54 protein-coding genes (1 of these 54 only partly in view) are annotated in these 47,014 nt (G+C 64.4%); 23 read left to right on the top strand and 31 right to left on the bottom strand.

Annotated elements, in window-relative coordinates; translation table 11 throughout:
• Positions 1–290 precede the first annotated feature (290 nt).
• Positions 291–707 (top strand): lysozyme inhibitor LprI family protein, encoded by a 417-nt coding sequence (locus P9228_RS29365; RefSeq protein WP_067319373.1) that lies wholly within the window; start codon positions 291–293, stop codon positions 705–707.
• Between the two features lie 6 nt (positions 708–713).
• Here the strand turns inward: P9228_RS29365 and P9228_RS29360 are convergent, their stop codons facing one another.
• From P9228_RS29360 to P9228_RS29325, 8 genes are all read right to left on the bottom strand, one after another.
• Positions 714–1,790 (bottom strand): 5-(carboxyamino)imidazole ribonucleotide synthase, encoded by a 1,077-nt coding sequence (locus P9228_RS29360; RefSeq protein ID WP_278056916.1) that lies wholly within the window; start codon positions 1,788–1,790, stop codon positions 714–716.
• The gene (gene purE, locus P9228_RS29355) at positions 1,787–2,284 is read right to left on the bottom strand and encodes a 5-(carboxyamino)imidazole ribonucleotide mutase (RefSeq protein ID WP_095778130.1); all 498 of its coding nucleotides are present in this window, start codon (positions 2,282–2,284) and stop codon (positions 1,787–1,789) included. Before purE ends, P9228_RS29360 begins: the two co-directional genes overlap by 4 nt.
• Before the next feature lie 89 nt (positions 2,285–2,373).
• The gene (locus tag P9228_RS29350; RefSeq protein ID WP_127247190.1) at positions 2,374–3,579 is read right to left on the bottom strand and encodes an aminotransferase class V-fold PLP-dependent enzyme; all 1,206 of its coding nucleotides are present in this window, start codon (positions 3,577–3,579) and stop codon (positions 2,374–2,376) included.
• Between the two features lie 17 nt (positions 3,580–3,596).
• Positions 3,597–4,058 (bottom strand): RidA family protein, encoded by a 462-nt coding sequence (locus P9228_RS29345; RefSeq protein ID WP_067001934.1) that lies wholly within the window; start codon positions 4,056–4,058, stop codon positions 3,597–3,599.
• Positions 4,059–4,095: 37 nt separating this feature from the next.
• Positions 4,096–4,890 (bottom strand): amino acid ABC transporter ATP-binding protein, encoded by a 795-nt coding sequence (locus P9228_RS29340; protein ID WP_067319368.1) that lies wholly within the window; start codon positions 4,888–4,890, stop codon positions 4,096–4,098.
• Between the two features lie 4 nt (positions 4,891–4,894).
• The gene (locus P9228_RS29335) at positions 4,895–5,545 is read right to left on the bottom strand and encodes an amino acid ABC transporter permease (protein ID WP_067001941.1); all 651 of its coding nucleotides are present in this window, start codon (positions 5,543–5,545) and stop codon (positions 4,895–4,897) included.
• Complete coding sequence (locus P9228_RS29330; RefSeq protein WP_067319366.1) at positions 5,545–6,210, bottom strand: amino acid ABC transporter permease; 666 nt, start codon at positions 6,208–6,210, stop codon at positions 5,545–5,547. The genes P9228_RS29335 and P9228_RS29330 overlap by 1 nt, the downstream gene beginning before the upstream one ends.
• 123 nt (positions 6,211–6,333) lie before the next feature.
• Positions 6,334–7,164 (bottom strand): transporter substrate-binding domain-containing protein, encoded by an 831-nt coding sequence (locus P9228_RS29325; RefSeq protein ID WP_189413851.1) that lies wholly within the window; start codon positions 7,162–7,164, stop codon positions 6,334–6,336.
• A gap of 163 nt (positions 7,165–7,327) precedes the next feature.
• On the opposite strand from P9228_RS29325, the gene P9228_RS29320 reads away from it, so the two are divergent.
• A complete protein-coding gene (locus P9228_RS29320) occupies positions 7,328–8,128 on the top strand; it encodes an IclR family transcriptional regulator (protein ID WP_278056911.1) in 801 nt (266 codons plus the stop codon).
• Positions 8,129–8,152: 24 nt separating this feature from the next.
• Here P9228_RS29320 and P9228_RS29315 read toward each other — a convergent pair whose 3' ends face one another.
• Complete coding sequence (locus tag P9228_RS29315; protein ID WP_067001951.1) at positions 8,153–8,356, bottom strand: DUF465 domain-containing protein; 204 nt, start codon at positions 8,354–8,356, stop codon at positions 8,153–8,155.
• Positions 8,357–8,591: 235 nt separating this feature from the next.
• Here P9228_RS29315 and P9228_RS29310 point away from each other — a divergent pair, with 235 nt between their 5' ends.
• The 3 genes from P9228_RS29310 to P9228_RS29300 all read left to right on the top strand — a co-directional run bounded on the left by P9228_RS29310 (position 8,592) and on the right by P9228_RS29300 (position 11,139).
• Positions 8,592–8,771, top strand: coding sequence for a YdcH family protein (locus P9228_RS29310; RefSeq protein WP_040998838.1), 180 nt, complete (start codon positions 8,592–8,594; stop codon positions 8,769–8,771).
• A 253-nt stretch (positions 8,772–9,024) separates the two neighbouring features.
• Positions 9,025–10,275 (top strand): flavodoxin-dependent (E)-4-hydroxy-3-methylbut-2-enyl-diphosphate synthase, encoded by a 1,251-nt coding sequence (gene ispG / locus P9228_RS29305; protein WP_067319688.1) that lies wholly within the window; start codon positions 9,025–9,027, stop codon positions 10,273–10,275.
• 3 nt (positions 10,276–10,278) lie between these two features.
• Complete coding sequence (locus P9228_RS29300; protein ID WP_095799807.1) at positions 10,279–11,139, top strand: lytic transglycosylase domain-containing protein; 861 nt, start codon at positions 10,279–10,281, stop codon at positions 11,137–11,139.
• Position 11,140: 1 nt separating this feature from the next.
• On the opposite strand, the gene P9228_RS29295 is transcribed toward P9228_RS29300, so the two are convergent.
• From P9228_RS29295 to P9228_RS29275, 5 genes are all read right to left on the bottom strand, one after another.
• Positions 11,141–13,471, bottom strand: coding sequence for a response regulator (locus P9228_RS29295; RefSeq protein ID WP_095799808.1), 2,331 nt, complete (start codon positions 13,469–13,471; stop codon positions 11,141–11,143).
• Between the two features lie 125 nt (positions 13,472–13,596).
• Complete coding sequence (locus P9228_RS29290) at positions 13,597–13,938, bottom strand: hypothetical protein (RefSeq protein ID WP_095799809.1); 342 nt, start codon at positions 13,936–13,938, stop codon at positions 13,597–13,599.
• Positions 13,935–14,822: an NAD(P)-dependent oxidoreductase gene (locus P9228_RS29285; protein WP_095799810.1), complete on the bottom strand. Its 888-nt coding sequence runs from the start codon at positions 14,820–14,822 to the stop codon at positions 13,935–13,937. Before P9228_RS29285 ends, P9228_RS29290 begins: the two co-directional genes overlap by 4 nt.
• Positions 14,819–15,355, bottom strand: a complete 537-nt coding sequence (locus P9228_RS29280; protein WP_278056905.1) for a gluconokinase — start codon at positions 15,353–15,355, stop codon at positions 14,819–14,821. Before P9228_RS29280 ends, P9228_RS29285 begins: the two co-directional genes overlap by 4 nt.
• Complete coding sequence (locus P9228_RS29275; protein ID WP_278056904.1) at positions 15,324–16,079, bottom strand: SDR family oxidoreductase; 756 nt, start codon at positions 16,077–16,079, stop codon at positions 15,324–15,326. The genes P9228_RS29280 and P9228_RS29275 overlap by 32 nt, the downstream gene beginning before the upstream one ends.
• Positions 16,080–16,157: 78 nt before the next feature.
• On the opposite strand from P9228_RS29275, the gene P9228_RS29270 reads away from it, so the two are divergent.
• From P9228_RS29270 to P9228_RS29260, 3 genes are all read left to right on the top strand, one after another.
• Positions 16,158–17,105, top strand: coding sequence for a 2-hydroxyacid dehydrogenase (locus tag P9228_RS29270; RefSeq protein WP_278056902.1), 948 nt, complete (start codon positions 16,158–16,160; stop codon positions 17,103–17,105).
• A gap of 61 nt (positions 17,106–17,166) precedes the next feature.
• A complete protein-coding gene (locus P9228_RS29265) occupies positions 17,167–18,201 on the top strand; it encodes an L-idonate 5-dehydrogenase (RefSeq protein ID WP_278056901.1) in 1,035 nt (344 codons plus the stop codon).
• A gap of 48 nt (positions 18,202–18,249) precedes the next feature.
• Positions 18,250–19,269, top strand: a complete 1,020-nt coding sequence (locus P9228_RS29260; protein WP_164746826.1) for a LacI family DNA-binding transcriptional regulator — start codon at positions 18,250–18,252, stop codon at positions 19,267–19,269.
• A gap of 66 nt (positions 19,270–19,335) precedes the next feature.
• Here P9228_RS29260 and P9228_RS29255 read toward each other — a convergent pair whose 3' ends face one another.
• Genes P9228_RS29255 through P9228_RS29245 form a run of 3 tightly spaced genes read right to left on the bottom strand, consistent with a single transcriptional unit; the run spans position 19,336 to position 23,032 of the window.
• On the bottom strand, positions 19,336–20,433 hold the full coding sequence (locus P9228_RS29255) for a substrate-binding domain-containing protein (protein ID WP_127241085.1): 1,098 nt from the start codon (positions 20,431–20,433) through the stop codon (positions 19,336–19,338).
• A 13-nt stretch (positions 20,434–20,446) separates the two neighbouring features.
• Positions 20,447–21,529, bottom strand: coding sequence for an ABC transporter permease (locus P9228_RS29250; protein ID WP_095799814.1), 1,083 nt, complete (start codon positions 21,527–21,529; stop codon positions 20,447–20,449).
• 9 nt (positions 21,530–21,538) lie between these two features.
• Positions 21,539–23,032, bottom strand: coding sequence for a sugar ABC transporter ATP-binding protein (locus P9228_RS29245; RefSeq protein WP_095799815.1), 1,494 nt, complete (start codon positions 23,030–23,032; stop codon positions 21,539–21,541).
• A 133-nt stretch (positions 23,033–23,165) separates the two neighbouring features.
• Between P9228_RS29245 and P9228_RS29240 the strand changes: the two genes are divergently transcribed.
• On the top strand, positions 23,166–24,089 hold the full coding sequence (locus tag P9228_RS29240) for an SMP-30/gluconolactonase/LRE family protein (RefSeq protein WP_278056897.1): 924 nt from the start codon (positions 23,166–23,168) through the stop codon (positions 24,087–24,089).
• A 37-nt stretch (positions 24,090–24,126) separates the two neighbouring features.
• Here the strand turns inward: P9228_RS29240 and P9228_RS29235 are convergent, their stop codons facing one another.
• Positions 24,127–25,044 carry a polyprenyl synthetase family protein gene (locus P9228_RS29235; protein ID WP_278056895.1) on the bottom strand — a complete coding sequence of 306 codons (918 nt, stop codon included), beginning with the start codon at positions 25,042–25,044 and terminating at the stop codon, positions 24,127–24,129.
• Positions 25,045–25,174: 130 nt separating this feature from the next.
• Between P9228_RS29235 and P9228_RS29230 the strand changes: the two genes are divergently transcribed.
• From P9228_RS29230 to P9228_RS29220, 3 genes are all read left to right on the top strand, one after another.
• On the top strand, positions 25,175–25,882 hold the full coding sequence (locus P9228_RS29230; RefSeq protein ID WP_278056922.1) for a transglycosylase domain-containing protein: 708 nt from the start codon (positions 25,175–25,177) through the stop codon (positions 25,880–25,882).
• 153 nt (positions 25,883–26,035) lie between these two features.
• The gene (rpmF, locus tag P9228_RS29225; protein WP_278056893.1) at positions 26,036–26,218 is read left to right on the top strand and encodes a 50S ribosomal protein L32; all 183 of its coding nucleotides are present in this window, start codon (positions 26,036–26,038) and stop codon (positions 26,216–26,218) included.
• Positions 26,219–26,478: 260 nt separating this feature from the next.
• Positions 26,479–26,880, top strand: coding sequence for a hypothetical protein (locus P9228_RS29220; protein ID WP_095782517.1), 402 nt, complete (start codon positions 26,479–26,481; stop codon positions 26,878–26,880).
• 34 nt (positions 26,881–26,914) lie between these two features.
• Here the strand turns inward: P9228_RS29220 and P9228_RS29215 are convergent, their stop codons facing one another.
• A complete protein-coding gene (locus P9228_RS29215) occupies positions 26,915–27,433 on the bottom strand; it encodes a helix-turn-helix domain-containing protein (protein WP_278056891.1) in 519 nt (172 codons plus the stop codon).
• A gap of 96 nt (positions 27,434–27,529) precedes the next feature.
• On the opposite strand from P9228_RS29215, the gene P9228_RS29210 reads away from it, so the two are divergent.
• From P9228_RS29210 to P9228_RS29195, 4 genes are all read left to right on the top strand, one after another.
• A complete protein-coding gene (locus P9228_RS29210) occupies positions 27,530–28,354 on the top strand; it encodes an alpha/beta hydrolase (RefSeq protein WP_278056889.1) in 825 nt (274 codons plus the stop codon).
• A 91-nt stretch (positions 28,355–28,445) separates the two neighbouring features.
• Positions 28,446–29,102 (top strand): glutathione S-transferase family protein, encoded by a 657-nt coding sequence (locus P9228_RS29205; protein WP_278056888.1) that lies wholly within the window; start codon positions 28,446–28,448, stop codon positions 29,100–29,102.
• 6 nt (positions 29,103–29,108) lie between these two features.
• Complete coding sequence (locus tag P9228_RS29200) at positions 29,109–29,444, top strand: metalloregulator ArsR/SmtB family transcription factor (RefSeq protein WP_067319330.1); 336 nt, start codon at positions 29,109–29,111, stop codon at positions 29,442–29,444.
• Between the two features lie 11 nt (positions 29,445–29,455).
• Positions 29,456–29,920, top strand: a complete 465-nt coding sequence (locus P9228_RS29195) for an SRPBCC family protein (protein WP_067319328.1) — start codon at positions 29,456–29,458, stop codon at positions 29,918–29,920.
• Between the two features lie 24 nt (positions 29,921–29,944).
• Here P9228_RS29195 and P9228_RS29190 read toward each other — a convergent pair whose 3' ends face one another.
• From P9228_RS29190 to P9228_RS29180, 3 genes are all read right to left on the bottom strand, one after another.
• A complete protein-coding gene (locus tag P9228_RS29190) occupies positions 29,945–30,220 on the bottom strand; it encodes a metalloregulator ArsR/SmtB family transcription factor (protein WP_067319326.1) in 276 nt (91 codons plus the stop codon).
• A gap of 31 nt (positions 30,221–30,251) precedes the next feature.
• Entirely contained in the window at positions 30,252–31,499 is a 1,248-nt protein-coding gene (locus P9228_RS29185; protein WP_278056887.1) for an MFS transporter, read from the bottom strand.
• A gap of 102 nt (positions 31,500–31,601) precedes the next feature.
• Positions 31,602–31,796, bottom strand: coding sequence for a DUF1192 domain-containing protein (locus P9228_RS29180; protein WP_067002029.1), 195 nt, complete (start codon positions 31,794–31,796; stop codon positions 31,602–31,604).
• 109 nt (positions 31,797–31,905) lie between these two features.
• On the opposite strand from P9228_RS29180, the gene P9228_RS29175 reads away from it, so the two are divergent.
• The 3 genes from P9228_RS29175 (at position 31,906) to P9228_RS29165 (ending at position 34,310) form a co-directional block, all read left to right on the top strand.
• Entirely contained in the window at positions 31,906–32,916 is a 1,011-nt protein-coding gene (locus P9228_RS29175) for an NAD(P)H-quinone oxidoreductase (protein WP_278056886.1), read from the top strand.
• Positions 32,917–33,212: 296 nt separating this feature from the next.
• Positions 33,213–33,353: a DUF1127 domain-containing protein gene (locus P9228_RS29170; RefSeq protein ID WP_067002031.1), complete on the top strand. Its 141-nt coding sequence runs from the start codon at positions 33,213–33,215 to the stop codon at positions 33,351–33,353.
• A 255-nt stretch (positions 33,354–33,608) separates the two neighbouring features.
• Positions 33,609–34,310 (top strand): DUF1013 domain-containing protein, encoded by a 702-nt coding sequence (locus P9228_RS29165; RefSeq protein WP_067319324.1) that lies wholly within the window; start codon positions 33,609–33,611, stop codon positions 34,308–34,310.
• A 52-nt stretch (positions 34,311–34,362) separates the two neighbouring features.
• Here P9228_RS29165 and P9228_RS29160 read toward each other — a convergent pair whose 3' ends face one another.
• Positions 34,363–35,082: a YafY family protein gene (locus tag P9228_RS29160; protein ID WP_278056883.1), complete on the bottom strand. Its 720-nt coding sequence runs from the start codon at positions 35,080–35,082 to the stop codon at positions 34,363–34,365.
• A gap of 222 nt (positions 35,083–35,304) precedes the next feature.
• Entirely contained in the window at positions 35,305–35,469 is a 165-nt protein-coding gene (locus P9228_RS29155; protein WP_082953649.1) for a hypothetical protein, read from the bottom strand.
• Between the two features lie 184 nt (positions 35,470–35,653).
• On the opposite strand from P9228_RS29155, the gene P9228_RS29150 reads away from it, so the two are divergent.
• Positions 35,654–35,833 (top strand): hypothetical protein, encoded by a 180-nt coding sequence (locus P9228_RS29150; protein ID WP_067319322.1) that lies wholly within the window; start codon positions 35,654–35,656, stop codon positions 35,831–35,833.
• A gap of 239 nt (positions 35,834–36,072) precedes the next feature.
• Here the strand turns inward: P9228_RS29150 and P9228_RS29145 are convergent, their stop codons facing one another.
• From P9228_RS29145 to tkt, 5 genes are all read right to left on the bottom strand, one after another.
• Entirely contained in the window at positions 36,073–37,098 is a 1,026-nt protein-coding gene (locus P9228_RS29145; protein WP_095782513.1) for a class I fructose-bisphosphate aldolase, read from the bottom strand.
• A gap of 124 nt (positions 37,099–37,222) precedes the next feature.
• Complete coding sequence (locus P9228_RS29140; RefSeq protein WP_095824045.1) at positions 37,223–38,419, bottom strand: phosphoglycerate kinase; 1,197 nt, start codon at positions 38,417–38,419, stop codon at positions 37,223–37,225.
• Positions 38,420–38,521: 102 nt separating this feature from the next.
• The gene (locus P9228_RS29135; protein ID WP_067319317.1) at positions 38,522–40,411 is read right to left on the bottom strand and encodes a potassium/proton antiporter; all 1,890 of its coding nucleotides are present in this window, start codon (positions 40,409–40,411) and stop codon (positions 38,522–38,524) included.
• A gap of 168 nt (positions 40,412–40,579) precedes the next feature.
• A complete protein-coding gene (gap, locus tag P9228_RS29130; RefSeq protein ID WP_067002042.1) occupies positions 40,580–41,590 on the bottom strand; it encodes a type I glyceraldehyde-3-phosphate dehydrogenase in 1,011 nt (336 codons plus the stop codon).
• A gap of 207 nt (positions 41,591–41,797) precedes the next feature.
• Entirely contained in the window at positions 41,798–43,789 is a 1,992-nt protein-coding gene (gene tkt, locus P9228_RS29125) for a transketolase (protein ID WP_278053397.1), read from the bottom strand.
• 260 nt (positions 43,790–44,049) lie between these two features.
• On the opposite strand from tkt, the gene P9228_RS29120 reads away from it, so the two are divergent.
• The 3 genes from P9228_RS29120 (at position 44,050) to P9228_RS29110 (ending at position 45,542) form a co-directional block, all read left to right on the top strand.
• Positions 44,050–44,322 carry a DUF4164 domain-containing protein gene (locus tag P9228_RS29120; RefSeq protein ID WP_040973690.1) on the top strand — a complete coding sequence of 91 codons (273 nt, stop codon included), beginning with the start codon at positions 44,050–44,052 and terminating at the stop codon, positions 44,320–44,322.
• 4 nt (positions 44,323–44,326) lie between these two features.
• The gene (locus tag P9228_RS29115) at positions 44,327–44,692 is read left to right on the top strand and encodes a cell division protein ZapA (protein WP_067002048.1); all 366 of its coding nucleotides are present in this window, start codon (positions 44,327–44,329) and stop codon (positions 44,690–44,692) included.
• Positions 44,693–44,882: 190 nt separating this feature from the next.
• Positions 44,883–45,542, top strand: coding sequence for a peroxiredoxin (locus tag P9228_RS29110; protein WP_095778154.1), 660 nt, complete (start codon positions 44,883–44,885; stop codon positions 45,540–45,542).
• Between the two features lie 258 nt (positions 45,543–45,800).
• Here P9228_RS29110 and rpoH read toward each other — a convergent pair whose 3' ends face one another.
• Both rpoH and P9228_RS29100 read right to left on the bottom strand, forming a co-directional pair.
• On the bottom strand, positions 45,801–46,712 hold the full coding sequence (rpoH, locus tag P9228_RS29105; RefSeq protein ID WP_067002056.1) for an RNA polymerase sigma factor RpoH: 912 nt from the start codon (positions 46,710–46,712) through the stop codon (positions 45,801–45,803).
• 210 nt (positions 46,713–46,922) lie between these two features.
• On the bottom strand, positions 46,923–47,014 hold the 3' portion of the coding sequence (locus P9228_RS29100) for an RluA family pseudouridine synthase (RefSeq protein WP_278056878.1). It continues 901 nt past the right edge of the window; only the last 92 of its 993 coding nucleotides appear in the window; its start codon lies beyond the right edge, outside the window; its stop codon occupies positions 46,923–46,925.

Here is a 47,014-nt window from a genome sequence, read left to right as displayed (position 1 = left end):
AAGGCGCGCCCGAAAAAAGCGCGCCTTGAACTTGCGTGGCTCATAAACGAGGAGCCTTGCCCGTGTCAACCGCAAGCGGGCGGCTCTTATGCCGCAAATGGTGCGCTGATCAAATATTCGCCATAGGTAACGCGCGGCATTGCGCGACTCAGAGGCGGCTGGAATGTTGCGGGCCACGCCAGAGCGGGACATAGGTCCCCTCCGGTTATGTCTATTTGTTTAGCCGCATTTCTGCGACGCCAAGCGATTCCTCTAGGTTGCAGATGCTCTCAGCGAAACGGAGTCTTATCATGCGCCGTCTCTTTCTGCCCGCATGCCTTGTCCTCATCGCGACGGTTCCGGCTGCATGGGCCGAGGACTGCGATCGCAGCGACGACAGCCAGTCGATGATGAATATCTGCGCCAATGCCGATTATCAGGCGGCCGATGCCAAGCTCAACGCCGCCTACAAGGATATTGTCGGCCGCAATGACGAGAAGGCCAACAAGTTGCTGCAGACCGCACAGCGCGCCTGGATCGCCTTCCGCGACGCCGAATGCGCCTATTCGACCGCCGACAGCGAGGGCGGTTCCATCCACCCGATGGAGGTTTCGCAATGCCTGACGGAGCTGACGACCGAGCGCACCAAGCAACTCACCTTTGGCCCCAACTGCCAGGAAGGCGATCCGAGCTGCGCCAGCCCGGACGAGGACGAAGACGTGCAGTAGCCGGCGTTAGCGCCGACGCTCAATGCGCGTGAAATGGCCCATCTTGCGGCCGGGCCGCGACTCGGCCTTGCCGTAGAGATGCAGCATCAGGCCGGGCTCGGCGAGCAGCGCCGGAACCTTCAGCATGTCATCGCCGATCAGGTTTTCCATGACACAGTCGGAATGCCGTGCAGGCGAGCCCAGCGGCAGGCCGGCGACGGCGCGGATATGCTGTTCGAACTGCGAAACGATGCAGGCGGCTTCCGTCCAGTGGCCGGAATTGTGGACACGCGGCGCGAGCTCATTGGCTAAAAGCGAACCGTCGGCGAGGACGAAGAACTCGACGCCGATGACGCCGACATAGTCGAGCGCCGCAAGGATTTTTGCTGCCGCTTGCTTCGCCGCCGATGCGGTGTCCGGTGCGATGGCGGCCGGCAATGTCGACGTTCGCAATATGCCTTCGCGATGGATATTCTCGGCCGGATCGTAGGCTGCAACCGAGCCGTCCTGCCCGCGCGCGGCAATCACCGAAATCTCGCGCTCGAAAGCGACCAGCGATTCGAGGATCAGCGGCACATTGCCCATCGCCTCGCAGGTGCCGGCAAAGCCGCCGGTCTCCATGTTGCGGAAGACGCGCTGGCCTTTGCCGTCATAGCCCATGCGGCGCGTCTTCAGCACGCCGCTGCCGCTGAATTTCTTCAGCGCGGCCGTCAGCTGCTCGTCATTGTCCACTGGGCAGAATTCGGCTGTGGGAACGCCGATGCCGTTCAGGAAGCTTTTTTCGGTCACGCGATCCTGCGCGATTTCCAGCGCGCGGGCCGGCGGACAGACGGGAACGCGCGCCGCGAGTGTCTGCGCCGCTTGAACCGGGACGTTCTCGAATTCGTAAGTGACGACAGCGCTGGCGCCGGCCAGTTCGGCAAGGGCCGCCGGATCGTCATAGGCGGCGACGATCTGCCGGTTGGCGACCTGCGCCGCCGGGCAATCGGCCTCCGGCTCCAGCACGACCGTGCGGTAGCCAAGGCGAGCGGCTGCCATAGCCAGCATGCGGCCAAGCTGGCCGCCGCCGATGATGCCGATGGTCGATCCCGGGGCCAGACTCACGGGGTATCTGCCGGTTCGGTGGCGACCTTGGCGGTCTGTGCGGTGCGCCAGGCATCGAGGCGGGCGGCGAGTTTTTCATCGCTCAGCGCCAGGACGGCTGCGGCGAGAAGGGCCGCGTTGGCAGCACCGGCCTTGCCGATGGCCAAAGTGCCGACCGGAATGCCGGCCGGCATCTGCACGATGGAGAGCAGCGAATCCTGGCCGGACAACGCCTTGGATTCCACCGGCACGCCGAAGACGGGCAGCGGCGTCATCGCCGCCGTCATGCCGGGCAGGTGCGCCGCGCCGCCGGCGCCGGCGATAATCACCTTGTAGCCGGCCGCCTTGGCGCCCTTGGCGAATTCATAGAGGCGGTCCGGCGTGCGGTGTGCCGAGACGATCAGTTTTTTGTGCGGGATGCCCAGCGCATCCAGCGTTTCCGCCGCCTGGCGCATCGTCGCCCAGTCGGACTGGCTGCCCATGATGATGGCGACGTCGGCACGCTGATCGGTCAAGGTTTTCGCTCCCGGCGGCAAAGGCGCCTTAGCGGAATTCGCCGGCAGCCGCAAGGATTGTCGCGGCTGTGGGCCGACGGTGGCGAGGTCTAGTCCGGCCAGCGCAGCGCCCCGGATGAATCCTTGCGCGCCGCTTTCATCGCATCCGCGGGACGCTCCTTCGCGGTCAGAACCGCGCGCAGCCGCTCGGCGACGATCTCGGCCTCGCCGGGATGCAGGTTGCACGGGTCGAGGAAGAAGTGTCCGCGCTCGACCTCATGGTTGCGCACGATGACGGGCGGTGAGCCGGCGGCCAAAGCCGAGGCTAGGCCCGCGGCGGTGAAGCGGCTCTCCGGACGGACGAAGACCTGCAGGCGGTCGAGCGGGTTGGCGGTTGGGTCGGGCACGATCTCAGCGCCGATGCCCGGAATGCCTTGCAGCGCATCCTTCCACAGATCGAGCGCCGCCTCTTCGCGCCGGCGAATGCCGGCATGGTCGCGCTTTTCCCAAGCGTCGAGCGCCGCCATGGTGCCGGCGATGCTTTCCTTGCCGACCTTCATGGCCCGCGCGACGCCGCGATTCTGCAGATAGGCGGCGCGCACCAGGTCCTTGCGGCCGGTGACGATGCCGCTGGTCGGGCCACTCAGGAATTTGTGGCCGCTGTAGACGACGATGTCGGCGCCGCGCGCGAGGAAGGTCCGCAGATCGTATTCCGAAGCGGCATCGACGATCACCGGCACATTCTTGGCGTGGCAGATCTCGCAGAACTCCTCTAGCGAAAGCATGCCGTATTGCACCGTGTGGTGGGCGACGACGTAAAGCGCGGCCGCGGTGCGCTCGTTGATCGCCTCGCGCACGTGGTAATCCTGCGTGACGCTGACGGTGCCCGCCGGAATGACCTTGGCGCCGGCCACGCGGATCGACTGATCGATCGGCGCGCCGTAATTGACGATATGGCCGAGCTGGATGACGACCTCCGATTTCAGCCCTTCGGTGTCGTCGGGCAGCCGTTCGATGGCCAGCAGGTTGGTGCCGGTCATCGCGCCGGCGATCGCCATTGTGATGCCTGAGGCGCAGCAGGCGGTGATGAAGCCGGCCTCGCTGCCGGTGAGACGGGCGACGACTGCGCTCGCGGCGCGCTGCAAATCGTCCATCTCCACCCATTGCGAGGCGATCTCGGCCATGGCGCTGATCGCTTCCGGGACGATGATGGAAGCGCCGAGCGTCGTCATCGTGCCCGAGACGTTGATGATCGGACGGAGTCCCAGCCGCTCGCGGATCGTGGTGTTGGAGCCGTTCTCGGAATAGGTTTTCATGGCAGCAGATCCCAGTGTCAGGCGGCGATCTCGACGACCGCTTCGATTTCGACGGTGATGTTTCCAGGCAGCGAGCCGACACCGATCGCCGAGCGCGCGTGGCCGCCGATCTTGTCGAAGACATCGGCGAAGAGATCGGAGCAGCCATTGACCACCTTTGGGTGATCGCTGAAGGTCGGCGTTGCATTGACGAAGCCGAGCAGCTTGACGACGCGCACGATGCGCCCGAGGTCGCCCGCCGCCGCGTGCATGACGGCAAGCAGGTTGAGGCCGGTGAGCCGGGCATGCTCATAGGCCTGTTCGACGGTGACGTCCTCGCCGACCTTGCCGGTGCAAAGCGTGCCATCGGCGCGCAGCGGCCCCTGGCCCGAGAGGAAGATCAGCCGGCCGCTCTCGGCATGAGTAACGAAGTTGGCGATGGGCGTTGGCGGCTCGGGCAGCGTCAGGCCGAGTTCGGCGAGCCGGGTGTAAGGCGTCATGGAAGAATGCTCCTTGGATGGCATTTGCCATCCGATGTCAGAATTGCGAGGCGCGGAAGCGCGCCAAAAAAGTCCGCAGGCGCTCGTTCGTGGTCTCCGCGGCAAGCACCTCCTTCGGCGGCCCGACGGCACTGACGCCGCCGTCGGCCATGAAGACGATGCGGCTTGAGGCGTCGCGGGCGAAAGCCATCTCATGCGTCACCATCACCATGGTCATGCCGTCCTCGGCGAGGCTTTTCACCACGGCCAGAACCTCGCCGACGAGTTCCGGATCGAGGGCCGAGGTGATCTCGTCGAGCAGCAGGATCTTCGGCTCCATGGCGACGGCGCGGGCGATGCCGACACGCTGCTGCTGGCCGCCGGAAAGCTCGGCGGGCAGGCTGTCGGCCTTGTGGGCGAGACCGACACGACCCAACCAGTGCTCGGCGATCGAGCGCGCCTCGGCGCTGCTCTTGCCGCGTACCTTGGTGAGGCCGAGCATGATGTTGCCGGCCGCCGTCAGATGCGGGAACAGGTTGAAGCCCTGGAACACCATGCCGGTCTCGGCGCGCATGGCGGCCAAGTCGCGCTCGCTGCGGCGCTGGCGCGCGCCGCCGTCGCGAAAACCGACCTCCTTGCCGTCGATGCGGATCGAGCCGCTGTCGTAGCTTTCGAGGAAGTTGACGCAGCGCAGCAGCGTGGTCTTGCCGCTGCCGGACGGTCCGATGATGGCGACCACCTCGCCCTTCGCCACCTTGAGGCTGACCGAGCGCAGTACCTCGACCGAGCCAAAGGATTTCGAGACCTCGGCGATATCGAGAAGCGCAGGGCTGTTATCGGAAGTGGTGGCCATTGTGCTATTCCCGGATGAAGGCAAAGCGCTGCTCCAGCCGTCGGCTGGCAAGCGAAAGCGCGTAGTTGACGCCGAAATAGAGAAGGGCGCCGAGGATATAGAGCGGCATCGCCTCATAGGTGCGGCCAATGACCTGGTTGATGGCCTGCATCAGATCGGTGATGCCGAGCAGCGAGACCAGCGCGCTGCCCTTGACCGCGTCGGTGACGCCGTTGATCCAAGGCGGCAGGAAGCGGCGGAAGGCCTGCGGGAAAATCACGTAGGTAAGGCGCTGGCGAAAGGTCAGGCCAATCGCCATCGCCGCTTCCGATTGGCCTTTCGGGATCGAGGCGACGGCACCGCGCAGATATTCGACGACCTGCGCGGTCTTGAACAAGGTCAACGCCAGCACCGCCGCCCAGAAGGACTGGAGATGCACGCCGACGGCCGGCAGGCCGTAATAGACGAAGAAGATCAGCACCAGGATCGGGATGCCGCGGACGGTGTCGCTGAAGATCCGCACCGCCCAGCGCAAGGGTGCGGGCCCGTAGACGAGGCCAACGCCGAGGACAACGCCGGCGATCAGCGACAGCACCACGACCAGCAGCGATACCCAAAGCGTCAGCGCGAAGCCTTCGGCGAGGAACGGCAGGGCGTAAGCGATCTGGCCAAGCATCAGCGCGCCGTCCTATACCAGCGCTCGACCAGCCGGAGCGCGAAGAGCAGGGCGTAACCCGTCACCAGATACATCGCCGTCACCACCAGATAGACCTCGACGATGCGGAAGGTGTTGAAGTTGATCCACTGCGCGCCGTAGGTCAGTTCGGGCACGGAGATGACGGAAGCGACAGACGTGTCCTTGAACAGCGAGATGAACGTGTTCGAAAGCGCCGGCAGGGTGATGCGCATCATCGTCGGCAGCCGCACATGGACAAGCCGCTGCCATGGCGTAAGGCCGATCGCCTTGCCGGCATCGATCTGGCCGCGCGGCACGGCTTCGAGGCCGGATCGGAACACTTCGACGAGATAGGCGCCGCTGTAGACGGCAAGCGTGGCGACGAAGGACGTCTGCGCGCTGTAGGCCAGGTCGATGACGGTCGGCAGACCGTAGAACACCAGATAGACCAGCAGGATCAGCGGCACGTTGCGGATGAATTCGACGTAAGAGGCGATAATGCCGCGCACGACACGCCCGGCCGAGACATACCAGACGGCCAGTACCAGTCCGATGACAATGCCGATGGCGATCGAGATCACGGCAAGCTCGAGGCTGAGCAGCAGTCCGCCCCACAGCTTGTCGAAGTGGCGCCAGATCAGGTTGAAATTGAGCGTATAGCCCATGCGTCCGTCTCAATGGCCTGTGGTGACGATCCAGAATTCGCCACTGCAGGAGCCCGTGTCGAGGAGAACAGGCGGAAGGGCGCTTGCTGCGGCCCTCCGCCGGCTAAAGTCAGACAGGCCTCGTCAGATGACCGGGAAGCCCGGATGGCGCGGCGGCGGTTCCTGGCCGAAATATTCCTTGAAGGCAGCGTCGTAGAGTGCCGTCTCGTGGCCGAACATGGCGATGGTGAAGGTCTGGTTGACGTAGGTCAGCCAGTCGAGGTCGCCCTGCCTGATGGCCGCGCCGTAAAGCATCGAATACCAGCTCTTGCCGGCGTCGAAGTATTTGTCCGGGTTGCGCGAGGCGAGCCAGCGCACGGTGGAGAGGTCGACCGCGGCGGCGTCGACACGCTTGGATTCCAGCGCCTGCAGCACGTTGGCCTGGGTGTCGATCTGCATGACCTGCGCCTGGGGCAGGGCAAAGTGCACCGAGTTTTCGGCATCGACATTCTGCAGGATCGAGATGCGCGTGGCGGAGCCGTTCGCCAGCAGCTTGTCGAAAGTCTTGTTCTCGGACCCCGGCAGCGTCAGCAGCGCGACGCCTTCGACATAGTAGGGGCGCGAGAAGTGGATCAGCTGCGAGCGCTGCCCCGTCATGGTCATGAACTGGATGGTGATATCGACCTTATTGGTGGTCACGTTCGGAATGCGCTGCGCCGGATCCTGCATGACGAATTCGACCTTCGTCGGGTCATCGAAAAGGCCCTTGGCGAGGATGCGCCCCATGGTGATGTCCATGCCGACCAGCTCGCCGGCATCGTTCTCGAAATGCCACGGCGCGTTGGTGCTGCCGGTGCCGACGATCAGCTTGCCGCGATCGAGCGCGGTCCGCAGCACGCTGTCGGACGCGGCTTGCGCGGCGGCCTTCTCGGCGCTGACCGCGGTGAGCGCGCCGGCGGTAGCAAGTCCGGCCATTCCCAATTTCAGAAAATCACGTCTTCCGGATGTGTCGTTCACGGCGACCTCCTTTGGTGGTGTGTTCCCCATCAATACACGCGTCAGCAATCGACATACGATTGTCTCTTACAAGAGACGTATGTATCCTGTACAAGACAGATACTAACACCGGGAATCGACAATGCAAGATGGCGAAGCGCTGACCGAGTGGCAGGCCGCAGGTTCTGAGGAAGAGAGGCCCGCGAACTCTCGCGAAAAGGGTCTCAACCGCGCGCTGCACATTCTGGAGTTCCTGCATGCCACGCAGCGTGCGATCGGCATCGGCGAGCTGGCCAAGGGGCTCAACGCCCCCCGCTCGACGACCTACACGCTGGTTCGGGAACTGGTCGGTGCCGGTCTCCTGGAGATGGCCGGCGACGGCAACCGCGTCTATTTCGGCAAGAAGCTTTACCTCTACGGAATGGCCTATATGCGTGGCAACGACCTGCTCAGACGCGGGCGGCAGGAGGTCGACACGCTGTCGCGCGAGACGGGCGAGACCTCGGAGCTGTGCATGCTGCAGAGCGGCCGCTACACGATCGTCCATTCGAGCCCGGGCACCAGGCCGTTCCGCATCAGCTCGGCGACCGGTCTGCAGATCCCGCTGCCTTGGACCGCGTCGGGCCGGCTGCTGCTCGCCGGCCTGGAACGCAGCCGGATCGAGGCGATGATCTCGCGGGACGACCTCGTGCTGCCGGACGGCCGCAAGATCGAGCTCGACGACTTCATCGACGACATCGCGAAAGCCCGCGTCACCGGCTACTGCGTGACGTCGGGCCTTGTCGACGCCTATACCAAATGCTTGGCGGCGCCGGTCTTTTCAGCGCCCGGGAAGATCGAGGCGACGATGTGCCTGGTGGTTCCGATCGACACGTCGGAAGATCGGACAGGCGAGCTGGTCGCGCTGCTGCGTGACCGCGCCGCGCGGCTTTCGATCTCTTAGCCGTCGAGCGTAAGAAGCTGCCGGTCAGGCGATGATGTCGGGGATGATGCGGTCTTCCAGCGCCATCAGCCGGTCCTTCAGCATCAGCTTCTTCTTCTTCATGCGCTGGATCTGCAGCGGGTCGCAACCCATGGCGATCATCGCATTGATGGCGGCGTCGAAATCGGCGTGTTCCTGTTTGAGCCGGGAATATTCGAGGCGTATCTCAGCCTGTTCCTGTTCGGACATTATCTACCGTCTGCGTATGCGTCGCCCAGGGATGAGCCTTTGGGCGGGGCCGGTGGGGTTTGTGACCGGCGCGCCGCTGATATCACATTTCACATTGTCGTGGAATGCTACCACGCGGCATTCGACATCGAGATTGGTTGGTGGCAAACTGTCATCGTGCCGTCACAGTTGCGACCTGCGGTGGACGTGCCTGAGACGGCTGCAATCGAGGAATCCATGAAAGGGAGAACCAATCATGTCTCTTGCATCCCATCTTGATGAGCTGCAGCGGAAGCACGGCGACATCGAGCGCGAGCTTATCGACGCGATGAATCATCCTTCGGTAGACGACCTCGAGATCGCCACTCTCAAGCGGCGCAAGCTGGCAATCAAGGACGAGATTGAAAAGCTGAAGGCGAAACCGACGGCACACTGAAACTCCTCTAGGCAACATAACCGCACCCGTCGGGTGCAACCCAACCGGTGGCAAGAATGCCGCCGGTACGGTGAGTTTGCGCTGAATTTCCCGAGTCTTCCCGGAATGCAACCGCAGCCCGATGTGGGCTGCTGAACCGCGCGGCCGCCAACCAAGCGCAGCCGATTTGCGGACCGTGGCTGTCACCGGCCATTGACAAGCCATCTTTGCTCCGCCACCTCATGCCCGGAACTTCCAGATGAAGGCGGCCGGCATGACCGGATATTTTTCTTCTCCTTTCCCGCGGCGCGCATCGGTCGGCGTCGATGTCGGCGGCGTGATGGTCGGCGGCGGCGCGCCGGTCGTCGTGCAGTCGATGACCAACACCGATACCGCCGACATCGATCAAACCGTTGCCCAGGTGGCGGCGCTGCATCGCGCCGGCTCGGAGATCGTGCGCATCACTGTCGACCGCGACGAGAGCGCCGCTGCCGTGCCGCGCATCCGTGATCGGCTGGCCCGGCTCGGCGTCAACGTGCCGCTGGTCGGCGACTTCCACTATATCGGTCACAAGCTGCTCGCCGATCACCCGGCCTGCGCCGAGGCGCTGGCGAAATACCGCATCAACCCCGGCAATGTCGGCTTCAAGGAAAAGAAGGACCGCCAGTTCGCCGCGATCGTCGAGATGGCGATCAGATACGACAAGCCGGTGCGCATCGGCGTCAACTGGGGCTCGCTCGACCAGGAGCTCTTGACCCGGCTGATGGATGACAACCAGGGCCGGGGCTCGCCGCTCACCGCCCAGGAAGTCACCCGCGAGGCGATCGTGCAGTCGGCGATCCTGTCGGCGGAGATGGCGGAAGAGATCGGGCTCGGCCGCGACAAGATCATCCTGTCGGCCAAGGTCAGCGGCGTGCAGGATCTGATCGCCGTCTATACCGAGCTTGCGACCCGCTCCAACCATGCGCTGCATCTCGGGCTGACCGAGGCCGGCATGGGCACCAAGGGCATCGTCGCTTCCTCGGCTGCCATGGGTATCCTCCTGCAGCAGGGCATCGGCGACACGATCCGCATCTCGCTGACGCCGGAGCCGAACGGCGACCGCACGCGCGAGGTGCAGGTGTCGCAGGAACTTTTGCAGACGATGGGCTTCCGGCAGTTCGTGCCGATCGTCGCGGCCTGCCCCGGCTGCGGCCGCACGACCTCCACCGTCTTCCAGGAGCTGGCCCAAAGCATCCAGGCCGACATCCGCAAGAACATGCCGGTGTGGCGTGAGAAATATCCGGGTGTTGAGAACCTCAAGGTCGCGGTGATGGGCTGCATCGTCAACGGCCCCGGCGAATCCAAGCATGCCGATATCGGCATATCTTTGCCCGGAACCGGCGAGACGCCGACAGCGCCGGTGTTCATCGACGGCAAGAAGGCGGCGACGCTGCGTGGCCCCTCGATCGCGCAGGATTTCGAAAAGATGGTCGCCGACTATATCGAGCAGCGGTACGGACACGGCAAAGCCGCCGCGGAATGAGCCATGCAGCGCTTGCTCAGGACGGCACTGATCCTGATTTGCGCGCTGATCCCTGCCGGTCAGGCATTCGCCGATCCGCCGCAGTCGCGATCGGCCGCAAAACGGCTGATCAACCGCGTCTGTGATCTGATCGAAACTCAGGCCGAGCAAAATGGCCTGCCCAAGGATTTCTTCGCCCGGCTGATCTGGAAGGAGAGCCGCTTCGATCCCAATGCGGTGAGCCCCGTGGGCGCCGAAGGCATCGCGCAGTTCATGCCGGGCACGGCCAAGCTGCGCGGGCTTGCCGATCCCTTCGACATCGGGCAGGCGATCCCCGCCTCGGCCAAGTATCTTGCCGAGATGAAGGCGGGCTACGGCAATCTCGGCCTCGCGGCTGCCGCCTACAATGCGGGCGAGAACCGCGTATCGCGCTGGCTGTCCTCCGGCGGCTTCCTGCCGATGGAGACCGAAAGCTATGTCTTCGACATCATGGGCGAGCCGGTCGACAAGTTCTCGGACACCGCCTATGCCGGCACTATCCGGCCGCTCGATCCGAAGATGAGCTTCGCGGTCGCCTGCCGCAGGCTGCCGGTGATCATGTCGCGGACCGTCGCCATGGCCTCGATCAACGTCAAGCCGTGGGGCGTTCAGGTGGCCGGCAATTTCCGCCGCTCCGCCGCAATCAGCCAGTGGTTGCGGGTTCGCGGCCGATTCCCTTCCCTGCTTGGCAGCCATGATCCTGTGGTCAGCCGCGTGCGCACGCCGATCGGCCGGCGCGGCATCTATGCGGTCAGGATCGGTGCCGACTCGCGCGCCGAGGCCAACGGCATCTGCAATAAGCTGCAAAGCGTCGGCGGGGCGTGCCTGGTTATGCGAAACCGGTAGCTCAAGCCGTCTTCGCCGCCACCGTCTCGCTGAGCCAGGTGCCGATCTTGGCGCCGAGGCGGTCCGGGGAGACCGGCTTCGGCAGGTAGTCATCCATGCCGGCCTCCATGCATTTTTCGCGGTCGCCCTTCAGCGCATGCGCGGTGACGCCGATGATCGGGGTATGGCTGCCGTTCTGCCCTTCGATGGCGCGGATGGCGCGCGTCGCCTCGTAACCGTTCATCTCCGGCATGGAGACGTCCATCAGCACCAGCCGGGGCCGCAGCGAGCGGTACATCTCGACCGCGGTGCGGCCGTTGCCGGCAATGCGATAGCTGAGGCCGAGGCCGTTGAGGATCTGTCCGAAGACCAATTGGTTCACGTCATTGTCCTCGGCGATCAGGATATCGATCGGACCGCCCGGCGCCGCCGCCGGTTCGGGCGCGAGGACCGGAACGGCTGGACCGCGGATGACGGTGAAGGGCGGCGGAGCTGACTGGACGACGACCGGCTCGCGCACGAAATGCGCCTTGCCGCCTTGCGTGCGCGCCTTCTGGATGGCGGAGATCACGGTGCCGAGCAGCACCGCCGAACGCGCCGGCTTGGTAAGATGCGCGACGATGCCGAAATCGATCACCAATCGGCCGAAATCGACCTGGTCGACCGAGGTGAGCAGCACGACCGGAATGGAAGACAGGCGGCTGTCGGCGGCAATCGCCTTGGCGACGTCGGCGCCGTTCATGCCGGGCATCTGATAGTCAAGGATGATGCAGTCGACCGAAGCGCCGAGCTGGCAGGCGCGGTCGAGGAAGGCGAGGCCGACGGCGCCGCTTTCGGCCGCGGCGCAGTCGAAGCTCCAGCTGCGCAGCTGCTCGAGCAGGATCTCGCGATTGACCGGGTTGTCGTCGATGACCAGGACGCGGGCGCCGGTGACGTCGACCGGCACGATCTCGTCGCGCGCTTGCTGTTTGTGTGCCGGCAGCGGTACGGCGAACCAGAAGACCGAGCCGCGGCCGATCTCGCTTTCAACGCCGATCTTGCCGCCCATCAGGTCGACGAGGCGGGCGGAGATGGCAAGGCCGAGCCCGGTGCCTTCGTGACGACGGGTGGACGAGCCGTCGACCTGGGCGAATTTCTCGAACACGCTCTGCAGCTTTTCGGCGGGGATTCCGATGCCGGTGTCCTCGACGCGGACCTTGAGCTGGACGGTCCCATCAACCACATCGCCGCCGACATCGATCAGCACATGCCCCTTCTCGGTGAACTTCACCGCATTGCCGAGCAGGTTGGTAACGATCTGGCGGAAACGGCCGGCGTCGCCGACGACGAAGCCAGGCAGGCGCGGGTCGACGCGCACGATGAGCTCGAGGTTCTTTTCGGCAACGCGGGCCGAGACCAGGGTGGCCACGTCCTCGACCGCTTCGGCCAGGCGGAACGGGGCGGGGTCGAGCGTCAGCTGGCCGGCATTGATCTTCGAGAAATCGAGAATGTCGTTGATGATGGTGAGCAGCGCGTTGCCGGATTTGACGATGACGTCGGTGAAGGTCTTCTGGCGCGGCGTCAGCTCGGTCTTGGCGAGAAGCTCGGCCATGCCGAGCACGCCGTTCATCGGCGTGCGGATCTCATGGCTCATATTGGCGAGGAATTCCGACTTGGCCCGGTCGGCCGCCTCGGCCTTGAACAACGATGCTGCGGTTTCGGCGAAGGCGCGGCGGATCGCGTTCTCCATCGGCCGGAAGATCAGACCCGCGGCGATGGCGATGACGGCGATCAGCAGGCCGCTCGCCCATAAGAGCAGCCGGTCGCTGGCGGCATCGGCGAGGCGCCGCTCGTCATCGAGTGCGGTGCGCACGCGCACCAGCATCGGCTGGGCGAAAAGATCGTTCTGGTTGCGGATCTCGCGGTAACTCCATTCGTCGACTGTCTGGGCCACCGACATCAGGTTGAAATTGCGCACCATGTCGCGCGCCGACCAGAACAGATCGTCGTTCACCGAAGCAGATTCGAGCGCATTGAGCGTATTCTTCGACAGCCGCGGCCTGATCGCCGCGAGCTGCGCGTTCAGGATTTCGATCTCGCCCATCAGCCGTTCGGAATGGCCGCGCGCGGCTGCGGTCAGCCCATCGCGGGTCTCAGCCCGCCACACGGTTCCGGTCGTCTCGGCGAAATTGGTGGCGTTGCGCAGGTCGCGCGAGAAGATGACGAAATTGGCGCTCAAGGCATCGACTTCGTGGCGGTATGAGTTCACGCGGTTGAGCGCGAACATGACGGCCGCCGAGGCCAGGGCAAAGACGAGCAATCCCGAAATATAGCGGACCCGGATCGACCGGATGAAGGAGGAATACTCCGGCATGCGTAACCCCAACCCAAACGCACAATTTTAACGGTCGGGATTACGCTTGATTTACATTAAGATTTCGTTGGTGCGGCTGCCTGTCTTGCCTGCGCATTTAGGGCTCAGGGCCAGATTTAAGCACGTCAATCCGTCGACAGGGAAAACTCGTTGGCGATGGTGACGTGGTGGTGAATGCGGCCCTCGAAATATCGGGACAGCACCGCTTCGGTCGCGGCGCGCGATTCGGCGCGGGCTGGGCTAGCGAGGGCCGCGTCGACCGCCGCCATGTCGCGGTAATTGATCGCCAGGATCATCGGGAGTTCCGGCGCGCCGTCGTCGCGCTTTTCGGCGAAGGAGACGCGGACGTCGAGCGCGCCCGGGAACGCCTTCCATTTGGGCAGCACGGTCTCGATCACGTCCCTGCGGAACGCCTCCGTCTGACCGTCCTTCACCTTGCCCTCGAACAATGCGTAGCGCGTGATCATTTGTTGTCCTCCTCGTCCTTGCGTCGGAAAAATTCCATCAGTGCAGCCTGGTCCTCGCCACCCAGTCCGGCGGCCGTCAGCAGGCGATGTACCTCGGCGCACAGCGCCGTCAGCGGCATTGCCGTATGCGTGCGCCGCGCCAGGTCCTGCGCAGCGTTGAGGTCCTTCACCATATTGTCGATGCGGCCGGTGCGGCGGTAGTCGCGGGTGGCGAAGCGCGGCAGGTATTCCTGCAGGATGGCGCTGTCAGCGCGGCCGCCCTTCAGCGCCTGCGGAATCTTGAGAGCGTCCACGCCGGCATCGAGCGCCAGCCGGGTCGCTTCCGCCACAGCCATGAAGTTCAGGGCGCAGAGCACCTGGTTGATCAGCTTCGTCGTCTGCCCCGCACCGGCCGGGCCCATATGCGTATAGTTGCTGGCGACGTCGCGCAGCAGCTTATGGGCGTCGGCGACATCCTGTGCCGCGCCGCCCGCCATCAGCGTCAATTCGCCGACCAATGCCTTCGGCGCGCCGCCCGAGAGCGGGGAGTCGACCCAGCGCAGACTCCTTTCGCCGGCGTCCGCCGCCAGCTGGCGCGTCGCGTCGGGGTCGATAGACGACATGTCGATGATCAGCGTGCCGGGCTTCGCGCCGGCGGCGACGCCGCCATCTCCGAACACGGCGCGGCGCACGATTGCCGCGGAATTGAGGCTGAGGATGACGAAGTCGGCCGCTGCGGCGGCCGCGGCCGCGCTGGCCGCGGCGCTGGCGCCCTTCGCAACCAGCGTTTCCACCTTGGTCGTGTCGAGATCAAACACGAAGAGCCGGTTGCCGGTAGCGAGCAGGCGATCGCCGATCGCTCCGCCCATGGCACCGGCACCGATTAGCGCGACTGTGTTGGTCATGACGGTCGCTCCTCAAATCTGGACGTTATGTCCGCGACAATCTTTTCGAGCGGTGCGTCGATCGCCACCGCGATGGCATTCTCGTCCTTGCCTGGCACTTCCAACGTCGCGAACTGGCTGTCGAGCAGGCTGGTCGGCATGAAATGGCCGGTGCGCTCGCTCATGCGCCGGGAAATCAGTTCACGCGAACCATCGAGATAGATGAACAGCACCGGCGCGCGGGCCTGCTCGGTGATGAAATCGCGATAGGCGCGCTTCAGCGCCGAACAACCGACGATGACCGGTGCGGGCTGCAGCCTCAGCGTTCCGCCGACTTTCGCCAGCCATGGCCACCTGTCGGCGTCGTCAAGCGGAATGCCTGCGCTCATCTTGGCGGTGTTGGCTTCAGGGTGCAGCTTGTCGCCATCCACATACGTCGCGTGGATCGCACGGGCCAGCGCCTCGCCAACCGTCGTCTTGCCCGAACCGGTGACGCCCATGACGACCATGCGCGGCGGCAGGTCAGATCGAAGCTGTGATGCCGCCATCGACATAGAGGACATGTCCGTTGACAAAGGAAGAGGCGTCCGAAGCCAGGAAGACGCAGGCGCCGACCAGTTCTTCGACCTTGCCCCAGCGGCCAGCCGGCGTGCGCTTTTCAAGCCAGGTGCTGAAGGCCGGGTCGGCGACAAGGGCCGCATTGAGCGGCGTGTCGAAATAACCGGGCGCGATGGCGTTGCATTGCAGGCCGTGCCTGGCCCAGTCGGTCGCCATGCCCTTGGTGAGATTGCCGACCGCGCCCTTGGTCGCCGTGTAGGGCGCGATACCCGGCCGGGCGAGCGCGGTCTGCACGCTGGCGATATTGATGATCTTGCCGCGGCCACGCCGGATCATGTGGCGCGCCACGGCCTGGCCGACATGGAAGACGCTGGCGACGTTGGTCTGCAGCAGGCGCTCGAAGGCGTCGGCGGGAAAGTCCTCGAGCGGCGTACGGAACTGCATGCCGGCATTGTTGACCAGAATGTCTATCGCTCCGTGAGCCTGCTCGAACGCATCGATGGCGGCGCGTACCGCATCATGGTCGGTTGCATCGAAGGCCAGCGTCACAGCGCCGGGGATTTGCGCGGCCGCAACGGCGAGTTTTGCCTCGTCGCGGCCGTTGAGGACCACTTTGGCCCCGGCACCGGCGAGCCCTTTTGCCAAGGCAAAGCCGATGCCTTGCGAGGAGCCGGTGACGAGCGCGGTGCGCCCGGTGAGATCGAACAAGGTGGACGACATTTTCTCGATTGCCTCTCGTCGCTGTCCGTTTTATGTTATCGATAACATCAGCTGTCAAGTCAAGTGGAGCGAAAACCGATGCAGCGGCCCCATATCCTTCAGGTTGGACCTTATCCCGCGTGGGACGAGGTGCCGCTCAACGAAGCCTTCGTGGTGCATCGTTATTTCGCGGCCGAGGACAAGCCGTCCTTCCTCGCCGACGTCGGGCCGCAGGTCCGCGCCATCGCCACCCGCGGCGAACTCGGCGCGAACCGCGCCATGATCGAGGCGTGCCCGGCACTCGAGGTCGTCTCCGTCTACGGCGTCGGCTTCGACGCGGTCGATCTGTCGGCGTGCCGAGAGCGCGGCGTGCGGGTCACCAATACGCCTGATGTGTTGACCAACGACGTCGCCGATCTCGGCATCGCCATGATGCTGTGCCTGTCGCGCGGCATGATCGGCGCCGAGCGCTGGGTGCGCGACGGCAGCTGGGCCTCTAAGGGCCTTTACCCGCTGAAGCGCCGAGTCTGGGGCCGGCGGGCCGGCGTGCTCGGCCTCGGCCGCATCGGCTATGAGGTGGCCAAGCGTCTGGCCGGCTTCGGCATGGACATCGCCTACAGCGACGTCGCGCCCAAGGATTTCGCCGCGGACTGGGAGTTCGTCGCCGATCCCGTCGCCCTGGCCGGCCGTTCGGATTTCCTGTTCGTGACGCTCGCGGCGTCGGCCGCGACGCGCCACATCGTCAATGGCGAGGTGATCGCGGCGCTTGGCGAGGACGGCATGCTGATCAACATTTCGCGCGCCTCCAATATCGACGAGGATGCGCTGCTCGATGCGCTCGAGAAGAAGGCGCTCGGGTCTGCCGCGCTCGACGTTTTCGAGGGCGAGCCGAAGCTCAATCCGCGGTTCCTGGCGCTCGACAACGTCCTTTTGCAGCCGCACCATGCGTCGGGCACCATCGAGACACGCAAGGCGATGGGCAAGCTGGTACGCGACAACCTCGCCGCCCATTTTGCTGGCCAGCCATTGCTGACGCCGGTGCTGTGAAATTGTTTTACGCAAGTTTTCACGCAAAGCCTGCCTGCACAGTCCGAGGAGTTCGCCTGCCATGAAGTCGATCGTCATCCACGCCGCCAAAGACCTGCGCATCGAGGACCGTCCGGTCGAGGAGCCGGGGCCGGGCCAGGTGCTGTTGCGTCTCGCCGCCGGCGGCATCTGCGGCAGCGACCTGCACTACTACAATCACGGCGGCTTCGGAACGGTGCGCCTGAAGGAGCCGATCATCCTCGGCCACGAAGTCTCCGGCGTGATCGAGAGCCTCGGGCCGGGAGTGAGTGGACTGCAGACGGGACAGCTTGTCGCCGTGTCTCCGTCGCGGCCCTGCTACAGCTGCCGCTATTGCCGCGAGGGCATGCACAACCAGTGCCTCAACATGCGCTTCTACGGCAGCGCCATGCCGTTCCCGCATATCCAGGGCGCGTTTCGTGAAATGCTGGTGGCGGACGCGATTCAGTGCGTCCCGGCCGATGGGCTGACCGCCGGCGAGGCGGCGATGGCCGAACCGCTGGCCGTCTGTCTGCACGCGACGCGCCGTGCCGGAGAGATGTTGGGCAAGCGCGTGCTGGTCACCGGCTGCGGGCCGATCGGCCTGCTGTCGATCATCAGCGCGCGCCGCGCGGGTGCGGCCGAGATCGTCGCCGTCGACATCGCCGATTTCACGCTGTCGATGGCCATGCGCGCCGGCGCCGACAAGACCATCAACACCCGAAGCGAGCCGGAAGGTTTGGCGCCCTACCTTGCCGACAAGGGGACCTTCGACATCCTCTACGAATGTTCGGGCGCGGCGTCGGCGCTGGCGCAAGGCATCGCTACGCTGCGTCCGCGCGGCACCATCGTCCAGCTCGGCCTCGGCGGCGCCGAGATGGCACTGCCGATGTCGACGGTGACCGCCAAGGAACTGTCGATCAACGGCTCGTTCCGCTTCCATCCCGAATTCGCCGTCGGCGTCGAGCTGATGCGCAAGGGGCTGATCGACGTGAAGCCGCTGATCACCCACTCGGTGCCGGTCGACGAGGCGCTTTCCGGCTTCGAGCTCGCCAACGACCGCAGTCAGGCGATGAAGGTCCAGATCGCGTTTGCGTGAGCCGCAACGGCGCGTTGCATTCCGCCGTGATATCGATAACGTACGGCCATGCAATCTTCGCCCAAACGGCCGACCATGGCCGATGTCGCGCATCGCGCCAACGTCTCGACGATGACCGTGTCGCGCGCTTTCAAGCGCGACGCTTCGGTCAGCGCCGATACGCGCGACCGCATTCTGAAGGCGGCTGAAGAGCTCGGCTATGTCTTCGACAGCATCGCCGCCAATCTGTCGTCGCGGCGCTCCGGCTTCGTCGCCGCGACGATCCCCTCGATCAACAACGCCAATTTCGCCGACACGGTGCGCGGCATGACCGAGGGCCTGCGTGACAGCGGGCTGGAGATCCTGCTCGGCTTCACCGACTATAATGTCGAGGAGGAGGAACGCCTGGTCGGGCAATTGCTTCAGCGTCGCCCGGAGGCGATCATCGTGACCGGCGGCCGGCACACGTCGCGCTGCCGCAAGTTGCTGGCCAATGCCGGCGTTCCGGTCGTGGAGACCTGGGATTTGCCGGCCGACCCCATCGGCCACGTCGTCGGCTTTTCCAATGCCGATGCCGGGCGGCTGATGGTCGATCATTTCGTTCAGCGCGGCTATTCGAGGCTGGGCTTTATCGGCGGCGACACCTCGCGGGACACCCGTGGTCTGGACCGCCGACGCGGCTTCGTCGCGGCGCTGGAGGACCGCGGCCTCGACGCTTCGCGCGTGATTGCCTCCGGCGTGCCGCCGATCTCGATGCGCGAGGGCGCGACCGCCATGGTCGAGATGATCTCGCGCTGGCCGGACACACAGGCGGTGATGTGCGTGTCCGACCTCTCCGCCTTCGGCGCCCTGATGGAATGCGTTCGACGCGGCATCCGCGTGCCGGACGACGTGGCGATTGCCGGCTTCGGCGCCTATGATCTCGCCGAGCAGTCGGTGCCTTCGATCACCACGATCGACGTCGGCGCGCATGAGATCGGCATCCGCGTCGCCGAGCTGGTGCTCGACCTGCTCAACGGGCGGCGAGCGCTCGATGACCGCGTCGTAGTCGGCATGACGCCCAAGGTTGTTGTGCGACACACGGCCTGAAGCGTCGGAAAAAACGAACGGCCGGCGGATGATCGCCGACCGCTCGCTGATCGTTCTGGATGGCGTCTATTTGCCCCAGATTTTCTTGTATTGGTCGCGGTAGCCGTTGCCCGGGTCGAAACGGTTGTCCGGGCCGCCGTCGAACTCGACATTGTCGGAAGTCACCACATGCAGCGGCGAGATGTAGCCCGACCATTTCTCGCCGGCCATGGCGCGGTTGAGCTCGTCGACAAGCTGCCAGCCCTGCAGGTTCAGCGGCTCGGCCACCGTCACCTTCTGGAACTGGCCGGAGCGGATGCGCTGGTAGGCCGATTCCGAACCGTCGCCCGCCGCGACGTTGATCGGCGCATCGGTGCCGGACTTGCCGGCCGCCGCGAGCGACGGCCCCATAAAGTCGAAATAGAGGTCGTTGATCGCCAGCGAATGGGTCCATTGATCGCCGTATTTCTGCAGCAGCGAGGTGGTGAGCTGCGGCATGCGCTGCGAGGTCTCGGCGATCGGCGTGTCGACATATTCGAGCACCTTCCCGCCGAGATCCTCGATCTCCTTCTTCATCCGGTCCGCCTTGGCGATAGCGATCTGGTAGGTGGAATCGGTGAAGATGATGACGCCGGGCTTGCCCTTGGCGTCGACAAAGGCCCAGTCGGCCGCCGCCTTCGAAACTTGCATTGGATCGGTCGAGACGTTGGCGACGATGCCGAGATCGTCGATCGGGCCGACGGTCGGCGCGGCGTGCCAGGCCACCATCGGGATCTTGGCCGCCTTGGCCTGCTCCATCGCCGGCTTCTGCTCGACGGCGTCGAAGCCGTTGATGATGATGCCATCGGGATTGAGCGCCAGCGCCTGGCCGAAGGCAGCGGTGCGGCCGCCGATGGAGCCGGCCCCGTCAAGCGTCTTGACCGTCCACCCCAGGGCGGCAGCGGCTTCCTCGACACCCTTGGTGACGCCGAGGATGCCGCCGTTCTTCATGTCGGCGCCGAGCACGACGATGGTCTTGCCGGCTGCCCCTTTCGGTCCCGTGGTCGGTCCGTCCCACTTCTCGACCTTGCTGGCATATTTATCGACCACCGCTTTGGCGTCGGCCATCGGGTCGGCCAGCGCCGGCGAGGCGATGCCAAGCGCCAGGCAGGCAATTCCGAGCTGTAGGACTGTTCTGCGCTGCATATCGTTTCTCCCATTAAGCATTGTCGGTTGTATTTGTTGATTGGCTGGTGGCTGGTCGGCTGGTGGGCGCGGATGCCGGCACCACCGCGCCGCGGCGCCGCTGCGCGTAGCCGGCAATGCCGATCGCGACGAGCAGGGTGACGCCGTTGAACAACGGCTCTACCCAGAACGACCCGCCGAACTGCTGGATGCCGGAAATGCCTACGGCGAGGATGACGACGCCGACGATCGTGCCCCAGACGTTGACGCGGCCCGGCTTGATGGTGGTCGATCCGAGGAATGCGCCGACCAGGGCCGGCAGCAGGTATTCGAGGCCAACACTGGCCTGGCCGATCCTGAGCTTCGAGGCCAGCAGCACGCCGCCCAAGGCGGTGAGCGCGCCGGAGGCGACGAAGGCCCCCATGACGAATTTCTGCACCGGAATGCCGTTGAGCGCGGCCGCCTTCGGATTGGCGCCGATGGCGTAGAGGTAGCGGCCAAGCGGCATATATTCGAGCACCAGCCACATCACCAGCGCCAGCACGACCACGTAGTAGCCGGTGATCGGCAGGCCGAACAGCATGGTGCCGTTGAGGGAAAGGAAACCGTCGGGAAGCACGCCGACGACCTGGCGGCCGCCCGTGTACCACATTGCCAAAGCGTAGAGCACCGTGCCGGTGCCGAGTGTGGCGATGAAGGAATCGATGCGCGCCACCTCGACCAGCAGGCCGTTGATGAAGCCGGTGAGCACGCCGAGCAGGATGACGATGAGCACCGCGAGCGGCCAGGGCACGCCGAATGCGGTTTGCAGGCTGATGGCAAGGATGTGCCAGAGCACGATGCCGTAGCCGACGGTGAGGTCGATGCGGCCCGAAGCCATCGGAATCATCGCCGCCAGCGACAAGAGCGCGATGATCGCCTTGTCGGAAACGATCGAGCGCAAATTGAGCAGCGTCGGGAACGTCCGCGGCAGGAGCAGCGAGAAGAGCAGGATCAGGAGCAGCGTCAGGATCGGCAGGCCGTAGACCGGCAGATAGCGCGCCGCCTTCTGGCCGTAGCTCAGTCCGGCGAGCTCCGAACGGGTCGGCTCCAGCGCCGTCGATTTGATCGAGTTCATGGATCCTCCTCAGGCGGCTTCGGACACGGAAGCGGCGCTGATGAGCGCCGCCGTCGTCAAGGCATCGCCGGCGAGCTCGCGCACGATGCGATTGTGCGAGAAGACGAGCGCGCGGTGACAGATGTGGGCGACTTCCTCGAAATCGGTGGAGACGACGATCACTGCCAGCCCGGCTTCGACCGCGGCGGCGATCAGCCGATAGATCTCGGCCTTGGCGCCGACATCGACGCCCGCAGTCGGATCCTCGGCGATCAGAAGCTTACGGCCCGTCGCCAGCCAGCGGCCGACGACCACCTTCTGCTGGTTGCCGCCAGAGAGCGCCTCGATCGGCAGGTGCGGGTCATTGGGCCGCAGCCCTAGCCGTGCGCCGAGCTCCCGCGTCAGCTCGCTTTCCCGGGCCGGCTTCATAAAGGAGAAGAGCCCGCGGCCGACGGCCGAGGGGTTGAGATACATGTTCTCGCGCACTGAGAGCGACAGCGCCACGGATTCCTCGGTGCGGTCACGCGCAATCAGTCCGACGCCGGCGGCAAGAGCGGCGCCGACCGAGGACAGGTCGAGGCGCTTGCCATCGAGCCAGACCGAGCCGTCGAAAGCTTCGGCCCCAAACAGCGCGCGGCCGACGGCTTCCTGCCCGGCGCCGCGCAGGCCGACCAGGCCAAGCAACTCGCCGGACCGTGCCTCGAAGCGAACCGGACCGACACTGCCGCAAGTCAGGTTTTCCACCCTGAGCCGCTCCGGACCGTCCTGCCAATGCGACTTGGCAAACATCTGGTGCGCCGGCCGGCCGACGATGAGATCGACCAGTTCCTGCGGCGTGGTCTCGGCCACCGGCTTGACCGCGACCATGCGGCCGTCGCGCATGACGGCGACGCGGTCGGCGATGCGGAACACCTCGTCCAGCCGGTGCGAGACATAGATCATGCCGACGCCGCGCTCGCGCAGCGGCCGCAGCGCCTCGAACAGGCGCTCGACCTCGTCCGCCGGCAGGCTCGCCGTCGGCTCGTCGAGAACCAAGACGTCGGCCTCGGTGGCCAAAGCCCGGGCAATCGCCACCAGAGACTTTTCGGTGCGGGAGAGGTCCTGCACTCGCGTCGCCGGATCGAAGGCACAGCCGACCAGCGCCAGCGCGCGCTCGGCGCGGCGCTCGGTGTCTTGCCAGTCGATAAGGCTGATGCGGCGCGAAAAACCCTGCGCCATGCCGACATTCTCGGCCACGGTCATCCATTCGATCAAGCCGAGGTCCTGATGGATGAAGGCGACCTTCTGCGGCTGATTGGGGCGGGGCGGGCGATGGTGATAATCCTCGCCGCGAAAGCGGATCGTGCCCTGGTCGCGCTTGTGGATGCCGGCGAGCGTCTTGATCAGCGTGGATTTGCCGGCGCCGTTCTCGCCGAGGAGCGCGACGATCTCGCCCTCATGGATGTCGAGCGAGACCGACTTCAGCGCCAGGGTGCCGCCGAAGCGCTTGGAGATGTCGATGAATTCGATGAGCCTGGGCCGCATTTTTTGGCCTCCTCCCAAGCCAATCAAATGACTGAATTGCGACGGATGTTATCGCTAACATTTGTGCAGGTCAAGTCTTGAAAATGGGTCAACGCGCCGGCTATCGATGAGGCGGTTTTCGCGGAGAAGTACCATGTTCGGAGACATTGAAGGCGCCGGGTTCGAAGTTCTCGACGAGCGGTTCGAGCGGTGTTTCGTCGGTCACGTTGCGGTCGAGCGGCTGTGGACCGGCGGGCGCTGGCTCGAGGGCCCGGCGTGGTTCGCCGCCGGCCGGTATCTTCTTTTCTCCGACATCCCGAATGACCGCATCATGCGCTACGACGACACCAGCGGCGCGGTCTCGGTCTTCCGCTCGCCGTCAAACAACGCCAACGGCAACACCGTCGATTGCCAAGGGCGGCTTGTCACCTGCGAGCATCGCGCGCGGCGCGTCACCCGCACCGAGCATGACGGCTCGATATCGGTGATCGCCGACCGCTTCGAAGGCAGGCGCTTGAACTCGCCCAACGATGTGGTGGTGCGCTCGGATGGCACGGTATGGTTTTCCGACCCGCCCTACGGCATCGCCACCGACTACGAGGGCGACCGCGCCGAGCAAGAAATCGAGGGATGTCATGTCTATCGTGCCGATCCTGCAACCGGTGAGGTAACGCGAGTTGCCTCGACTATGGCAAAACCCAACGGCCTCGCCTTCTCCCCGGATGAGACGATCCTCTATGTCGGCGACACAGGCGTCACGCATCAGAAGGACGGGCCAAGGCACATCCGCAAGTTCGCTGTCGAGGGCAACAATCTGCGCGAACTCGGCGTTTTCACCACCTGCACGGCCGGTCTGTTCGACGGGTTCAGGGTGGACACGACCGGCCGCGTCTGGGCAGGGGCCGGCGACGGCGTCCACTGCTTCGATCCAGACGGCACGCTGATCGGCAAGATCCGCATCCCGGAGACGGTGGCCAACCTGACTTTCGGCGGTCCCAAGCGCAATCGCTTGTTCATCACGGCGCGGCAGTCGCTTTACGCGGCTTTCGTGGTGGCGAACGCCGCGGGGCGGGGGTGAAAACCGCGACCTGAGCTCCGCGACGTCGGCTGCGGTCTCAGCTGCTCCGCGTGGCGATAAACGTTGCCGCCGCCTTCAGCAATTCCGCCTGCTCGCCATAGGGCTCCAGCAGCGCATGCGCCTGGTCGATCAGGCCGTGGAGCTGCTCGCGCGCCCAATCGGCGCCGTGCAGCGCAGCAAGTGTCGCCTTGCCGGCGGCGGCGTCCTTCTTGGTCGCCTTGCCCATCTGCTTTGCGTCGGCGGTGAGATCGAGCAGGTCGTCGGCTAGCTGGAAGGCAAGACCGATCGCCGAGCCGAACTCCGCCAGCCTTTCACGGTCGACGGCGGATGCGCCGGCGATGATGGCGCCTGCTTCGCAGGCAAAACGGATCAGCGCGCCTGTCTTCATCGCCTGCAGACGGATGATGCCGGCCTCGTCCGGCCGCTTGCGCTCGGCCTCGAGGTCGAGCGTCTGGCCGCCGACCATGCCGCCGGTTCCGGCGGCGCGGGCGAGCGCCAGCACCAGCGCCGCCCGCCGCTCGGCCGGCAACGCCGTCGCCTCGTCGGCGATGATGTCGAAGGCCAAAGTCAACAGCGCGTCGCCGGCAAGGATCGCGGTTGCCTCATCGAAAGCTTTGTGCACCGTCGGCTGGCCGCGGCGCAGATCGTCGTCGTCCATGGCAGGAAGATCGTCATGGATCAGCGAATAGCAATGCACGCATTCGAGCGCGGCGGCGACGCGCAGCGCCGCCTCGTCATTTGCCGAAAACAGCGCCGCGCTTTCCATCACCAGAAAAGGGCGGAGCCGCTTGCCGCCGTTGAGCACGCCATGGCGCATCGCCGCCATCAGGCGTTCCGGCCGGGCGATCTCGCCGGAGAGCAGAGGCGCATCGAAGACCTGCCGCAGCAGGACCTCGACTGCTGCGGCGCGCGTAAAAAGCGCGGATTCGAAGGCCACCTGGTCGTCTTTCAACATGGCCGGGACCGGTAGCCGACACTCAGACGTTGCGCAAGCAGCCTCGCGCCATTATGCCGAAGTAGCGGGTGGCACGGGTGGGGGCGACTTGACGGAACCGATCGTCGAACATGAAAGCGAAGGGCTGGACATGGCACGGCCGCGGCGCCTGAACCGCGCCGGTCTCAAGCGCCTTGGCCGGCGCTGCCTGGTCGCGGCGATCGTGCTGGCCGCGATGCCGGTCGCGCTCACCTTTCTCTATCTGCCGCCCTTCGTGCATCCGGTTTCGACGCTGATGCTGAAGGATCTTGTCACCTTCTCCGGCTACGACCGGCGCTGGGTTTCGATCGACGATGTGGCGCCGGTACTCACGCATTCGGTGATCATGTCGGAAGACGGGCAGTTCTGCTTCCATCGCGGCGTCGACCTCGGCGAATTGCGCGGCGTGGTCGACGATGCGCTTGCCGGCGAGGCGACGCGCGGCGCCTCCACCATCACCATGCAGACGGTGAAGAACCTGTTTTTGTGGTCGCGGCCGCTGGGCAGCGTGCGCAAGGTGGTCGAGCTGCCACTGGCCGTCTATTTCGATGCGGTGATGTCGAAGCGCCGCATCATGGAGATCTATCTCAACATCGCGGAATGGGGGCCAGGCATATACGGCATCGAGGCGGCCGCGCAGCATCATTTCGGCGTCTCGCCCAGGCAATTGTCGCGCCGGCAGGCAGCGTTGCTTGCCGTCAGCCTGCCCAACCCGATCGCGCGCAATCCGGCCAGGCCAGGCCCGGGTTTGAGGCGTCTCGCCAATCTGATCGAGCGGCGCGCCGGGCGTTCGGGCGCCTATGTCGGTTGCCTCGAATAAGATGAAGCGGCGCCGGCTCAAAAAAATTCGTGCCAGTGCTGGCCAAAACGGCGCAAGGCGTGTATAGGCACCCGACTTTCTCAGATTATGGCCTCGATGCGGCCCTTTCGCGAGGGTTGCCGGGGCATTTTGACCATGTAGTGGAGCATATCCATGGCCGTTCCAAAAAGAAAAACTTCTCCGTCGAAGCGCGGCATGCGCCGCTCGGCCGACGCCCTCAAGGTCCCGACCTATGTCGAGGACAAGAATTCCGGCGAAATGCGCCGGCCGCATCACATCGACCTGAAGACCGGGATGTATCGCGGCCGCCAGGTGCTGGAGCCGAAGGAAAGCTGAGAAGCTTGCACGGGAAAGCTGAGAAGCTTCCATGGTTGTGACGTTTTCAGAGGACCGGCCGCTGGCCGGTCTTTTTGATTCTGGCGACCGGATGAAGGTCCTCGCGCTGGCTGGGCACGAGCCGCCGAAAAGGCAGCGGGAAAACGGCTGACATCGTTATTTCATTAGGATTTAGAGCGTGTTCGGCGCCGTCGCCGAAAAGCCTTGACGGCGTGCCCGCCGCGCCTTTTACAAAAGGGTGCCTCATTGGAGACGCCTAGATGTTCGGTGCCATCCCGCTGCTGATCGTGCCCTTCGTCCTCTACAACCTCGGACTGCTCGGCTTGTTCGGCGGCGGCGACGATCCGTGGACGATCGAAATGTTCTCGTTCCGCATGATGTCGGGCGGCGTCTTCTCGATGACGCTCGGCGACCTGATGGTGCTGATCGGGCTGATCTTCCTCTTCGTCGAGATATCGAAATCGGTGCGCACCACCAATGCGTCGATCCTGGATCATCTGTTGTCGACGCTGGTCTTCATCGCCTTCCTGGTCGAGTTCCTGCTGGTGAAGGGCGCCGCGCATTCGGTCTTCTTTTCGCTGATGATCATCGCGCTGTTTGATGTGCTGGCCGGCTTCTCCGTGTCGATGCGGTCGGCAAGCCGGGATATCAACTTAAACTAGGATTGCACCCGGCGACCCGCGGTCCAAAACGCCGTCAACCTGCGGCGGCCTGAGGCTTGCGGGCGACAACCGCCTCATAGGCGGCCTGCAGCTGCCGGCGCACGGTCGGCGTGCCGGGCGGCGTCTTCACCGGCGCTCCAAGATGTTCGTGGCGCAATTCGTCCATGAACCGATCCCACAACGGCGGGCCGCCTTTTTCGAGCAGCTCGGCTCGGATCGACAGCTCCTCGCTGACCGGCAGCCAGACGCGGCCCCAGGCGCCGAGATGCGCCATGATCGGCACAAGGGTGATTGCCATCTCGGTCAGGCTGTAGATCGCCTTCTGCTTGTGGCTGGGATCGTCCGCCTTGGTCAGGAGGCCGAGCTCCATCAGCCGCTTCAGGCGATCGGCCAGGATGTTGGAGGCAATGCCTTCGATCGAGCCGTTGAGCAATTCCCGAAAATGACGCCTGCCGCCGAAGATAATGTCGCGCAGGATGATCAGGCTCCAGCGGTCGCCGAAAACTTCCAGCGACAGATTGATCGGGCAGCCGGAGCGGTGCTCGGTGTTCATGCCAGTCTCCAAAAACCGGTTGCACTATGATATCAGCCTGCTTATCGTGCAACTGATTGCAATATGCAAGCAGATTGAGAGATAGAGGAGGGAAGGATGACCGTCTTGCCTCGCCCTGAGATCCATTCGGAAAGCTTCGGCGACCCGGCCGACCCGGCGATCCTTCTGATCATGGGCGCCATGGCCTCGATGCTCTGGTGGCCGGAAGCCTTTTGCCGGGCGCTTGCCGAGCGCGGCCGTTTCGTCATCCGCTACGACAATCGCGACACTGGTCTCTCGACCGAGTATACGCCGGGCGCGCCGCCCTACAGGTTCGAGGACATGGTCGATGATGCCGTCCGTGTGCTCGACGATCACAATATCGCCAAGGCGCAGGTCGTCGGCATGTCGATGGGCGGGATGATCGCGCAGATCGTAGCGCTGAAATATCCCGAACGGGTCAGCGCGCTCACCGTGATCTCCAGCTCACCGCTCGGTGTCGATACGTCCGGTTTGCCGGGGACGAGCGAGGCCTACCGAGAGCATTCCGCCGAAGGTGCGGATGTCGATTGGTCGAACCGGCAACAAGTGATCGACTTCATGGTCAGGGACGCTCGCGCAATCGCCAGCACCCTGCATTCGTGCGACAGCGAACGGACACGTGCGATGATCGAGGAGGACTACGATCGGTCCGGCGGTCTCGCCAGCGCCACCAACCACTTCCTGCTGAAGAGCAGCGGCCCGGAGCGGCGAATAAGGGATTTGACCGTGCCGCTGCTCGTCATCCACGGCACTACCGATCCGCTCTTCCCGATCGAGCACGGCGAGGCGCTCGCCGGCGCGGTTGCCGGCGGCAGGCTGGTGCGGATCGAAGGCGGCGGCCACGAACTGCACCGCAACGATTGGCCGCAAATCCTCGAAGCCATCGCCGCATTTGGCTAGCCCGGCGGGATTAGGATTGACACCAGCGGTCTGCGAAAATAGTTAAGTGATCACTTCAGTATTGCCTCGACCTCCGCCGACAGGAGAAAAAATGTCCCTGACGCTTTATTTCCATCCGCTCGCGTCCTTCTGCTGGAAGCCGCTGATCGCGGTCTACGAAAACAACACGCCGTTTGCGCCGGTGATCGTCGATCTCGGCGATGCGCCGTCGCGCGCGGCTTTCTTGAAGGTTTCGCCGACGGGCAAGATGCCGGCCCTGCGCGATGACGCGCGGGGCCGCACGGTGCTGGAATCGACCATCGTGATCGAATATCTCGCCGCCTATTATCCCGGGCCGGTCGAGCTCATTCCCGCCGACGTCGACCTCGCCATCAAGGTGCGCCAGGCCGACCGCTTCTACGACTTCTACGTGCAGGAGCCGATGCAGAAGATCGTCGGCGACCGGCTGCGGCCAAAGGACAAGACCGATCCGTTCGGAGTCGAGCAGGCGCGCGAGCAGCTGCGCAATTCCTATGCCATCATCGAACGGGAGATGCAGCCAAAAACGTGGGCGGTCGGCGACCACTTCACTTTGGCCGACTGCGCCGCCTCGCCGGCGCTGTTTTACGCCAACAAGGTCGAGCCGTTCGGCGACAAATTTCCCGCCGTGAAACGCTATCACGACCGTCTGCTCGAACGGCCGAGCTTCGCCCGCGTGATCGAGGAGGCGCAGCCCTATTTCAAGTTCTTCCCCTACAACAATGGCTAAGCCTCGATGCTGCATGATCCCGCCCAGCTCGATCTGATGTTCCAGGCGCTTGCCGATCCCGCCCGGCGCCATATGGTGGAACGTCTGTCGCGCGGACCGGCATCGGTCAGTCAGCTCGCCGAGCCGCTGGCGATGTCGCTGTCGGCCGTCGTCCAGCATCTCGCCGTTCTTGAGACGAGCGGGTTGGTGAGCACCGAGAAGCTTGGCCGGGTGCGAACCTGCCGGATCGAGCCAAACGCATTGCGGGCAGCCGAGCATTGGATCAACGAGCGGCGACTGGCCTGGGAACGCCGGCTCGACCGGCTCGGCGATTTTCTCACGGACATCACCGACCAAACCTGAAGGGGCCCGTCATGACCGAACGATCCGTCGTCCATTCCACCTTCGTCATCGAACGCCTCTATCCGGCGCCGCCCGAAAAGGTCTATTTCGCGCTCAGCGATCCGGCGGCCAAGAAGCGCTGGTTCTTCGATCCCGACAACCCGATGCCGAGCCGGCATGAAATGGACTTTCGCATCGGCGGCAAGGAGGTGAATGCCGGCTGCCCGAGCGACGGGCAGACGCATTTCTTCAACGCCGTCTACCAGGACATCGTGCCGAACAAACGCATCGTCTACAGCTATGAGCTGCTGTTCGGCGAAACCCGAGTTTCGGTTTCGCTGGCGACGATCGAGCTCATCGCGGAAGGCAGGGGAACGCGACTGATCCTGACGGAGCAAGGGGCCTTCTTCGACGGCATCGACTCGCCGGCCACGCGCGAGCATGGCACCGGCGAACTGCTCGACGCGCTTGGCGCGGCGCTGCAGGGAGCGAACTGAGGGCCTCTGGCTGGTGGCCAGCGGTCACTCTCCAGGGGAGAGTTCCCAGAACTGATCCAGCCAGACATTCAGCCTGAGGAAGCCGGCGGTGCTGACGGCGTAGACGCGTCTGGTGCCCTCGGCCCTGGCTTTGACCAGACCAGCGTCGAGCAGGACTTTCAGATGCTGGGAAACGGCCGGGCGCGAAACCGGCAAACCGGCGGCCAACTCATTCACCGTCTTGGGACCGCGCCGGAGCTCTTCCAAGAGATAGCGCCGGTTGGGATCGGCTATCGCCACGAAAGCGTCGGAAAACATCATGCCTCATTTGTGGGGCAAAGTTCCCCAAATCTCAACCATCGGTTTCAACCTTTGTGCGCGGGTCGAGCCGCAAGGCTTCCGGCGTGACGGCGCGGTCGGCCGGCTGCGTCTTGAAGGCATCGCGGTTCTCGATCGGTACCGGCGCGCGGGCGCGGATGCGGAGCAGCGTGTAACCGGCAAGGCAGAGATGCGCGAACGCGGTCGCAAGGAAGAGCGCTTCGGGGCGCAGCCAGCCCATCAAAGCGGCGGCCAGCAGCGGTCCGATCATGGTGCCGAAGCCATAGAGCAACAGCAGGCCGCCGGAAACCTTGACGAAATCCTCCGCCCGCGCGTGGTCGTTGGCATGCGCGACGGCGATCGAATAGAGCGTGTAGGCGAAGGCGCCGTAGGCGGCCGTCAGCAAGATGACGAAAACGCCGGAACGCGGCTCGACCAGAAAGACCAGCACGGCAAACAGTGCCGCGCCGAAGGCTGCGCCCGCCAGCACGAAACGGCGGTCCGTGGTGTCGGATAGCCGGCCCGCGGGAAGCTGCATGGCCGCGCCGGCGATGACCACCAGGCTCATCATGAGCGCGATCTCGGCGGTAGAGATGCCGATGCGGGCGCCATAGACGGCGCCGAGCGTGCCCCAGGCGCCATTGGCTATGCCGATCAGAAGGCAGGCAACCGCCGACACCGGCGAATTGGCGTAGAGGCCTTTGACGTCGAGCTTGACATCCTGCAGCGGCTTCGGATGCGACTGGGTCGACACCGCAGTCGGAAGGAGCGACAGGCAGAACAGGATGCCGGTGATCATGAACAGCGAGGCCGATTTCACATCGCCGCCGGCGACGATCATCTGGCCGCCCATGATCGAAGCATAGGTGACCATCATATAGAGGCCGAAGACGGTGCCGCGATTCTCGTTGGTGGCCTTCTCATTCAGCCAGCTTTCGATGACCATGAAGGCGCCGGCCATGGTGAAGCCGGTGAAGGCGCGCAGCAGGATCCAGAAATACTCGTCGATGATGAGGCCGGTGAGGAGCGCAATGATTGCGCCGGAGGCGGCGAAGGCGCCGAACGCCCTGACATGACCGGCACGGCGCACCAGCCGCGGCGCGAAGAAACAGCCAGTGACGAAGCCGCCGGCCCATGCCGTGCCCATCAGGCCGAGCGAGGCGGTCGAGAACCCCTCAAGCTGGCCGCGCAGCGGCAAAAGCAGGCCATGCAGGCCGGAGGCCGCCAGCAGGAACGCGGTGCCGCGCAGCAGCGAGAGGATCGGTCGGTAGGTTGCGAACATAGGCTGATCCGGCTGGTAATTTCGAAGCGCAGGTCTGTTTGAGAGTGCAGCTCTGGCAGTCGCTTTCAGGCTTTTCCGGGGCGGCTGGCCATGCAGCCAGGATTATCCGCGGCGAAAGAGTGCCTCGGCGGCGGATTTGGTGGCGCCCCTGGCGGCCCGCTCAGCTTCCAGCCTCGCGATCTCTTCGCGCAGCAGGTCAATGCGCTCGGACAAATCATCGACAGACAGCAGCGACAGATCCTGTCCGATCTCGTGTGGGCGGGGCTTCTTCCTGGGTTCGTCGTCGAAGATCGCCATCGTCGCTTCTCCCTGATTTCACCATTTGCCTGATTTGGTAATGAGCATACATAGGGCAGGGATGCCGATGCAAACAGCCGGCCAGCGGCATGAGGAAACGGGACAATTCATGGCAAGCGGACAGCATATTCCGGCAAAGATGACGGCGATCGCAATCTCGCAGCCTGGCGGTCCCAGGGTGCTGAAGCCGGAGACGCGCGACGTGCCCAAGCCCGGCCCCGGCGAGGTCCTCATCCGCGTGCACGCGGCCGGCGTCAACAGGCCTGACGTGCAGCAGCGCAAAGGCGCCTATCCGCCGCCGCCCGGCGCCTCGGACCTGCCCGGGCTCGAGGCGGCCGGTGAGATCGCGGCGCTCGGCGACGAGATATCGCGCTGGCGCACCGGCGACCGGGTCTGCGCGCTGACGCCGGGCGGCGGCTATGCCGAATATGTCAAGGTCCATGCCGGCAGCGTGCTGCCGATCCCGGCGGGCTTTACCTATTCCGAGGCCGCGGCCGTGCCGGAGAACTACTTCACCGTCTGGCACAACGTGTTCGAGCGCGGCGGGCTGAAGAAAGGCGAGACGCTGCTTGTCCATGGCGGCTCGTCCGGCATCGGCACGACGGCCATACAGCTCGCCTCGGCATTTGGTGCCTATGTCGTCACCACCGCCGGCAGCAAGGAGAAGTGCGAGGCCTGTCTTAGGCTCGGCGCTGACCGGGCGATCAATTATCGCCAGCAGGACTTCGTTGCCGAGGTCAAGGACGCAACCGGCGGCCGGGGCGCCGACGTCATCCTCGACATGGTGGGCGGTGACTATGTGGCGCGCAACTACGATGCGGCGGCGGCCGAAGGACGCATCGTCCAGATCGCCGTACAGGCCGGTGCGGTCGCCAGCACCGACTTCGCAAAGCTCATGGTCAAGCGCCTTGTCCATACCGGCTCGACGCTTCGGCCGCGCACCGTCGAATTCAAGGCAGCCATCGCGGCGGCGCTCGAGGCTCAGGTCTGGCCGCTGCTCGGCACCCGCAAGGTCGCTCCGGTCATGGACATGATCTTCCCACTGACGGAGGCCTGGCGGGCGCATGAGCGGATGGAGGAGGGCGAGCATATCGGCAAGATCGTCCTCGACGTCGGCTAGGATGCGCCCGATATAGGTGAGGCCGGCCTGCAAGCAATTGTGTCCTGCGCTTCCGCTGCTCACCTACTTTAAGTAGGTTCCGCTCCGGTTTGCGGACCAACCGTTTTGGGCTTGGCCTGACCTGAATCCTCGACGCATCCTGGGCGTTCGGATCCCTGACGAGAGACTGAACAAAGGCCTAATGCTGCAATGCACAAAATGCATTGCCGCCATGCAAAAGAGTCCGTTCAATTCGTAGGCAAGGGTGCCTATTTACGCGGCATCGAACAACTGATCCCATGAAATGGAGGACTGAAATGAACCCGATCCGCGCTTTCCGCAACTGGCGCCTCTACAATGAGACCGTGCGTGAGCTGAACAAGCTGAACGCCCGCCAGCTGAACGACCTCGGCATCAACCGCGGCGACATCGAGCGTATCGCTCGCCAGGCTCTTTGATTTGAAGCACGACCCGGCCGCAAGGCTGGGCCGTGGTCTCGAAGCCAGAGCCGTCGCAGACGCTTGCTCGTCTCCGGTTCCGAACCCGCTGGACTCCGTCCGGCGGGTTTTGTCTTTTTGGGTCCCAGCTGCTCCCCTCCCAAAAACATTGCGAAATCGTGACGGAGCGTTTATACAGGCCGCGAATTTCCCATTTTGGTGGCTCTAAAACCACCGCCCGCGCGGGAACGCGGGCGAACGAGAAGGATTTTTGACATGGCCAATACGCTGCTGATGCCCAAGGCCACCGCCGTCTGGCTGGTCGACAACACCGCGCTCTCCTTCGAGCAGATCGCGCAGTTCTGCGGGCTGCATCCGCTGGAGGTCAAGGCGATAGCGGACGGCGAGTCGGCGCAGGGCATCAAGGGCATGGACCCGATCATGACCGGCCAGCTCACCCGCGACGAGATCGCGCGCGGCGAGAAGGATCCGAACCACCGGCTGAAGCTGTCGGACCCCAAGGTGCGGGTGCCGGAATCGAAGCGCAAGGGCCCGCGCTACACGCCGCTGTCGAAGCGCCAGGACCGGCCGAACGCCATCCTCTGGCTGGTACGCAATCATCCCGAGCTCAAGGACGCGCAGATCGCGCGGCTGGTCGGCACGACCAAGTCGACGATCGAGCAGATTCGGGAGCGCCGGCATTGGAACTCGGCCAATCTGCAGCCGATGGATCCGGTGACGCTGGGCCTGACCTCGCAGATCGACCTCGACATGGAAGTCAACCGCGCCTCGCGCGGCCGCGAGCAGGCACAGCCGGTGGCCGGCGACACGCTGCTGCCGGCGGCGCTGACCGAAAGGCTGACGCCGGCTCCGGAGAAGCCGAAGGACGAGGATCAGGAGCTCGACGCCAACGCCGTGTTCGCCAAGCTTTCGGCGCTGAAGTCGAAGGACAAGAAAGAAGACGGGGAAGAGGAGTAAGGTCTCCCAGCCCGACAAAAAAGCCCGCTTCGCGCGGCGGTGCCTGGGGAGGTCAGGTCCGCGCCGCTCGATCGGGCGCCATGCCGTAATCCTCGCTGCGTTCCACGGCGCGGTAGAAGTCGGCGAGCTGCTTGCCGCGCTCCGGCTTGTAGATACGCCCGGCAATCACCACCGAGGCGATGCGGTCGATGCGGAAGGCGCGAAAATCGTCGCGCATCTCGCACCAAGCAACCAGGGTCCATACCTTGCCCCAGAACCAGAGGCCCAGGGGCCGGATGTCGCGCGCCGTGCTGCGCCCGGCTTCGTCCGAGTAGTCGATGGTGAGCACCTGGCGCTTCTCGATGGCGCGCTCGATGAGGTCGATCGCCTCGCGCGCGGCATCGCTCACCACCCACATCGGCGTGTGGATCTCGGTGCGCGCGATGCGATCCTTTTCCGTGTCGGGCAGCACCGCGCCGATCTTGACCAGCGCCTCGTCGGCGGCCCTTGCCATCGCCGCGCCGCCAAAGGCGCGCACCATGCGGGCGCCGGCAACCAGCGCCACGATCTCGTCACGCGTGAACATCAGCGGCGGAAGGTCGAAACCTTCCCTCATCATGTAGCCGACACCCGCCTCGCCGTCGATCGGCACGCCGGTCGACTGCAAGTCGGCTATATCGCGGTAGATGGTCCGCTCGGACACCTCGAGCCACGTCCCGAGCTTCTGCGCGGTGACCAGTCTGCCTCCGCGCAGATGCTGCACGATCTGGAAAAGCCTGTCGGCGCGGCGCATCGTTTGACCCCTTGGCTTCGGTTCTACGCATGCCGCGGTCCCAAAACCGGTTCCCGCAGGTTCGAGGCTGCTTCAATAACGCAAGCCTCCTGACAACATAATGTCAGGAGGCTGCAGCCACTCCACCACCGGACAACGGCGTCTTTCCTGAAACCCAGCGTTTCAACCGACATTACATCTGGGCGCGCCATGGCCGCTATCCAAGTCATGCGCCGAAAAATTTCAGTTCTCACGCACGCGGCCGTTATAAAGGTCCGGCCAACCGATGTCCTTGCGAATGTCCGCCGGCAAAGTGTTCAGGAAACGCTGGGTCCGGATCTCGTTCCGCACGGTGCGGATCTTGCCGACATAGTGCTGCACGCTACGCAGGATGGTAAAACCGTTCATGACCGAGCTCCTCTTTTTGACGAGAGGAGTATCTCACACCCCTGCTGACAGCAGTCTGTCAGCAGGGGTGCGAGGTAGCCGAAGCCGGCGCCAGAACGATCAGCGCGGTCCCATGGATGTCCCTTCGTTTGTCAGAAGCGATGCGGTGCGAAAGCGCCAAGAACCGCTTTGACAGCCGCCGAGGATGCTGCTCAAAGGCGGCATGACGAAACTGCTCGCCCTTGTCATCATCGGCATCATGCTCATCCAAATCATCAAGCCGCTCGGCTGGCCGGGGCTGAAGCGCCGCAGCGATTTCTGGAAGCTGGCGCTGCTTGCAATGGCCGCAATCTCGCTGGCGGCCGTGCTTGGTCATTGGGCTTGAGGCACGTCGATATCAGGTGGGGACGGCCTGCGAAAGGCGGCGCTGGCCCCCCGCTGTTTCGATGCCTCAGCTAGGAGTGCGGCCGGCAAAAACAAAACCCGGGCCTTGGCACCCGGGCCTTGGCCCGGGTTTTCAGCGCTTTAGGGAAAGCTCAAAGCGCGTCGACGCGCTTCAAGCCGTTATTGATGCATATCGTTGCCCCAGAACCGCTGCACACTTCTGGGCGACATGCATTGCTATCAGGCGGCCTTTTCCAGCGCCGGCTGCCATTGTCCGAGCGCCGCCAGATGATTCATGTGGGCGCGATGGATGAAGGCAGCCTGGCCGGCGGCGACGTTCGACGCCTTGCCGCTCCAGGCCTTCTGCGCGGCCGCCTGCAGGGCGCGGCCGTAGGAGAAGGAGAGCTTCCACGGATGTGGGCCGATGACGTTGATGGCGTTAAGGTTGGCCGTCGCTTCCTCGTCGTCCTGGCCGCCCGACAGGAAGGCAATGCCGGGCACCGCCACGGGCACGGTTTCGCGAAACAGCTTGATCGTCTTCTGGGCGACCGCTTCGGGACTGTCCTTCTTGCCCGATTTCTTGCCGGAGATGACCATGTTCGGCTTGAGGATGGTGCCTTCGAGCACCACGCGTGCGGCATAAAGCTCGCCATAGAGCTTCAGCAGGGTCGCCTTGCTCACCTCGTAGCAGGTGTCGATCGAGTGGGCGCCGTCCATCAGCACTTCCGGCTCGACGATCGGCACGATGCCTGCCTCCTGGCAGAGCGCGGCGTAGCGTGCCAGCGCATGCGCGTTGGAGGCGATCGAGGTGGCTGACGGCACGCCCTTGGCGGTGTCGATGTCGATCACCGCGCGCCATTTGGCGAACCGGGCGCCGAGCTTATAGTAGTCCGCCAGCCGCTCGCGCAGGCCATCGAGACCCTCGGTGATGGTGTCGCCGGGAAAGCCGGCGAGAGGCTTGGCGCCGACATCGACCTTGATGCCCGGAATGGCGCCGGCGGCCTTGATGATGTCGACCAGCGGCGTGCCGTCGGCAGCCTTCTGGCGAATGGTCTCGTCATAGAGGATGACGCCGGAAATATACTTGGTCATCGCCTCCTTGGCGCGGAACATCATCTCGCGATAGTCGCGCCGATTGTCGGCGGTCGATTCGACGCCGATGACGTCGAAGCGCTTCTTGATGGTGCCGGAGCTCTCATCGGCGGCCAAAAGGCCCTTGCCATCCGCCACGATCGCGGCGGCAATGTCTTCGAGACGTTCGCTCATGGTGCTCTCCTAAGGTGCGTTTATTCCGCGCTAGCAGAACACTACCGCCAAAGGAATGACGCCGAAAAGCTCGAATCGATTGAAAGTCTCGATAGCGGCGTCCGTTCGGAAAGTCTTGAATGACTCAGCGCTTCAGCACCTCGACGCCCGGCAGCGGCTTGCCTTCCATCCATTCGAGGAAGGCGCCGCCGGCGGTCGAGACATAGGTGAAATCGTCGGCGACGCCGGCATGGTTGAGCGCGGCCACCGTGTCGCCGCCGCCGGCGACCGAAACCAGCTTGCCTTCCTTTGTGCGGGCTGCCGCATGCTTTGCCGCAGCCACCGTGGCGCGGTCGAAGGGTTCGATCTCGAATGCACCGAGCGGGCCGTTCCAGACCAGCGTGGCAGCGCGGTCGATCCAATCGGCGACGCTCTTCACGGTTTTCTCGCCGACATCGAGGATCATGCCGTCTGCGGGCACGTCGGAGATGGCGACGGTTTGGCTGGCGGCACCCGCCTTGAATTCCTTCGCCACGACGCCGTCGGCGGGCAGAATGATGGCGCAGCCGGCTTCGGCCGCCTCGATCATGATCTGCTTGGCGGTGGAGGCCAGGTCATGCTCGCAGAGCGATTTGCCGACATCGGTACCCCGCGCGGCGAGGAAGGTGTTGGCCATGCCGCCGCCGATTACCAGCGCGTCGACCTTCTTCACCAGGTTCATCAAAAGATCGATCTTGGTCGAGACCTTGGCGCCGCCGACGATGGCCACGACGGGCCGCACCGGATTGCCGAGACCTTGTTCCAACGCGTCGAGCTCGGCCTGCATGGTGCGGCCGGCATAGGCCGGCAGGCGGTGCGCCAGGCCTTCGGTCGACGCATGCGCGCGGTGCGCGGCGGAAAAGGCGTCGTTGACGTAGATGTCGCCATTGGCGGCGAGCTTTTCGGTGAAGGCCTGATCGTTCTTCTCCTCGGCCTTGTGGAAGCGGGTGTTTTCCAAAAGCAGGACGTCGCCATCCTTCATGGCGGCAACCGCGTCGGCGGCCTTGTCGCCGATGCAGTCGGAGGCGAAGCCGACCGGGCGGCCGAGCACTTCCGCCGTGGCGCGAGCGATCGGCTCCAGCGAGAATTCGGCCGACGGGCCGTCCTTCGGACGACCGAAATGCGCGAGCAGTATCACCCTGGCGCCTTTGCCGGAGAGCTCGGAAATGGTCGGCGCGATGCGCTCGATGCGGGTGGCGTCCGTCACCTTGCCGTCGGCGACGGGAACGTTGAGGTCAACGCGCACCAGGATGCGCTTGCCGCCAACGGCGCCGATATCGTCGAGTGTCTTGAAGCCGGCCATGGTCGTCCTTTCCGCCAAAAACGCGGCGACCTTACCCGCCACCGGGCACGATGCAAGGCCTGGGCCGCACAGCGCGTGCAAAAATGATGTCGTTGTGTGACGTCAGCTCTCGCTGGCTGATTTTGGCGCTATGGGCTTGGACGTCGTCATTTCGTCCGGCTCGCTTTGAGGAACCTTGCTTGGCGCTGGTTTGCGCCAGCCGCGGATAAAGGCGGCGATGCGGTCGGCGATCTCGCCGGCGCTCAGGAAAACCGGCACGCGCGCCACCGGCGCGGTCGGCTCGAAGGACAGGCCAAGCCCGGTGATCCGGCCCTTCTCGTCGACATCGCGTACGATCAGCTCGATCGGGCCGATCATCACGCGGTCGGCATATTCGGCCTGGCCGCCGAGCCGCTCGGTGACCAGCGCCGCGACGGTGAGCTTCTGTTCGGCCTCGGTGAGGCCGGGCCCATAGGCGGCTTCGAGCTCGGCGGCGGAGCGGGCCGGATCGACGGCAAAGGCGCCAAAGAAATCGGCATCCTCGGGGTCGACGACGGCGCGGCTGGCGAAGAGCTTGTCGAGCAAGCGCGGATAGCGGTCCGGCACGAAGATGTAGACCTGATCGCCGGCGGCGAGCCGGCCCATGTCCTGGAACCGCATGGAGCGGCCATCGCGCAGCACCAGCGAAGGCCTCGCCCAGCGCGGGATGCGTTCGCCGCGCGCCACCGGACTACCGGGGGCGACGCGATAGGCGAGCAGCTCGTGGTGGGCCGAGCCCGGCAGCTCGAGTTCGACCTTGTCGAGAGGTCCAAGCCTTGCCGGCACGATGAGGCCGAGGCGGCGCGCCAGCGGACCGACGGTCCAACCTTGCACCACCAGCGAGACCAGCACGATGATGAAGGCGACATTGAAGATGAGGCGACCGTTGGCGAGGCCGCCGAGCAGTGGCGTGATGGCAAGCAGGATCGAAACGGCGCCTCGCAACCCAACCCAAGAGACGAAAGCGACCTCCGGACGCGGCAGGCGGAACGGCATCAGGCAGAGCCAGACGGCCAAGGGCCGCGCCACGAAGATCAGGAACAGCCCGAGCAGGATCGCCGGCAGCAGGATCGCAGGGAACTGCGAGGGCGTGGCAAACAGGCCGAGGATCAAAAACATGATGATCTGCGCGAGCCACGACATGCCGTCCTGGAAGCGCTTCAGGATGGTGACGGCGCGAATGTCGGAATTGCCGGCGACGAGGCCGGCGAGATACACCGCAAGGAAGCCCGAGCCGCCGACGGCGCCGGCCGCGGCGAACACCATCAGCGACAGCGTCAGCACGAAGATCGGCAGCAGGCCATGGTCGAGGTTCAGTCGCTCGACGAGGCGCACGATCGCCAAGCCGCCGAGCACGCCGATGATGGCGCCGAGTCCCATGTTGATGACGAAGCCGATCACCAAACTGGTGGCGAGAACGTTTGCCTCGGGGTTGGCATGCGCGGCGATGATCTCGACCAAAGAGATGGTGAGGAAGATGGCGATCGGATCATTGGTGCCGGATTCAACCTCGAGCGTCGAGCGGACGCGCTCGCGCAAATGGATCTCCCCGGCGCGCAGTAGGAAGAACACCGCCGCTGCGTCGGTCGAAGCGACGGCGGCGCCGAGCAGCGAGGATTCCAGCCAGCTGAGATTGAGGAGGTAGTAGGCGGCGACGCCGAAGATGCCGGTGGTCAGGAGGACGCCGACGGTGGCCAGCGACAGCGCCGGCCCGGCCGCCTGGCGCAAGGCGTTGAGCGGCGTGCCGAAACCGGAATCGAACAGGATAATGGCCAAAGCCAACGAGCCGGCGAAATAAGCCAGCCGCGCATTGTCGAATTCGATGCCAAGGCCGTCGACGCCGGTGGCAAGGCCAATGCAGAGGAAGAGGAGCAGCAGGGGTGCGCCGAAGCGAAAGGCGATCAGGCTCGAAAAGGCGGCGGCGACAACAAGCGCTGTGCCGACCAGCGTCACGAGATAGATCGCATGCTCCATCCGGAATTGCCCCTCAAATCCGCGTCCCTCCCGCTTTACGGCAGAGTGGGGCGAAGACATGACCACTGCAAGGCGGCAGCGTGGCTTTTTTGCCCCATGCCGCTGCGTCGAACGAAAAACGCCCGGCCGAAGCCGGGCGTTTCACACGATCAAAAAGGAAGCCTGAGGTCAGGCGATGGTCTTGCCGAAGGCGACAGCCGTGTCGCCCATGCGGTTCGAGAAGCCCCATTCGTTGTCGTACCAGGAGAGTACCGAGACGAAGTTGCCGTCCATGACCTTGGTCTGGTCGAGCGCCGCGATCGAGGAGTGCGGATCGTGGTTGAAATCGATCGAGACGTTCGGGTGATGGGTGACCGAGAGCACGCCCTTCAGCTTGCCCTTGGAGGCGGCGATCAGCGCTTCGTTGATCTCCTGCGCGGTGGTCGAGCGCTTGGCGATGAATTTGAAATCGACGACCGAGACGTTCGGGGTCGGCACGCGGATGGAGATGCCGTCGAGCTTGCCCTTGAGGTCGGGCAGCACCAGACCGATCGCCTTGGCGGCACCGGTCGAGGTCGGGATCTGCGACAGCGCCGCGGCGCGGGCCCGGTAAAGGTCCTTGTGCATGGTGTCTAGCGTCGGCTGGTCGCCGGTGTAGGAATGGATCGTCGTCATCATGCCCTTCTCGATGCCGACGGTCTCGTGCAGCACGGCGGCAAGCGGGGCCAGGCAGTTGGTGGTGCAGGACGCGTTGGAGATGACGACGTGGTCCTTGGTCAGCTTGTCGTGGTTGATGCCGTAGACGACCGTGAGATCGGCGCCTTCGGCCGGGGCCGAGACGATGACGCGCTTGGCGCCGGCGGTCAGATGCGCGGCAGCCTTGTCGCGCGCGGTGAAGATACCGGTGCATTCGAGCGCGATGTCGATGCCGAGATCTTTCCAGGGCAGCTGGGTCGGATCCTTGATGGCGGTGACCTTGAACTTCTCCTTGCCGACGGAGATCTGGTCGCCGTCGACCGTCACTTCATGCGGGAAGCGGCCATGCACGCTGTCGTAGCGGAGCAGATGCGCGTTGGTCTCTACCGGCCCGAGGTCGTTGACGGCGACGACATCGATGTCCTTGCGGCCGGATTCATGAATGGCGCGCAGGATGTTGCGGCCGATGCGGCCAAATCCGTTGATGGCAACTCTGACGGTCATGTTTCTCTCCCTGGGGACTGGAAAGTGGATGGGTCCGCTGCTTCATAGCGGCGGGCGTGCAAAGAATCCAGCCGCAGAAGCCGGAATTTAAATCGATTAGGTTGGTCCAGTCAGGCGACATCCTTTGAAGGGCTTCGCCGGACGGGGCGTTGCTTTTTGTGCAGGCCGCTCGAGATCGCTGCGCGCTTTTGAGCGACATGCGATGGCTCACTTGCCGTGCAGGCGCGCCTCCACGGCCTTCGCCGCGGCCTCGGCGGTGATGCCGAAATGCGGATAGAGCTGCTCGATCGAGCCGGAGGCGCCGAAGCCGGTCATGCCGACGAAGATGCCGTCGATACCGATCAGGTGGTCCCAGCCCTGGCGGATGCCGGCCTCGATAGCGACCTTCACCTTGGCGTTGCCGATGGTCTTCCTGCGATAGTCCTCGTCCTGCTGGTCGAACAGCTCGAAGCAGGGCACCGATACGACGCGGGTCGGATGGCCGTGTTTTTCGAGCAACTCGCGGGCGCCGAGGGCGACCTCGACCTCCGAGCCCGTGGCGAAGATCGTCACGGCCGCCTCGCCGTTTGCCGCGGCAAGCTCATAAGCGCCCGAGGCGCTGAGGTTCTTCTCGCTGTGTTCGCTGCGCACGGTCGGCAGGTTCTGGCGGGTCAGCGCGAGCGTCGAAGGCGTCTTTTCGGACTCCAACGCCAGCTGCCAACATTCCGCCGTCTCGACCGCGTCGGCCGGGCGGAAGACGTTGTGGTTCGGAATGGCGCGCAGTGCGGCCAGATGCTCGACCGGCTGGTGGGTCGGGCCGTCCTCGCCGAGGCCGATCGAGTCATGGGTCATGACGAAGATCGAGCGGATGCCCATCAGCGAGGCAAGGCGCATCGAGGGGCGGGCATAGTCGGAGAAACATAAGAAGGTGCCGCCATAGGCGATCAGGCCGCCATGCAGCGTCAACCCGTTGATGGCCGCCGCCATGCCGTGCTCGCGGATGCCGTAATGGACATAGCGCTGGCCGTAGTCGTCCGGAGTGATGTTCTTGGTCTGGCTGGTCTTGGTGTTGTTGGAGCCGGTGAGGTCGGCCGAGCCGCCGATGGTTTCGGGAACAGCGCCGTTGATCACTTCCAGCGCCATTTCCGAGGACTTGCGGGTGGCGACCTTCGGCTTGTCGGCCGAGAGCTTCTTCTTGTACTCGGCGATGACGGCGTCGAAATTGTCCGGCAGCTTGCCGGCGAGGCGGCGCTCGAATTCGCCCTTCAGCTTGGCGTCGGCCTTGGCAAGGCGGCCTTCCCAATCGGCGCGCGCCTTGGCGCCGGCGGTGCCGACGCCGCGCCAGGCGTCGAGGATGTCGGCCGGAATCTCGAAGGGCGGCGATTCCCAGTTGAAGAATTTGCGGGCGCCGGCGATTTCGTCGGCGCCGAGCGGCGAGCCATGCGCCTTGTTGGTGCCGGCCTTGGTCGGGGCGCCGAAGCCGATGGTCGTCTTGCAGGCGATCATCGTCGGCTTGTCGGAATGGCGGGCGGCTTCGATGGCGTAGGCGATGGCTTCCGGATCGGTGCCGTCGATGTGGCTGGCGTTCCAGCCGCTGGCCTGGAAGCGGGCGACCTGGTCGGTGTTGTCGGCGAGCGAGACCGGGCCGTCGATCGAAATGTTGTTGTTGTCCCAGAAGACGATCAGCTTGTTGAGCTTGAGATGGCCGGCGAGCGCGATGGCTTCCTGGGAGACGCCTTCCATCAAGCAGCCGTCACCGGCCAGCACATAGGTGTAGTGGTCGACAAGGTCGTTGCCGAAGGCGGCATTCATGATGCGCTCGCCGAGCGCGAAGCCGACCGAGTTGGCGAGGCCCTGGCCGAGCGGACCGGTGGTGGTCTCGATGCCGGCGGCATGGCCGTATTCGGGATGGCCGGCGGTCCTAGATCCGAGTTGGCGGAAATTCTTGATCTGGTCGATCGTCATGTCCTCGTAGCCGGTGAGGTACAGGAGCGAATAGAGCAGCATCGAGCCGTGGCCGGCCGACAGGATGAAACGGTCGCGGTCTGCCCAGTGGGGGGCCTTGGCGTCGAATTTCAGGAAGCGGGTGAACAGCACCGTAGCGATGTCGGCGCAGCCCATGGGCAGGCCGGGGTGGCCGGAATTGGCCTTCTCGACGGCGTCCATGGAAAGAAAACGGATCGCATTGGCCATCCGATCATGTTGTTCACGCGAGGTCATGCTTCCTCCGGAATAGGGGTTGGAGCCTTGGGAGAGCCCGTGGAAAGGGTGCGCGACACATAGCAGGCGCGGCCTTTGAGTCAACAAATCGGTGCTTTTTTGCCGGCCTTGTGAAGGCGCCGGCGACGCTACATTAGCGTTAGCGGGGGACAGTCGCGAGAGCTTTATTGACGCGCGCTTCACCCGGCGCCTAATCTTTCCGAGATAACGCGTTCTGAACGTGAGCGATTCGGTGACGGGCAGGGCATAGGACGAAGGCCATGACCGGGGAAACGACCCTCAAGGAAGTCATCGCCAGGCTCGGCAAAGCCATGGAGGGACTGGAAAACGCCGTGGCGGCGCGGCTCGAGCATGAGCGCGACTATTCCGAAGCCGAGGCCGAGGTGCAGCGCATGAACGCCGACCGCTCGCGGCTGGCGCAGGAGCTCGACAATTCCGAGGCCCGCGCCGAACGGCTGGAAGATGCCAACAAGGAAGTGTCGCGCCGGCTGGTGACCGCCATGGAAACCATTCGCGCGGTACTGGACAGGTAAGCCAATGGCACAGGTCACCGTTTCCATCGACGGCAAGCAGTACCGGATGGCTTGCGACGAGGGCCAGGAAGAGCATCTGATCGACCTCGCCGAGCGCTTCGACCGGTATGTCATGCATTTGAAGGATTCGTTCGGCGAGATCGGCGACCAGCGGCTGACCGTCATGGCCGGCATCATGGTGATGGATGAGCTTTCGGAGCTCAACAAGCGGGTCAAGGGCATGGAGAGCGAGGTGCTGACGCTGCGCAAGACGCGCGACGAGGCGCTGACCAAGGCCGACAAGAGCGACAGCGTGCTGACGACCGCGCTCGCGGCACTTGCGCAGCGCATGGAAGACCTTGCGACGACGCTGGCGGTGAAGAAGGCTTAAGCCGCCAATCCCCTGCGTCCGCTATGGAAATTCTGCTGTCTTTTCCAGGAAAAGCAGAAATTTTTCCATCGTTCCGATCACGCTTGCAGACACAAGCCTTTTGAACCGTTCCTTCCGGCGGTATAGAAGCTGACACGCGCCGATGGGGTTAGCCCATGCCGGCGCCATGTCACAGGGTAGGGAGCACGCGATGAGCCTTCGTATCAACGATATCGCGCCGGATTTCACGGCCGAGACCACGCAAGGGACGATCAATTTCCATCAATGGATCGGTGACGGCTGGGCAGTGCTCTTCAGCCATCCGAAGAACTTCACGCCGGTTTGCACGACCGAGCTCGGCACGATGGCCGGGCTCGAGGGCGAATTCAAAAAGCGAAACGTCAAGATCATCGGCATTTCTGTCGATCCGGTGTCGAGCCACGACAAATGGCAGGCCGACATTAAGACAGCTACCGGCCAGACGGTGAACTATCCGCTGATCGGCGACAAGGATCTCGCCGTCGCCAAGCTTTACGAGATGCTGCCGGCGGGCGCCGGCGAGAGCTCTGAAGGGCGCACGCCAGCCGACAACGCCACGGTGCGCTCGGTCTACGTCATCGGCCCGGACAAGAAGATCAAGCTGGTGCTGACCTATCCGATGACCACCGGCCGCAACTTCGATGAGATCCTGCGCGTCATCGATTCCATCCAGCTGACGGCCAAGCACCAGGTGGCGACGCCGGCAAACTGGAAGCAGGGCGAGGACGTGATCATCACCGCCGCCGTCTCCAACGAGGACGCGATCAAGCGCTTCGGCGCCTACGAGACGGTGTTGCCGTATCTGCGCAAGACCAAGCAGCCGACAGCGTGAGCTTTCCTTCTCCCCGTTCCACGGGGAGAAGGTGCCCGAAAGGCGGATGAGGGGCGGCGCGGCGTTCGGTGATTACCGCGTCAACGGACGTTGTCCTGACGTGATAAGCTCGTAATCTCGGCGCTGCCCCTTATTGTCCTGGCGGACATTAGGGGCGCGCCACAGCTTTCGCCAATCGCGGGCGTGCAGGTGCCAAAAAGAAACGGCGGCGCCAGATCCCGGCTCCGCCGTTTTGTCTTTGCGTAATGCCTCGAGCTTTTACGCCGCCGGCTGCGCTTCGATGGTGCGCAGCGCCTGGTTTTGACGCTTGGCCGCGGCCTTGACCGCGTCCTGCACCTTCTCGAAGGCGCGCACCTCGATCTGGCGCACGCGCTCGCGGCTGATGTCGAACTCGGCCGACAGCTCTTCCAGCGTCAGCGGCTCTTCGGCCAGACGACGCGCCTCGAAGATGCGCCGCTCGCGGTCGTTGAGCACCGACAGCGCGCCCGACAGCATCGAGCGCCGGTTTTCCAGCTCGTCCTGCTCGATCAGCATCTCTTCCTGGCTTTCGTGATCGTCGACCAGCCAGTCCTGCCATTCACCGGACTCACCTTCGCTCGCCCTGATCGGGGCGTTGAGCGAAGCGTCGCCCGACAGGCGACGGTTCATCGACACCACTTCGGCCTCGGAAACGTTGAGACGCGTGGCGATCTCGGCAATCTGGTCGGGCTTGAGGTCGCCGTCGTCGAGCGCCTGGATCCGGCCCTTCACCTTGCGCAGGTTGAAGAACAGGCGCTTCTGGTTGGCGGTGGTGCCCATCTTGACCAGGCTCCACGAGCGCAGGATGTATTCCTGGATCGAGGCCTTGATCCACCACATAGCGTAGGTGGCGAGCCGGAAGCCGCGCTCCGGTTCGAATTTCTTGACAGCCTGCATGAGGCCGACATTGCCTTCCGAGATCACCTCGCCGATCGGCAGGCCGTAGCCGCGATAGCCCATGGCGATCTTGGCGACGAGCCGCAAATGGCTGGTGACGAGCTTGTGCGCGGCGGAAGTGTCCTGATGCTCGGCATAACGCTTGGCGAGCATGTACTCTTCCTGGGGCTGAAGCATCGGAAAGCGACGGATTTCTTCCAGGTAGCGGGCGAGACCGCCTTCACCGGAAACGATACTGGGTAGTGACTGGGCCATGATAGCGCCCCCTCTCTATTGGAGTGATGCCCCCGTAACGCGGCGGGCATATGACGCGAATGCCAATCGGCTCACTCGCGGCAACTGCTGTATATAGGAACAAAACCAGAAAGGACAGGCATTTGTTCAACACGAAACAGTGTGTCACGTTGAAGTGAACAACGCCAGTCAGGTTTTTTGATGGCTGGTTTGAAGCGTCTTGATGGCGGTTCAGAGCATTCGAAAGCCGCCGACAAGTTCCTCCATGTCCCTCGGCATCGGCGCCTCGAACCGCATCGGTAGATGGGTGGTCGGGTGTCGGA

The sequence above is a fragment of the Mesorhizobium sp. WSM4898 genome (genome assembly GCF_029625845.1).
GTDB lineage: Bacteria > Pseudomonadota > Alphaproteobacteria > Rhizobiales > Rhizobiaceae > Mesorhizobium.
The sequence above is the reverse complement of the archived record's forward strand: the minus strand, read 5'-3'. Positions and strand labels throughout refer to the sequence as shown.

Excerpts from the sequence above, each read along its gene's own strand:
- P9228_RS29365 (WP_067319373.1), top strand. The coding sequence starts at position 291 with ATGCGCCGTCTCTTTCTGCCCGCATGCCTTGTCCTCATCGCGACGGTT.
- P9228_RS29350 (WP_127247190.1), bottom strand. The coding sequence starts at position 3,579 with ATGAAAACCTATTCCGAGAACGGCTCCAACACCACGATCCGCGAGCGG.
- P9228_RS29345 (WP_067001934.1), bottom strand. The coding sequence starts at position 4,058 with ATGACGCCTTACACCCGGCTCGCCGAACTCGGCCTGACGCTGCCCGAG.
- P9228_RS29340 (WP_067319368.1), bottom strand. The coding sequence starts at position 4,890 with ATGGCCACCACTTCCGATAACAGCCCTGCGCTTCTCGATATCGCCGAG.
- P9228_RS29335 (WP_067001941.1), bottom strand. The coding sequence starts at position 5,545 with ATGCTTGGCCAGATCGCTTACGCCCTGCCGTTCCTCGCCGAAGGCTTC.
- P9228_RS29330 (WP_067319366.1), bottom strand. The coding sequence starts at position 6,210 with ATGGGCTATACGCTCAATTTCAACCTGATCTGGCGCCACTTCGACAAG.
- P9228_RS29325 (WP_189413851.1), bottom strand. The coding sequence starts at position 7,164 with ATGGCCGGACTTGCTACCGCCGGCGCGCTCACCGCGGTCAGCGCCGAG.
- P9228_RS29320 (WP_278056911.1), top strand. The coding sequence starts at position 7,328 with ATGCAAGATGGCGAAGCGCTGACCGAGTGGCAGGCCGCAGGTTCTGAG.
- P9228_RS29315 (WP_067001951.1), bottom strand. The coding sequence starts at position 8,356 with ATGTCCGAACAGGAACAGGCTGAGATACGCCTCGAATATTCCCGGCTC.
- P9228_RS29310 (WP_040998838.1), top strand. The coding sequence starts at position 8,592 with ATGTCTCTTGCATCCCATCTTGATGAGCTGCAGCGGAAGCACGGCGAC.
- ispG (WP_067319688.1), top strand. The coding sequence starts at position 9,025 with ATGACCGGATATTTTTCTTCTCCTTTCCCGCGGCGCGCATCGGTCGGC.
- P9228_RS29300 (WP_095799807.1), top strand. The coding sequence starts at position 10,279 with ATGCAGCGCTTGCTCAGGACGGCACTGATCCTGATTTGCGCGCTGATC.
- P9228_RS29295 (WP_095799808.1), bottom strand. The coding sequence starts at position 13,471 with ATGCCGGAGTATTCCTCCTTCATCCGGTCGATCCGGGTCCGCTATATT.
- P9228_RS29290 (WP_095799809.1), bottom strand. The coding sequence starts at position 13,938 with ATGATCACGCGCTACGCATTGTTCGAGGGCAAGGTGAAGGACGGTCAG.
- P9228_RS29285 (WP_095799810.1), bottom strand. The coding sequence starts at position 14,822 with ATGACCAACACAGTCGCGCTAATCGGTGCCGGTGCCATGGGCGGAGCG.
- P9228_RS29280 (WP_278056905.1), bottom strand. The coding sequence starts at position 15,355 with ATGTCGATGGCGGCATCACAGCTTCGATCTGACCTGCCGCCGCGCATG.
- P9228_RS29275 (WP_278056904.1), bottom strand. The coding sequence starts at position 16,079 with ATGTCGTCCACCTTGTTCGATCTCACCGGGCGCACCGCGCTCGTCACC.
- P9228_RS29270 (WP_278056902.1), top strand. The coding sequence starts at position 16,158 with ATGCAGCGGCCCCATATCCTTCAGGTTGGACCTTATCCCGCGTGGGAC.
- P9228_RS29265 (WP_278056901.1), top strand. The coding sequence starts at position 17,167 with ATGAAGTCGATCGTCATCCACGCCGCCAAAGACCTGCGCATCGAGGAC.
- P9228_RS29260 (WP_164746826.1), top strand. The coding sequence starts at position 18,250 with ATGCAATCTTCGCCCAAACGGCCGACCATGGCCGATGTCGCGCATCGC.
- P9228_RS29255 (WP_127241085.1), bottom strand. The coding sequence starts at position 20,433 with ATGCAGCGCAGAACAGTCCTACAGCTCGGAATTGCCTGCCTGGCGCTT.
- P9228_RS29250 (WP_095799814.1), bottom strand. The coding sequence starts at position 21,529 with ATGAACTCGATCAAATCGACGGCGCTGGAGCCGACCCGTTCGGAGCTC.
- P9228_RS29245 (WP_095799815.1), bottom strand. The coding sequence starts at position 23,032 with ATGCGGCCCAGGCTCATCGAATTCATCGACATCTCCAAGCGCTTCGGC.
- P9228_RS29240 (WP_278056897.1), top strand. The coding sequence starts at position 23,166 with ATGTTCGGAGACATTGAAGGCGCCGGGTTCGAAGTTCTCGACGAGCGG.
- P9228_RS29235 (WP_278056895.1), bottom strand. The coding sequence starts at position 25,044 with ATGTTGAAAGACGACCAGGTGGCCTTCGAATCCGCGCTTTTTACGCGC.
- P9228_RS29230 (WP_278056922.1), top strand. The coding sequence starts at position 25,175 with ATGGCACGGCCGCGGCGCCTGAACCGCGCCGGTCTCAAGCGCCTTGGC.
- rpmF (WP_278056893.1), top strand. The coding sequence starts at position 26,036 with ATGGCCGTTCCAAAAAGAAAAACTTCTCCGTCGAAGCGCGGCATGCGC.
- P9228_RS29220 (WP_095782517.1), top strand. The coding sequence starts at position 26,479 with ATGTTCGGTGCCATCCCGCTGCTGATCGTGCCCTTCGTCCTCTACAAC.
- P9228_RS29215 (WP_278056891.1), bottom strand. The coding sequence starts at position 27,433 with ATGAACACCGAGCACCGCTCCGGCTGCCCGATCAATCTGTCGCTGGAA.
- P9228_RS29210 (WP_278056889.1), top strand. The coding sequence starts at position 27,530 with ATGACCGTCTTGCCTCGCCCTGAGATCCATTCGGAAAGCTTCGGCGAC.
- P9228_RS29205 (WP_278056888.1), top strand. The coding sequence starts at position 28,446 with ATGTCCCTGACGCTTTATTTCCATCCGCTCGCGTCCTTCTGCTGGAAG.
- P9228_RS29200 (WP_067319330.1), top strand. The coding sequence starts at position 29,109 with ATGCTGCATGATCCCGCCCAGCTCGATCTGATGTTCCAGGCGCTTGCC.
- P9228_RS29195 (WP_067319328.1), top strand. The coding sequence starts at position 29,456 with ATGACCGAACGATCCGTCGTCCATTCCACCTTCGTCATCGAACGCCTC.
- P9228_RS29190 (WP_067319326.1), bottom strand. The coding sequence starts at position 30,220 with ATGATGTTTTCCGACGCTTTCGTGGCGATAGCCGATCCCAACCGGCGC.
- P9228_RS29185 (WP_278056887.1), bottom strand. The coding sequence starts at position 31,499 with ATGTTCGCAACCTACCGACCGATCCTCTCGCTGCTGCGCGGCACCGCG.
- P9228_RS29180 (WP_067002029.1), bottom strand. The coding sequence starts at position 31,796 with ATGGCGATCTTCGACGACGAACCCAGGAAGAAGCCCCGCCCACACGAG.
- P9228_RS29175 (WP_278056886.1), top strand. The coding sequence starts at position 31,906 with ATGGCAAGCGGACAGCATATTCCGGCAAAGATGACGGCGATCGCAATC.
- P9228_RS29170 (WP_067002031.1), top strand. The coding sequence starts at position 33,213 with ATGAACCCGATCCGCGCTTTCCGCAACTGGCGCCTCTACAATGAGACC.
- P9228_RS29165 (WP_067319324.1), top strand. The coding sequence starts at position 33,609 with ATGGCCAATACGCTGCTGATGCCCAAGGCCACCGCCGTCTGGCTGGTC.
- P9228_RS29160 (WP_278056883.1), bottom strand. The coding sequence starts at position 35,082 with ATGCGCCGCGCCGACAGGCTTTTCCAGATCGTGCAGCATCTGCGCGGA.
- P9228_RS29155 (WP_082953649.1), bottom strand. The coding sequence starts at position 35,469 with ATGAACGGTTTTACCATCCTGCGTAGCGTGCAGCACTATGTCGGCAAG.
- P9228_RS29150 (WP_067319322.1), top strand. The coding sequence starts at position 35,654 with ATGCTGCTCAAAGGCGGCATGACGAAACTGCTCGCCCTTGTCATCATC.
- P9228_RS29145 (WP_095782513.1), bottom strand. The coding sequence starts at position 37,098 with ATGAGCGAACGTCTCGAAGACATTGCCGCCGCGATCGTGGCGGATGGC.
- P9228_RS29140 (WP_095824045.1), bottom strand. The coding sequence starts at position 38,419 with ATGGCCGGCTTCAAGACACTCGACGATATCGGCGCCGTTGGCGGCAAG.
- P9228_RS29135 (WP_067319317.1), bottom strand. The coding sequence starts at position 40,411 with ATGGAGCATGCGATCTATCTCGTGACGCTGGTCGGCACAGCGCTTGTT.
- gap (WP_067002042.1), bottom strand. The coding sequence starts at position 41,590 with ATGACCGTCAGAGTTGCCATCAACGGATTTGGCCGCATCGGCCGCAAC.
- tkt (WP_278053397.1), bottom strand. The coding sequence starts at position 43,789 with ATGACCTCGCGTGAACAACATGATCGGATGGCCAATGCGATCCGTTTT.
- P9228_RS29120 (WP_040973690.1), top strand. The coding sequence starts at position 44,050 with ATGACCGGGGAAACGACCCTCAAGGAAGTCATCGCCAGGCTCGGCAAA.
- P9228_RS29115 (WP_067002048.1), top strand. The coding sequence starts at position 44,327 with ATGGCACAGGTCACCGTTTCCATCGACGGCAAGCAGTACCGGATGGCT.
- P9228_RS29110 (WP_095778154.1), top strand. The coding sequence starts at position 44,883 with ATGAGCCTTCGTATCAACGATATCGCGCCGGATTTCACGGCCGAGACC.
- rpoH (WP_067002056.1), bottom strand. The coding sequence starts at position 46,712 with ATGGCCCAGTCACTACCCAGTATCGTTTCCGGTGAAGGCGGTCTCGCC.